This is a genomic window from Pseudomonas sp. AD21 (assembly GCF_002878485.1).
Taxonomy (GTDB): domain Bacteria; phylum Pseudomonadota; class Gammaproteobacteria; order Pseudomonadales; family Pseudomonadaceae; genus Aquipseudomonas.
Genome location: NZ_NQYG01000047.1, coordinates 1 through 43,901, shown reverse-complemented (window position 1 = coordinate 43,901; position 43,901 = coordinate 1). Strand labels below are relative to the sequence as shown.

Sequence of the window (43,901 nt, the reverse complement as noted above, 5' to 3'; positions counted from 1 at the left end):
GTTCACGACCGGACTGATAGACGTGGCTGGTCAGCCGTGCACCGTTGAGGTCGATGGCCGTCAGCGCGCCACCCTTGGCGTAGTGGTGGTCGAGTTTGCTGTTGTCCGGCAGGCGCTGGTGTTTGAGCTGCCCGCAGGCGTCATACGCATAACGCAAGGTGCCCCAGCCCTGATGCTCGGTGATCAGCCGGTCCTGGCGGTCGTATTCAAAGGCCAGTGGGTGTTGCTGGCCGTCATCGACCCCGGTTAACCGGCCCAGGCGGTCGTAGGTGTAAGCCACCTGAACCCCGTCCGGCAGGGTCTTGAGCAGCAGACGCCCGGCCGTATCGCGCGCGTAAGCGGTGACCAGCGTCGAGCCGTCATCACCGAATTCGGTCTTTTCCAGCAGATGCCCGTTGCGGTCATAGGCATACGCGGTGCGCCGCCCGTCGAAGCCGGTTTCCTGTCGGATCAGTCCGGTCGGTGTGTAGTCCAGTCGGTACTTTTCGCCGGATTCGTTCTCGATTTCCGTCAGCAGCAGTTGCGCATGGTCGTAGCGGTACTGCACCCGCGTGCCGTCGGGGTTGATTCGGCGCGAGACCAGATGCAGGTCGTCGTCATATTCGTAGCGGGTGATGCGCCCGAGTTCGTCGCGTTCGGCAGTGACCTGGCCGTAAGCACCGTAGCTGTAGGCGCGGGTGGCGCCGGTAGGCACCGTGGTCTGCACCCGTCGGCCCACCGCGTCCCACTGCTGGCGCGTAATCGCGCCGTGTTCGTCGCAAGACGTCGTCCGCCGCCCCAGCGCATCGTAGGAAAAACGCCGCACGCCGCCGTCGGGCAGGGTTTCCTCGATCAGTTGGCCGAGGTCATTCCACGCCAACTGATGCCGACTGCTGTCCGGGTAACGGATCGACAGCAACTGCCCGCGCGTGTCGTAGTAGTAATAGGTGACCAGGCCGTCGGGATCGACCGCTTCGGTGACATCCCCTTCAGCGTTGCGCCGCCAGGTCCACACTGCCTCGCCGCGGGAACGGCGGTGCAGGAAACCGTTGCGGTACTCGTAGGACGTCGGCTCGTCTTGCGGCGGAAGCAGCGCCACCAAGCGTCCGACTTCGTCGTAGCGGTACTCGGTGACCGCGCCCAGCGGATCCTGCTCGGCGATCAAGCGACCCGCCGCGTCATAGACCTTGAGGTGCTCACCACCATCGGCCTCGACCTTGCGCACCAGCCGTGCACGGTCGTCGTGGACGTAGGTCTCTTCGCTGCCATCGACGTAATGCACGGCGACGCTGCCGTCATCCGCCCAGACGTAACGCGTGTCCATCTGCGAAAACGACGCCCAGTGCCGCACACAGCGCGCGGCTTTGCCAGAGCGCTCCCACTCCCAGAAGAAACTCGCGCCGCCGGTCAGTTGCCGCTGCAGGATGACGTGGGCGTCGTCGTAGTCGTAACGCTCGCTGTCACCGACAGCGTTGGTCGCCTCCAGCAGGCGCTGACGGGCGTCGTAGCGGTAGCTGGCGAGGGGCTGTTCGGTGTGCCAGCCAGTCCCGTCAGAAGCGAAGGACTGATAGTCGACGGCAATCAGATGCGCCCGCTCATAACGCAACAGCAGCGACCGCCCCGCGCCATTGTCGAGGCGAACCACCCGCTCCTGATGATCACGAGAAACCCGCAGGCGATTGCCATACGCATCACTGATCGCCGTCAGCCGCCCGGCGCGAAAGTGATAAAACCGCGCCACGTCCCCGGCCAGCGCAACAATCAGTTCCTCCGGCTCATCCCCCAGAAAAATCGCCGCCCGCGACAGGCTGTTGTGAATCGCCGGCCGCTCGACACTGGGCAACGGAAATCGCGTGCGACGGTTTTCGTGATCGACCCAGACCACCGCATCGCCATCGAACGCCAACCGATGCGCCAACGAGTGGCTCCAGCCAAAGCCCAGCCCGACATCAATCTCGACGGCACTGGTGCGATACAACCGGGTGAACTCGAATGGCAACACCCCATCGAGCGAACCATCGCTCAGGGTCAACAGTTCTTCGCCGGTGACCATCGACACCGGGCAGCCGTTGGTGCAGGTAAACGGCACACAATCGGCGCTGTCGCCGTTGGGGTTTTTCGCTTGATTCGAAGCGTCGTCGCGAGGCTCGTGCCGCTCCATCCGGGTTGTGTTTCGCGACTTGTCCCGCGCCATGGGCGCGGGGTTCGACACGGTCAACACCACCGAGTCAGCCTGACGAATGTTCAGCGGGATCGCCGGCGTCGGCTTGATCGGCACGTCGCGCGCATTGATCATCAACGGCTTCAACGTGGCCGCGTGTTGGTTCAGATCGGCAGTGGAGGGCAGTTCGGCCAGGCGCAGCGCCGACGCTGCCAGCCATTGCCGCGCCCGTGGCGATTTGATCTTGCTCAGCACTTTGCTGCTCAATTTCAGCGGTACGCCAACGCCGCCAGAGATCCGCATCAACAGAAAGCTGATCAACAACTCGACCCGGACTTCGGCCACCACTTGCGCCAGATACTGCGGCGGCAGCATCTTCAGCCAACTGGTAAACGCTGCCAGATGGATAAACAGCAACGGCTCGTCACTGAGGATCAGCAGGCCACTGGCGATGGCTTCACTGGAGGCATTGAGCAGCGCCTCCAGTTCGACCTCGGTCAGGTACTGCAGCAGTTTTTCACTGTTGGCCTGCAGGTCGGCGAGCAGGGCGAACAGCTGTTTAACGTCGTCCCAGATGTCGTGCAGGGCTTTCTCGAACCCGCGCCAGTCAGCCTGTTGCAACTGGCGGTAACGATCGCCGAAACCGGCGCCGGAAAACTCCGTCCACAGCGGCTGAAAACCGGCCCACTCGTCGCGAAGCCAACCCTCCAGCCCATCCAGAATCCCTTCGTAAGAGGCGTACAGCGCTTGGATTTGGTCGGTGGAAACATCAGGAAAGAAGGTGATGCGATAACGCTGGCCCCGGTCGCAGTCGCTGACTTCCAGAATGCCGCTCGGGCCGATGGTATGGCGCAGCGGGGCACCGAAGCTCAAGACCCCGTCGATGTCGCTGATCACCGGTTCGAGCATCACCGGGGTATTGCCGATCGGTACGAAGCGCGCCGCCTCGAACAGATGCACCAAGGTCAACGGGCCGCTCGCCGGGCACATGACCACCGACGTCTGGATGGGCTGGCGGGATTTGACGGAGGCGCTGAGGTGCAGGTCGTTGCCGACCTTGAACACCTGCTCGACATCCAGCGCCGTCCCCGTCCAGAACTGCTCGGCCCAGGCCTCGTAGTGGTTCAGGCTCAGGCGGAACTCGCGGATCAGCGTTTCGAAGTCCGGGTGTTCCGGGTGCAGGGCGGCAACCACCAGCAGGCCGATGCTGTTGTTCAGGGCCAGAAGCCGATCGGTTTGGAGCATTCGCAGGCACTCGCGCACGTGAAGAAAGAGGTGCGCGGACTTTGCGGAGGATCAAACAGGAAAGAAGTCGGGCAAGTAGGTATTGGCTGTAGGACATTTCGCTAAATATCAGCGAGTCATTCAACGGCCCGCCAACATTGCCCGTTGCTGAATGTCCGCTGGCCTCGCTATGCTGCTGAACCCATTAATCAGATCCGAGCAGCGGCGCCGACTGTGCCGCCTGGGATGTTTTTGATAACGGATCCGATGATGAATGCACCGATGAAGGCGTTTGGCCCGATCAAGGCCGTGATTTTCGACATGGACGGTTTGTTGCTGGACACCGAAGGCATTTACACCGAGGTCACGTCGCTCATTGCCGAGCGTTACGGGCGGACCTTTGATTGGAGCGTTAAACAGAACATCATCGGTCGTGGCGCCAATGACCTGGCGAACTATGTGGTGCAGGCGCTGGATCTGCCGATCAGCGCCGAAGAGTTCCTGGTGATCCGTGAGCCGCTGATGCGTGAGCGCTTCCCCAAGGCGCAGGCGATGCCGGGCGCGGAGGAGCTGATTCGCCACCTCAAGGCGCACAACATTCCGATCGCCGTGGGCACCAGTTCATCGCGGCAGTCGTTCGGCCAGAAAACCACGTTGCACCGCGACTGGTTTGCCCTGTTCGATTTCATCGTCACGGCGGACGATCCGGAAGTCGGCGCAGCCAAACCGGCGCCGGACATCTTCCTCACCGCCGCCCGGCGTCTGGGCGTCGCGCCTGAAGATTGTCTGGTGTTCGAGGATTCGCCATTTGGCGTCACCGCAGCGAAAGCGGCGGGGGTGACCGCCATCGCGATTCCCGACGCGGCTATGGCCGATGAAAAATACGCTCACGCCGACGGGATTCTGCGCACGCTCAAAGCGTTCACCCCGAGTGCCTGCGGTTTGCCGGCGCTGGACTGGGCTTGACTGCACAATAAGCCCCCCAAAAAAACGCCGTCCTCTGAATAGAGGCGCGGCGTTTCTTTGTACCCGGGATTCAGCGCAATCAGGCGCCAAAACCACCGTCGATGGTCAGGCTGGCACCGGTGATGTAACCGGCCTCAGGGCCTACCAGATAGGCGACGAAACTGGCGATTTCATCGGCAGTGCCGTAACGACCGACGGCCATCATCGGGATCAGGCTTTCGGCAAAATCACCATGGGCCGGGTTCATGTCGGTGTCGACCGGGCCGGGCTGCACGTTGTTGATGGTGATGCCGCGCGGGCCGAGATCGCGGGCCAGGCCTTTGGTCAGGCCGACCAGCGCCGATTTGCTCATCGCATACACGCCGCCACCGCCGAAGGGCATGCGATCGGCATTGGTGCTGCCGATGTTGACGATGCGCGAGCCTTCGCCCATGTGCTTGGCGGCTTCCTGAGAAGCAATGAACACGCTGCGCACGTTGATCGCCAGGGTCTGGTCGAAGTCTTCCAGTTTGAAATCTTCCAGTGGCGCGATGGCCAGTACGCCGGCGTTGTTTACCAGGATATCCAGGCGTCCAAAGGCTTCGACGGTGGCGCTGACCGCGTTGCGGATGGCCGTGGCATCGGCGCTGTCAGCCTTGATCGCAAGGGCTTTGCCACCCTTGGCGGTGATGCTGTTCTGCAGTTCTTCGGCCTTGGCGGTGGAGCTGACGTAGGTGAACGCGACAGCGGCGCCTTCGGCTGCCAGACGTTTGACGATGGCGGCGCCGATGCCGCGGGAACCGCCTTGAATCAGAGCAACTTTACCGCTGAGGTGTTGAGTGGTCATGTTCGATCTCCAGAGAATTCAAGGCGGGGTGCCTTGTTGTTGGAGCCGAGTATCGGCCTCGCATCGACAACCGTGTAGACCATGATTGCTATAGTCTGTATAAACCAGAAGTTTATAGTGGCGATCATGGAAACCTTCAGTAGCATCGAATGCTTTGTGCGCAGCGCCGAAGTCGGCAGTTTCGCCGAGGCCGCCCGGCGCTTGAGCCTGACTCCGGCAGCTGTCGGCAAGAGTGTGGCGAAGCTCGAGGTGCGCCTCGGTGTAAGGCTGTTCCAGCGTAGTACACGCAGTCTGACCCTGACCGAGGCCGGTCAGTTGTTCTTGAGTCAGGTCAGCGCCAGCCTGACGACTATCCAGAATGCCGTGGCCAATCTGGCCAGTGTCGAAGGGCTTCCGGCGGGATCGCTGAAAGTCAGCATGGGCACGGCTTTTGGCTGCCTGCATATCGTGCCGATGCTCGGCGAGTTTCTACGGCGATATCCCGCAATCAGCCCGGATTGGCACTTCGATAACCGCCAGGTCGATCTGATCGGGCAGGGGTTCGACGCGGCCATCGGCGGCGGTTTCGAGTTACCCCAAGGTGTCGTCGCACGCAGGCTGAGTCCGGCGCATCGGGTGTTGGTGGCGTCCACGGATTATCTGCAGGCCAATCCGGCCATTACTGAACCGGACGAACTCAAGTATTACGACGGTATTCTGATCCGCTCGCCGCAAACCGGGCGCGTGCGTTCCTGGCAGTTGACCGGCCGTGATCCACAGATCTGTCGCCCATTGACGCTCAAGGCGCGCATGACCATGAGCGACTCCGAAGCCGCTTGTATCGCGGCGTGCCAAGGCCTGGGCATTGCCCTGGTGAGCATGCCGTTTGCCTCAGGGTATCTGGAGTCGGGTCGGCTGCAGCGGGTGCTCCCGGACTGGTACATCGACGACGGCTACACCTCGATCTACTACGCCGAGCACAAGTTGCTGCCGGGCAAGACCCGGGCGTTTGTCGATTTTGTGATTGAGCAGTTTGCCGAGCGCGGGTTGGCGCAGCGGTTCAGTGCTGTCTGAGTTCGGCTTTTAACCGAGTTGCGGCCATCGCGAGCAGGCTCACTCCTACAGGGGAACGCATTCCAAATTGTAGGTGTGAGCCTGCTCGCGATGGCCGATAACGCGGTCTACCGGGCAAACCGCTGCGCCCAGCCAATGATCTGTTTCGGTCGTGGCGTCGCATAAGTCCGCACCTTGGACGTCGACAACCGCAATCGCACCAGCGATTCGGCGATGGTCACCGCCGCCGTCACGCCATCCACCACCGGTACCCCGGTGCGGCGACGAATCTGCTCATCCAGCCCGGCCATGCCGCCGCAACCGAGACAAATCACTTCGGCCTTGTCCTGGGTCACCGCCAGTTCCGCCTGCTGCACGATGGCTTCCAGCGCCCGTTGCGGCTCGTGTTCCAGCTCTAGCACCGCCAGACCGCTGGCCCGCACCGAGGCGCAGCGATCCCACAGACCCGAGAGTTTCAAGCGGTCCTCGATCAGCGGCACGGTGCGGTCCAGCGTGGTCACCACCGAATAGGCGTGGCCGAGAAACATCGCGGTGCTGGCGGCGGCGTCGGTGATGTCCACCACCGGCACGTTGAGCAGCTCCTGCAAGCCTTCGCGGCCGTGCTCGCCGTAGCCGGCCTGAATCACCGCGTCGAACGGTTGATCGTAAGACATCACCCGGTCCATCACGGCGATGGCCGCCAGGTAACTTTCGAAATTGCCTTCTACCGAGTCGGCGCCGAAGAACGGCGTCAGGCCGACGATTTCCGTACCGGGGGCTGCGACCGCCTGCGCCGAACGGGCGATGGCCTGGGTGATGGATTCGGTGGTGTTGACGTTGACCACGAGAATTCGCATGAGAAGTCCTTATTGCGGGCAGTTCAGCGACCCGAAGCCCGGGCCGCGAGGAAGTTAATGGCTGACGTTGTCGACGGCGATGGATTCGCCACTGACGTCGGCGTAGTGCGGCTGACGCTTGGCGATGATCAGGTAGAGCAGCGCGGCAATGCCGGCGCCCACCAGCCAGGAGAACGGCGAGATGCTGTGGAAGCCCGGCACCAACGCCAGGACGATGGCGATCAAAGCAGCAGGAATAAACGCTGCCACGGCGCGGAAATTCACCCCACGGCTGTAGTAATAAGCGCCGTTGGGATCTTCGCTGTAGAGCTGCGGGACGTGGATCCGGCCTTTGCGGATCAGCCAGTAGTCGACCATGATCACCCCGTACAACGGGCCGAGCAGGGCGCCCAGGCCAGACAGGAAGTACACGATCACCAGCGGGCTGTTGTAGAGGTTCCACGGCAGGATCAGTACGGCGATGGTCGCGCTGATCAGCCCGGCGCGACGGAAGGTCAGGTACTTCGGCGCCAGGTTGCTGAGCACGAACGCCGGGGCGACGAAGTTGGCCATGATGTTCACCGCCACGGTGACGATCAGGAACGCCAGGCAACCGAGCACCAGGAAGAAGGTGTTGGGGATCGAGGCGATGATTTCGGTCGGGCTTTCGATGATCCGCCCGTTGATCTGAAATTGCGCGCCGCAGAGCAGGACGGTGATGGTAGCGAACACCAGAATGTTCACCGGCAAGCCCCAGAAATTACCGATCTTGATGGTCTTGCGGCATGGCGAAGAGCGGGCGAAGTCGCAGAAATTCAGAATCAACGTGCCGTAGATCGCCAGCCACAGAGCGCCGCCGGCAAAGATATTGCGCCACATTTCGCCACCGGTCAGCGGTTCGCGGATCGACCAGGCGATGGTCGCATTGGCCTGGGTGTACATCCACGCGGCGAGGGCGGCGACGGTCAGCAGAATCACTGGCCCGGCAAAGGCTTCGTAACGGCGGACCGTCTCCATGCCGTAGGCGAGAATCGCCAGTTGCACGAACCAGATCGCCACGAAACACACCCAGCCCAGCGTTGACAGGCCGAGGATCGAATTGTGGTCGTACTCGGCGAAGCCGGGGTGAATCGCCGTCAACAGCACGCGAAACACCACTGACGCCAGGTACGTCTGAATCCCGAACCAGGCGATGGCGATCACCGCGCGGATCAATGCCGGAATCTGCGCGCCGTGAATGCCGAAACTGATCCGGCTGATGACCGGGAACGGCACCCCGGTTTTCTGTCCCATGTAGCCGGACAGGTTCATGAAGAAGTACACCAGCGCCGCGCCGATCCCCAGCGACAGCAGAATCTGCCAGCCCCCCAGGCCCAACGCATACAGACCGATGGCGAACGAGTAGTTGGCGATGTTGTGCACATCATTGGTCCACAGGGCAAAAATACTGTATTTGCCCCAGCGCCGACCTTCGGCGCGGGTCGGTGCCAGATCGCTGTTGTGCAGGCGGGGACTGAGTTGTAGCGGTTCGGCCAGGCCATCGTCGGGCAATGGCTGGTCGAGGGCAGAGGCGGGCAGATTCAGCGCGATGGTGTTGGAGAGACTTGTACGCATTCCGGCAGGCTCCTGATGTGCGGGGCCGCGATGACTGTGCATGAGCCCAGGGCTCGACAAATCTTCGTCGCGGCCAGCAAACATCACTGGTTACGGGGCATCTGCAGCCTGTACGGGATAGGGCGCTTCAGGCTTGCGGATCGAAAGTGTGGGTTTATGTTTTGTAGTTTTGTATACAAAACATGTATGCACTAAAGCCAGATCTGTGCCAGTTGAATATCCATGCGCAGTCGCCCTCATTTCGAAAAGTTATCGATGGGCGCTAAGTGCTTGAAAGTAAGTGGCTATAAATTGACCGATTGAACAGGTATTTATTTTTTGCGGCGGATTTTGGGGAGTGGTGAAACGGAGGGGCGTTCAGAAGGGATGTAACTTTTCAGGGCGCGAAAACAAAAAAGTGCACACATAAATGGCACCGATGGTGACATTCGTGTGTACACATTTTTTCATGGCACCACAAAGCAAATGTGGGAGTGGGCTTGCTCGCGAATGCGGTCTGTCAGTCACTGGATTTGTTGACTGAAACGACGCTTTCGCGAGCAAGCCCGCTCCCACAGGGGGACATCATTGGGGCGGAGATTTACGCCTTGCTGATGATATTCCCCGCATGCAGTCCGCACTCTTTCTGCGTCGCTTCTTCCCACCACCAGCGGCCTTCGCGCTCGTGCTGGTTCGGCAGGACCGGACGGGTGCAGGGTTCGCAGCCGATGCTGATGAAGCCGCGTTCATGCAGGCTGTTGTACGGCAGTTCGAGCATGCGGATGTAGCCCCAGATCTCTTCGCTGGTCATCTGCGCCAGCGGGTTGAACTTGTACAGGGTGCGTTCCGGGGTGGAGAACGCGGTGTCGATTTCCATCACCGCCACGGCGCTGCGGGTGCCCGGGCTCTGGTCGCGGCGCTGGCCGGTGGCCCAGGCTTTGACGCCGGACAGTTTGCGGCGCAGCGGCTCGATCTTGCGGATGCCGCAGCATTCGCCATGGCCGTCCTTGTAGAAGCTGAACAGGCCTTTTTCCTTCACGAACGGTTCCAGCTTCGTGTAGTCCGGCGACACCAGTTCGATATCGATCTTGTAGTGCTCGCGCACCTGATCGATGAAACGATAGGTCTCCGGGTGCAGCCGGCCGGTGTCGAGGCTGAACACCTTGACGTTCTTGTTCAGCTTCCAGGCCATGTCCACCAGTACCACATCCTCGGCGCCACTGAAAGATATCCACAGCTCATCACCGAACTCGGCAAACGCGAGTTTCAGGATGTCCTGGGCGGATTTGTTGGCATAGGTCGTGGCGAGTTCCACGACATCGAACGTTGGGCTCATCAGGGCGGCTTCCTACAGGTCGGTGGCGCTGGGCGCTCTATATGGCGGCGATGTTAACAAAAAGCGGCGGGTTACGGGGTGCCCGCTGCATTGCGCAGTGGCGGGTGAGTCGCTAGAGTTCGGGCTGGCTGGACCCAATAATCAATACCAATGGAGTGTCTTGTGGAAATTGCTTGCCTGGATCTTGAAGGGGTACTGGTACCGGAAATCTGGATCGCCTTTGCCGAAAAAACCGGAATCGAATCCCTCAAGGCCACCACCCGGGACATTCCCGATTACGACGTGCTGATGAAGCAGCGCCTGCGCATCCTCGACGAGCACGGGCTGAAGCTCTCGGATATTCAGGAAGTGATTGCCACCCTAAAGCCGCTGGACGGTGCAGTGGAGTTCGTCGACTGGCTGCGTGAGCGCTTCCAGGTGGTGATTCTCTCGGACACTTTCTACGAGTTCTCTCAGCCGCTGATGCGGCAACTGGGCTTCCCGACTTTGCTTTGCCATCGTCTGATCACTGACGACAGTGGCCGGGTGACCAGCTATCAATTGCGCCAGAAAGATCCCAAGCGTCAGTCGGTGCTGTCGTTCAAGAGCCTGTACTACCGGGTGATTGCGGCGGGGGATTCGTATAACGACACGAGCATGCTGGGCGAGGCGGATGCAGGGATTCTGTTCCATGCGCCGGACAATGTGATTCGCGAGTTCCCGCAGTTCCCGGCGGTGCATACGTTTGCCGAGTTGAAGCAGGAATTTCTCAAGGCCTCGAACCGGGATTTGAGTCTTTAGTCGTCTGGTCTGACGCCTTCGCGAGCAAGCCCGCTCCCATCCTGGAATGCATTCCAAATGTGGGAGCGGGCTTGCTCCGGGCGGCGTTCCGACGAAGCTTTTAAAGGTTTTGCAGGGTGTCGAGTAGAACCTTCACTTTAGTAATCGACTCCTGATACTCCGCCTGCCAGTCCGAATCAGCCACGATCCCGCCACCGCCCCAGCAACACACCTGCCCGTCCTTGACCAGCAGACTGCGAATGGCGATGGAGCTGTCCATCTCGCCGCGCACGTCCAGGTACAGCAACGAGCCGCAATACAAACCGCGTCGCGTTGGCTCCAGTTCGTCGATGATCTGCATCGCACGAATCTTCGGTGCGCCGGTGATCGAGCCGCCAGGGAAGCTGCCGGCGATCAGGTCGAGGGCATCGCGGTCATCCGCCAGTTCACCGGTCACGCTGCTGACCAGGTGATGCACGTTGGGATAAGTTTCCAGACTGAACAACTCCGGCACCCGCACCGAGCCGATGCGGCAGGTGCGGCCGAGGTCGTTGCGCAGCAGATCGACGATCATCAGGTTTTCTGCGCGATCCTTGGGGCTGGCCAGCAGTTCGACGGCGTTGGCGGCGTCTTCGGCGGGCGTCAGGCCGCGGGGGCGGGTGCCCTTGATCGGGCGGGTTTCCACCTGGCGCTGGCTGACTTTGACGAAACGCTCCGGTGACAGACTCAACACCGCGCCACCGTCGGGCAGGCTCTGGAAGCCGGAAAACGGTGTCGGGCAGGCCTCGCGCAACGCGCAATAAGCCAGCCACGGATCGCCCTGACACGGTGCGCGGAAACGCTGGGCGAAGTTGACCTGATAGCAGTCGCCGGCCTGGATGTATTGATGAATGCGTTCCAGCGCCTGGCGATAGTCATCGGCTGAAAGGTCGGCGGTCATCGGCGTGTTCAGCTTGAACGGCGTCAGCGTTGCTGAGGTCGGTTGGCTGAACAGCGCGATCAGCCGTTGTCGCTCGCTGTCGGCCAGCGACGGGTGAAACACCAATTGGCTGGTGGCGGTCTGATGATCGCTGATCAGCGCCCAGTCGTAGAGGCCGAACCGTGCGTCGGGCAGTTGCAGATCATCCCGGGCCTGGCTCGGCAGGTTTTCCAGATGTCGGCCAAAGTCGTAGCTCAGATAGCCGATCAGACCGCCGGCGAAGGGCAGGTCATATGCTGCAGGCAACTGCGCTTCGCCCAGACGGGTCAGGTTATTGCGCAGGCGTTGCAGGAAAACGCTGCCGCTTTCCTCAGGCAACACCGCCAGCTGTTCCAGTGGCCAGGCACTGAGCAGGTCGTAACGGCCACGGTCGGCACTCGGCCGGCCGCTGTCGAGCAGCACGGCGCCGGGCGCATGGCGGATGGCCGCGAAGTAGTCGGCGGGGTTGGCGTGGTAGGGCAGCGGGTGTACGGAACAGGTCAACATGGGCGGGGCAGATCGGCCATTGAGGCGGGGTGGGGATTGTAGTCCTCTGCGGGAATTGCTCCTAGAGGGGATGTCGGCGATTGGCAGGTTAGGGGCAGGGTTGAGTCTTGTGGTGGCGGGAAGTCGGTTATCGCGAGCAGGCTCACTCCTACGGGGGAACGCATTCCACATTGTAGGAGTGAGCCTGCTCGCGAAGGGCGCGACGCGGTTCCGGATCAGCCCTCGACGGCAGGAATATGCCCAAACATTTCCTGGGTAAACGCCACCCGTTCCTCAACCGACTCCGTCACCCCACGCGCCTTCAGCTCCTCCAGATGCGCTTCGACCGCGTGCGTACGCTGGGTCAGCCCGCAATCGTTGGCAATCTGGATATTCAGCCCCGGCCGCGCATTCAGCTCGAGAATCAGCGGGCCTTTCTCCTGGTCCAGCACCATGTCCACACCGATGTAACCCAGCCCGCACAGCTCATAGCAGCCGGCGGCGAGTTTCATGAAACCGTCCCAGTAGGGCAGTTGCACGCCATCCACCGCGTTGGTGGTGTCGGGGTGTTTGTTGATGATGTTGTTCAGCCAGGTGCCGCGCAGGGTCAGGCCGGTGGCCAGGTCGACACCGACGCCGATGGCGCCCTGGTGCAGGTTGGCCTTGCCGCCGGACTGGCGGGTCGGCAGGCGCAGCATGGCCATCACCGGGTAACCCATCAGCACGATGATGCGGATGTCCGGCACGCCTTCGTAGCTGATGCTCTTGAAGATCTGGTCCGGAGTCACCCGGTATTCGATCAGTGCGCGGTCGCGGTGACCGCCCAGCGAATACAGACCGGTGAGGATACTGGAGATGTGGTGCTCCAGCTCCTCGTGGGCGAGGATCTTGCCCGACACCGTGCGATAGCGGCCCTCGAAGCGGTCGGCGATGACGATGATGCCGTCACCGCCGGCGCCCTGGGCCGGTTTGATCACGAAGTCGTTGCGCCCGCCGATGATTTCGTCGAGCTTGTCGATTTCCTTCTCGGTGGAAATCACGCCATACAGCTCCGGCACGTGAATGCCGGCCTCGATGGCGCGTTCCTTGGTGATGATCTTGTCATCGACGATCGGGTACAGGCTGCGCTTGTTGTACTTGAGCACGTAGTCGGCGTTACGCCGATTGATGCCCATGATGCCCTGCGCCTCCAGGGCCTTCCAGGTCTTCCAGAAACCGAACATCAGGCGTCAGCCTTCTTCAGGAAAGCCTTGAAACGCACCAGTTCGGTCAGGCGGTAGCCGCGATAACGCCCCATCGCCAGCATGAAACCCACCAGAATCAGCAGGATCGCCGGGAAGGTGAACACGAAGTAAACCAACTCCGGCACGGTCATGATCAGGTGCGCCAGGGAAGCGGCGAATAGCGTGCCGATCGCCACTTTCAGCGCATGGCTGGCACCGCGTTCTTCCCAGGTGATCGACAGGCGTTCGATGGTCATGGTCAGAATCACCATCGGGAACAGCGCCACCGACAAGCCGCGCTCCAGGCCGAGCTTGTGACTGAACAGGCTGATGGCCGCAATCAGCACCACCACGAAGGTCAGCACCACCGACAGGCGCGGCAGCATCTGCAGTTTCAGGTGTTCCAGATACGAGCGTAATGAAAGGCCCAGCGCGGTGATCACGGTAAACAGCAGGATGCCGAAGCCCAGCTGCGTTTCGCGGAAGGCCAGGGCGATCAGTACCGGGGTGAACGTGCCGAGGGTCTGCAGGCCGATCAGGTTGCGCAGGATCAGGATCACCAGCACGCCGATCGGGATCATCACCATGATCATGAACGTCTGTTGGGTCTGCAGTGGCAGGCCGTACAGCGAGTATTCGAGGAAGTTGGCGTCGGTGTTTTCGTCGGTCAGCTTGGCCAGACGAATCGCGTTCATCTCGCTGTTGTTCAGGCTGAAGGTCACGTTGGCTTTCTTCGCGCCGTCGACGGTGATCAGGTTTTCATCACCGGTCCACCACAGCAGGCGGTCGGTCGGCAGGCCTTGTTCGCCGGTTTCCGGGTTGAAGTACAGCCAGTCGTTGCCATTGAAGCTGCGCAGCCACAGTTCCGGGGTTTGCGGCTGATCGGCGACGAGGCGGATGGTGTGAACCTTTTCCACCGGTACGTGGGCGATCGACAGCAGCAGTTCGACGATCTTCGCCTTGTGCGGCGTCGACGGGTCGCCGGCCAGCAGCAGTTTGACGTTGTCATCGTTGGCGTTGTTGACGCGTTTGATCGCTTCGCCGATGAAAGTCTCGACGTCGGCCGAGTGCTGACGGATCGGTGCGAGCAGGGCTTCGGCGGCGATTTTTTCCGGGCCTTCGATGGCGATGCTGTCGCGGAAAGTCGGGCCTTTGATCTTGGTTTTTTCCGCGGTGTAACGCTTGGTCAGCACCAGGCGGTAATAAAGGGTCTGGTTGCCCTTGGCCCGGCGTGCCGACCAGGTGACCTTGCGGTTGCCGTCGACACGGTTGACCGCCACCCCGTAGTTATTGGAGATGAAGCTCTCATTGAGGCTGACGTAATCGCGGCTCAGGGGCGGCACGAACATCTGGATCTTCACCGGATCCTTGGTGCTGGCGACGAACTCGACCTTGGCGTCGATATTCCACAGGTCGTCGGTGGCGTCTTCGGTCACCGGGATGCCGAGCACGAAAATCTGATAGGCCGTAACCGAAACGCCCAGGAGCACCAGAATGGTGATCAGGATTTTCAGGTGGAGGGTTAGAGAACGCATGGAAATTACTCGGCGGTATGAGCGGCGATGGTGCAGGCGGGTTTGCCAGCAGCGTATTTAAGACTGGGGTCGACCAGCGCGTCGAAGCGTTTCAAGGCTTCGGAGCCGATCAAAAGCGGATATTGGAACGCACTTCGGTCGGTCAGGTTCACTTCGATGCTGCGCAGCGCCGAACCCATGCAGATGTCCAGCTCGATCACCGGACGCGCGGTGTACTTCTTGCCTTCTTCCGGGTCGTAGTCACCGGCGCGGCGCTTGATCTTGCTGACCCGTGCCAGCGGCCGTTCGATCGGGTGCGAGTGCGCGGCGTCGATTGCCAGATAGAAGCGCACCCACGATTCGCCGTTACGTTTGAAGCGTTTGATGTCACGGGCGCTCAGCGAAGCGGTTTTGGCGCCGGTGTCGAGTTTGGCCGCGACTTGCAGATTGATGCCATCAAGCGATGCATATTCGTTGAGGCCATACACGGTTTTTTCCCCCGCGGCAGCCAGGCCGGGCAGGCAAAACAGAGCAAAAAATGTGGGGAAGGGCTTGAGTCTCATAAATCCTGGTGCGCAGCGTTCCGTTCTCGGTTCAGGTTCCTGGCAAAACTTGCGCAAGCGCCTTCGTGTGCCTATCAGCTTTTTATGACAAGCCGTGCAAATGGCCAGCAAATGCGGCCGGCATTCTAGCACGGTGGTTTTATGGCGCCAGCGCCCGCGCCGGTCTATAACCCTTGGGGATTCCTGTGGGAGCGAGCCTGCTCCCACAGGGATTAGATCAATTGGAAGATTGACTGTGGTTATTAGACGATTGTCGACAATGTGTATTTATCCTTTGACTGGTGCGGGCTAATTAGCTAGTTTTTGCCGCATTGGATTTAAAGGTGTCGACAATATGCTGGGTCAACTCGATCCCCCGGTCATCAACGGCGACGATTCCGAGACACTCTCGGAAAACGTCTTCCGGCGCATTCAGGCGGCTATCGTCAAGGGCGAGATCGCCCCGGGCAGCAAGATCTCCGAGCCTGAACTGGCGCGCACCTACGGCATCAGTCGCGGGCCGCTGCGCGAGGCCATTCATCGGCTCGAGGGCCAGCGCCTGCTGGTACGCGTACCGCATGTCGGTGCGCGGGTGGTGTCGCTTAGCCACGCCGAATTGCTCGAACTCTACGAAATCCGCGAATCCCTTGAAGGCATGGCCTGCCGTCTGGCGGCCGAACGCATGAGCGTCGAAGAAATCGACGAACTGCGCCGGGTGCTGGAGACCCACGAGCGCGATGCCGCGTTTCAGGCCGGCGTCGGCTATTACCAGCAGGAAGGCGATTTCGACTTTCATTACCGGATCATCCAGGGCAGCGGCAACCGCACGCTGACACAGATGCTCTGCGGCGAGCTGTACCAACTGGTGCGCATGTACCGCATCCAGTTTTCCACCACGCCCAACCGGCCGCGCCAGGCCTTCGCCGAACACCACCGGATTCTCGATGCCATCGCCGACCGTGACGGTGAACTCGCGGAATTGTTGATGCGCCGCCACATCGGCGCCTCGAAACGCAACATCGCCCGTCATTACCAGGACGGCGCCGACAATAAGACAGCCACTGAACGAGGTGAGTCATGAGTTCCAAGCAGAACACTCCAGGCCAGCGTTTCCGCGATGCGGTCGCCAGCGAGCATCCCTTGCAGGTGGTCGGTGCGATCAACGCCAACCACGCGCTGCTGGCCAAGCGCGCCGGTTTCAAGGCGATCTACCTGTCCGGTGGCGGGGTGGCCGCAGGCTCCCTCGGCGTGCCGGACCTGGGCATCACCGGCCTGGATGACGTGCTGACCGACGTGCGCCGCATCACCGACGTCTGCGACCTGCCGCTGCTGGTGGACGTCGACACCGGTTTCGGTTCGTCGGCGTTCAACGTCGCGCGCACCGTGAAGTCGATGATCAAGTTCGGTGCGGCGGCGATTCACATCGAAGACCAGGTTGGCGCCAAGCGCTGCGGTCACCGTCCGAACAAAGAGATCGTCAGCCAGCAGGAAATGGTCGACCGCATCAAGGCCGCCGTTGATGCGCGTACCGATGACAGCTTCGTGATCATGGCGCGCACCGACGCGCTGGCCGTTGAAGGCCTGGAGTCGGCCCTGGATCGCGCCGCTGCGTGCATCGAGGCCGGCGCCGACATGATCTTCCCGGAAGCCATCACCGAGCTTGAGATGTACAAGCTGTTCGCCAACCGCGTGAAGGCGCCGATCCTCGCCAACATCACCGAGTTCGGCTCGACGCCGCTGTACACCACCGAGCAGTTGGCCGGCGCCGACGTGTCGCTGGTGCTCTACCCGCTGTCGGCGTTCCGCGCGATGAACAAGGCGGCGGAAAACGTCTACACCGCGATCCGCCGCGACGGCACCCAGCAGAATGTCATCGACACCATGCAGACTCGCATGGAGCTTTACGATCGCATCGACTACCACACCTTCGAGCAGAAGCTCGATGCGTTGTTTGCACAAAAGAAAGGCTGAATAAAACCCCTGTGGGAGCGAGCCTGCTCGCGAAAGCGGCGGCTCAGGCAATATCAATGTGACTGACACGACGCATTCGCGAGCAGGCTCGCTCCCACACGTTTCCCCATACAAATTCAAAAAGATTGGAGAACACAATGGCCGAAGCAAAAGTACTCAGTGGCGCCGGGCTCCGTGGCCAGGTTGCCGGGCAAACCGCACTGTCCACCGTGGGCCAGGCCGGTGCCGGGCTGACCTATCGCGGCTACGACGTGCGTGAACTGGCGGCCGACGCGCAGTTCGAAGAAGTCGCGTACCTGCTGCTCTACGGCGAGCTGCCGACCCAGGCGCAACTCGACGCCTACCAGCAAAAACTGGGCAAGCTGCGCGACTTGCCGCAAGCGCTGAAAGAAGTGCTCGAACGCATCCCCGCCGACGCGCACCCGATGGACGTGATGCGCACCGGTTGCTCGTTCCTCGGCAACCTCGAGCCGGAGAAAGACTTCTCCGAACAGCGCGACAAGACTGACCGTCTGCTCGCCGCATTCCCGGCGATCATGTGCTACTGGTATCGCTTCAGCCATGACGGCAAGCGCATCAACTGCGTCAGCGACGAGCCAACCATCGGTGGTCACTTCCTGCACTTGCTGCACGACAAGAAGCCGAGCGAGCTGCACGTCAAAGTGATGAACGTGTCGCTGATCCTCTACGCCGAACACGAATTCAACGCTTCGACCTTCACCGCTCGCGTCTGCGCCTCGACCCTGTCCGACCTGTATTCCTGCGTCACCGCGGCCATCGGTTCGCTGCGCGGCCCGTTGCACGGCGGCGCCAACGAAGCGGCGATGGAAATGATCGAGCGCTTCTCATCGCCCGAAGAGGCGATCAAAGGCACCCTTGGCATGCTCGAACGCAAGGACAAGATCATGGGCTTCGGCCACGCGATCTATAAGGACAGCGATCCGCGCAACGAGGTGATCAAGGGCTGGTCGAAACAACTCGCCGACGAAGTGGGCGACAAGGTGTTGTTCGCGGTCTCGGAAGCCATCGACAAGACCATGTGGGAGCAGAAGAAACTGTTCCCCAACGCCGACTTCTACCATGCCTCGGCGTACCACTTCATGGGCATTCCGACCAAGCTGTTCACGCCGATCTTCGTCTGCTCGCGCCTGACCGGCTGGGCCGCGCACGTGTTCGAACAGCGTGCCAACAACCGCATTATCCGTCCGAGCGCCGAGTACATCGGCGTTGAACAGCGCAAGTTCGTGCCAATCGAACGTCGCTGAAATGGTGGGCTGACCCGAAGCGCAAGATCACCGCTAAACCCTGTAGGAGTGAGCCTGCTCGCGATGACGGACTGACATTCACCATCGATGTCGACTGATCTACCGCTATCGCGAGCAGGCTCACTCCTACAAGGGACGGTGTGAATCTTGAGTCTGGCGTCAGCCAACCCTTTGAAACTACCGTGACCCGAGTCCTGACCCGATGAACACAGAATTCCGCAAAAACCTGCCCGGCAGTTCCCTGGATTACTTCGACGTCCGCGCGGCGGTCGAGGCGATTCAGTCCGGCAGTTACGACACCCTGCCGTACACCTCCCGCGTGCTGGCGGAAAACCTCGTGCGTCGCTGCGACCCGGCCACGCTCACCGATTCGCTGAAACAACTGATCGAGCGCAAACGCGACCTCGACTTCCCGTGGTTCCCGGCGCGGGTGGTGTGCCACGACATTCTCGGCCAGACCGCACTGGTCGACCTCGCTGGCCTGCGTGACGCGATTGCCCTGCAGGGCGGCGACCCGGCGCAGGTCAACCCGGTGGTGCCGACGCAACTGATCGTCGACCACTCGCTGGCGGTGGAGGCGGGCGGTTTCGACAAGCGGGCGTTCGAGAAGAACCGCGCCATCGAAGACCGACGCAACGAAGACCGTTTCCACTTCATCAACTGGACCAAAAAGGCTTTCAAGAACGTTGATGTGATCCCGCCAGGCAACGGCATCATGCACCAGATCAACCTGGAGAAAATGTCCCCGGTGATCCAGGTGCGCGACGGCGTGGCGTTCCCTGACACCTGCGTCGGCACCGACAGCCACACCCCGCACGTCGATGCGCTGGGTGTGATCGCCATCGGCGTTGGTGGCCTCGAAGCCGAGAGCGTGATGCTCGGTCGCGCCTCGTGGATGCGTCTGCCGGAAAGCGTCGGCGTCGAACTGACCGGCAAGCTGCAACCGGGCATCACCGCCACCGACATGGTGCTGGCGCTGACCGAATACCTGCGCAAACAGAAAGTCGTCGGCGCGTGGCTGGAGTTCTTCGGCGAAGGCGCGGCTGCGCTGACCCTCGGCGACCGCGCGACCATCTCCAACATGGCCCCGGAATACGGCGCCACGGCGGCGATGTTCTACATCGATCAGCAAACCATCGACTACCTGAAACTCACCGGTCGCGAAGACCAGCAAGTGCAGCTTGTCGAGCAGTACGCCAAGTTGAACGGCCTGTGGGCCGACAGCCTGAAGGGCGCGCAATACGAGCGTGGCCTGAGCTTCGACCTGTCGTCGGTGGTGCGCAACATGGCCGGCCCGAGCAACCCGCACGCTCGCGTGGCGGTGGCGGATCTGGCGGCCAAAGGCATCTCCGGGCAGTGGGATGATGTGCCGGGGCAAATGCCTGACGGCGCAGTGATCATCGCTGCCATCACCAGTTGCACCAACACCAGCAACCCGCGCAACGTGATCGCCGCCGGCCTTTTGGCGCGCAACGCCAACAAACTTGGGCTGACGCGCAAGCCGTGGGTCAAATCCTCACTGGCGCCGGGTTCGAAAACCGTCGCGCTGTACCTTGATGAAGCGGGGCTGACGACGGAGCTGGAGCAACTCGGTTTCGGCGTCGTCGCGTTCGCCTGCACCACCTGCAACGGCATGTCCGGCGCACTCGATCCGGTGATCCAGCAAGAGATAATCGACCGCGACTTGTACGCGACCGCCGTGCTCTCGGGCAACCGCAACTTCGACGGCCGCATCCACCCGTACGCCAAGCAGGCGTTCCTCGCGTCGCCACCGCTGGTGGTCGCGTACGCCATCGCCGGCACCATTCGTTTCGACATCGAGAAAGATGTGCTGGGCGTGGTCGATGGCAAACAAATCCGCTTGAAGGACATCTGGCCGAGCGATGAAGAAATCGACGCGGTGGTGAAGTCGTCGGTCAAGCCGGAGCAGTTCCGTCAGGTCTACATTCCGATGTTCGCGATCCACGAAGACACCGGCCCGAAAGTCACGCCGCTGTACGACTGGCGCGAGATGAGCACCTACATCCGCCGTCCGCCGTACTGGGAAGGCGCGCTGGCCGGCGCCCGTCCGCTGAAGGGCATGCGCCCGCTGGCGGTGTTGCCGGACAACATCACCACCGATCACCTGTCACCCTCGAACGCGATCATGCTCGACAGCGCCGCCGGCGAATACCTGGCGAAAATGGGCCTGCCGGAAGAGGACTTCAACTCCTACGCCACGCACCGTGGTGACCATCTGACTGCACAGCGCGCGACCTTCGCCAACCCGAAACTTTTCAACGAAATGGTCGTGGAAAACGGCAAGGTCAAACAGGGTTCGCTGGCGCGTGTCGAGCCGGAAGGCAAAGTCATGCGCATGTGGGAAGCCATCGAAACCTACATGGAACGCAAGCAGCCGCTGATCATCATTGCTGGCGCCGATTATGGTCAGGGTTCGTCCCGTGACTGGGCGGCCAAGGGCGTGCGTCTGGCCGGTGTCGAGGCGATTGCCGCCGAAGGTTTCGAGCGCATTCACCGTACCAACCTGGTGGGCATGGGCGTGTTGCCGCTGGAGTTCAAACCTGGCACCGACCGCAAGACACTGGGCATCGACGGCAGTGAAACCTACGACGTGATCGGCGCCCGCACGCCGCGCGCCGACCTGACGCTGGTGATCCATCGCAAGAACGGCGAGCGCGTCGACGTGCCGGTGACCTGCCGCCTCGATACCGCTGAAGAAGTGTCGATCTACGAGGCCGGCGGCGTGTTGCAGCGCTTCGCCCAGGACTTCCTCGAAGAGTCGGCGGTTGCCGTTTAAATCAACTGATACAGGCGTGAGATCCACATCTCACGCCTGTGGTTAAGGAGCACCATGGCTCACGCACCGCAAATAAAGATTCCCGCCACCTACATGCGCGGTGGCACCAGCAAAGGCGTGTTTTTCAGCCTGCAGGATTTGCCCGAAGTCGCCCAGGTTCCAGGACCGGCCCGCGATGCCTTGCTGCTGCGAGTGATCGGCAGCCCCGACCCGTACGACAAGCAGATCGATGGCATGGGCGGCGCTACTTCAAGTACCAGCAAAACCGTGATTCTGTCGAAAAGCATCAAGGCTGATCACGATGTCGATTACCTGTTCGGTCAGGTGTCGATCGACAAGCCGTTCGTGGACTGGAGCGGCAACTGCGGCAACCTCTCGGCAGCGGTCGGTTCGTTTGCCATCAGCAACGGTCTGGTTGATGCCAGCCGCATTCCGCACAACGGCGTGGCGGTGGTGCGTGTGTGGCAGGCCAACATTGGCAAGACCATCATCGCTCACGTACCGATCACCAACGGCGAAGTGCAGGAAACCGGTGATTTCGAACTCGACGGCGTGACCTTTCCGGCGGCCGAAGTGCAGGTCGAATTCATGGACCCGGCGGCGGAAGAAGAGGGCGGCGGTGGCTCGATGTTCCCCACCGGCAACCTGATCGATCAGCTGGAAGTACCGGGCGTCGGCACGTTCCAGGCGACCATGATCAACGCCGGGATCCCGACGATTTTCGTCAACGCCGAAGACATCGGCTACACCGGCACCGAGCTGCAAAGCGCGATCAACAGCGATCCGAAAGCGCTGCAGATGTTCGAAACCATCCGCGCTTACGGTGCGTTGCGCATGGGCCTGATCGCGAATCTGGACGAAGCGGCCAAGCGTCAGCACACGCCAAAAGTCGCGTTCGTCGCCAAGCCTGCGGATTACGTCGCGTCCAGCGGCAAGGCGATTGCCGCCGGTGACGTCGACCTGCTGGTGCGTGCACTGTCGATGGGCAAATTGCACCACGCGATGATGGGCACGGCGGCGGTGGCGATTGGCACGGCGGCGGCGATTTCCGGGACTCTAGTGAATCTCGCAGCGGGTGGCGTTGAACGCGATGCCGTGCGCTTCGGGCATCCGTCCGGGACGTTGCGCGTAGGCGCCGAGGCCAGTCTGGAGAGCGGCGAATGGGTGGTAAAAAAAGCCATCATGAGCCGCAGTGCGCGCGTCCTCATGGAAGGCTACGTTCGCGTGCCTGGCGACGCTTTCTGACCCGACACCGAATAAACCTGTAGGAGTGAGCCTGCTCGCGATAGCGGACTGACATTCAACATCGACGTTGCCTGACACACCGCTTTCGCGAGCAGGCTCACTCCTACACTGGATTGCATTTCAAGGCAGGGCGATTTAGTGCTGGACCGTAACGTTCGCGTGCCCGGCGACGCTTTCTGATGCTACACCGAGCAAAAACTGTGGGAGCGGGCTTGCTCGCGAAGGCGTAGTGTCAGTCGACATTTTCGCTGGCTGACACACCACCATCGCGAGCACGCTCGCTCCCACAGTGGATTGCATTTCAACCATAAGAAAAAATCAGCCCTGAACCGAGGTCCCATCAACGAACCACTGCAAGAGTGAATCGAACATGAGCGCCAACGTCGACCTGAACAACCGCCCCGACTACGACCGTGTCCTGCAGGACATCGCCGATTATGTCCTTACTTACAAAATCGAATCTGCCGAAGCCCTCGACACCGCCCGCAACTGCCTGATGGACACGTTGGGCTGTGGCCTGCTGGCACTGCGTTTCCCCGAATGCACCAAGCACCTTGGCCCGATCGTCGAAGGCACCGTCGTGCCGTTCGGGGCGCGGGTGCCCGGCACGTCGTATCGCCTGGACCCGGTAAAAGCCGCGTGGGACATCGGCTGCATCGTGCGCTGGCTCGATTACAACGACACCTGGCTGGCCGCCGAATGGGGGCATCCGTCGGACAACCTCGGCGCGATTCTCGCGGTGGCCGATCACCTGTCGCAGAAGCGCATCGCCAACGCAGAAACGCCGCTGACGGTGCGCGATGTGCTGGAGGCGATGATCATGGCCCACGAGATTCAAGGCGTGATCGCCCTGGAAAACTCCTTCAATCGCGTCGGGCTCGATCACGTGATGCTGGTGAAAGTCGCCTCGACCGCCGTCACCGCGAAGCTGATGGGCGCCAATCGCGAGCAACTGTTGTCGGCGTTGTCCCATGCCTTCGCCGACGGTCAGGCGCTGCGCACCTATCGGCATGCGCCGAATGCCGGGTCACGCAAATCCTGGGCGGCGGGGGATGCGACCAGTCGTGGCGTGCGTCTGGCCGATATCGCCTTGCGCGGCGAGATGGGCATTCCCGGGGTGCTGACTGCCAGGCAGTGGGGCTTCTACGACGTCTCGTTCAGCCACACCAACAACGATCTGGCGCTCAAGCCCGAGGGTAAACGTGCCTTCAGCTTCTCGCGGCCCTACGGCAGTTACGTGATGGAAAACGTGCTGTTCAAGATCAGTTTTCCCGCCGAGTTTCACGCACAAACCGCCTGCGAAGCAGCCGTCACTCTGCACCCGCTGGTGCGCAATCGGCTGCATGAAATCGACCGCATCGTCATCACCACCCATGAGTCGGCGATTCGCATCATTTCCAAGGTCGGGCCGCTGGCCAATGCCGCCGACCGCGACCACTGCATCCAGTACATGACGGCGGTGCCGCTGGCGTTCGGCAATCTGGTGGCCGAGCAGTACGAAGACGATTTCCACGCCGCACACCCGATCATCGATGTGCTGCGTGAAAAAATGGTCATCGTCGAGGAGCCGCGTTTCACTCGCGAATACCTTGAGGCCGACAAACGTTCGATTGCCAACGCGGTGCAGGTGTTTTTCAAGGATGGCAGCAGCACCGAGAACGTGGTGGTGGAATACCCGATCGGCCACCGTCGCCGTCGCGCCGAGGGCATTGCGTTGCTCGAAGACAAGTTCAAAGCCAACCTGGCGACGCGTTTCACCGGCCAGCGCAGCCACCAGATTTTCACCCTGTGCAAGGATCAGGCGCAGCTTGAGGCAACCCCGGTTCAGCGCTTTGTCGATCTGTTGGTGATTTAGACCGGTCACTCAGGCCTGTTCAAAACGCAGGATCACGCGGCGGTTGGTCCTGCTCTTTTTCTCGATTTTTTCGCAGTACACCCGACCGATTTCCCGGGTGTTATGCACATGGGTGCCGCCACAGGGCTGGATGTCGACACCGCTGATTTCCACGACCCGCAGCTCGTCCTGGAATACAGGTGGCCGGGCGGTTTTTTTCGGCAGGTCGGAATACTCCGAGGCCTGCATGGTCATCACGTTGATCGGGCAGGCGCGTTCGATCAGCGTATTGAGATCGCGGGTGATGCTGTCTTTGTCGAGGGTCATTTCCGGCAGATCGAAATCCAGTCGGCCCTTGTCGACGCTGATACTGCAACCGGTCACCGGTGCGTCGATGAGCGCACCCAGCAGATGCAGGCAGGTGTGCATCTTCATGTGCTGGTAACGCCGTTGCCAGTCGAGGCTGGCGTTGAGCAGTGCGCCGGTACACAGCTGTGGCGGGCACTCCTGCACCTGATGCCAGATGATCGACGGCAACAGAGGATCGCGCACGGTGCCGGTCACCGCGATCCGGGTGCCATCGACCAGGCTGAAATACCCCGTGTCGCCCGGCTGCCCGCCGCCGGTGGGATAGAACAGGGTGTGTTCGAGCACGACGGCCTGATCGACCACGGCGATTACCCGGGCCCCAAAGTCCCGCCGGTAGGGTTCACTGTTAAACAGGCTGAGGGTTTCCATGGTGTGTACCGACATTTGAACCTCCGATGTTCAAAGTTGAGTGGTATGTGTGAGCCCTTGTGCTCACGCCGGTCAGCGTTTGAGCGGCAGTTTGGTGATCGCGAAACCGGCGAGCAGGATCGCCGAATACAGCATCAGGTCCCGGGAGATCGGCGTGCCTTCGTACCAGGCCCCGATGAGCAGGGCGAACACCGGGAAGATGATGAACACAAACGACAGCAGCACCGGGCTCAGGCGTTTGAGCAGAATGAAATACACGATAAAACCGCCCACCGATGCCACCAGTCCGAGGTAGAGCAGGGCGCCCCAGGAACGTGCGGTGACGTCCTTGAACACCGGTGTTTCCAGGTTCAATCCGACAATAAATAACAGCAGTCCGGCGATGCCGATCGGCAGGGTGTTGTAAGTGATCACGCTGATCGCGCTGCCGTGTTTCTTGGTCACCACGTAGCACAGCGCATGCAGGATCGCCGCACACAGAATCGCCAGTACACCGAGCCATTCGGCCTGGTCCAGATGCAGGCCCTGGCTGCGAATGATCATGAACAGGCTGGCAAAACCGATGGCGATGCCGAGCATCTGCGTCGCAAGGATTTTCTCGCGCAGAAACAGCGCGGAGAACATCAGGATGAACACCGGCATACAGCTGAACAACAGCGCGGTCAGCCCCGACGAAACATGCAGTTCACCGTAGTTGAGCAAGTAGTACGGCAGGCTGAAATACGACAGGGTGACGAACACGAAAAACCAGCGGCTCTGCCGTGGGAACAGCAGCGGCTCCTTGCGCAGCACGGCAAAACTCAGAAACAGCGGAAAGGCAATCAGAAAACGCAGCCCCGCAGCCGTCAGCGGCGGCACGCTTTCCACCGCAATCTTGATCCCAAGCCAAGTGGTGCCCCAGCTCAGGCAGACGATCAGAAACAGCGTGCAGGTGAGCAAACCGGCGAGCCAGGGCTTGCTCGCGTTCAACGGTGTGCTGATGGCTATCGACATGTGTGTACTCCGCAGCGGAGAAATTGACCTCGTTGGTGAAAAGGGTTATCCCTGATTGCACCTGTTTTCAGCACGCTATTCGGGGCGACAATGACTGTCAAAGTAAGTATTGCCATGGTGTCAATCCTGCGCGATGGCCTGGCCAATGGTGTCGGCGTGAAATACAAGCGCTTGGCGGATGCGGTGGAACAAGCGATTGCCGAGGGTGCGATCGCTGCCGGCGCGAAGCTGCCGCCGCACCGGTTGTTGGCCGACAGCCTGGGTGTGACCATCGGCACCATCAGTCGCGCCTATGGCGAGTTGGAGCGGGTCGGTTTGGTCGTCGCGCGTGTAGGAGACGGTACTTTCGTGCGTCAGCGCGGGATGGAGCGAACGCGGGACAAGGGGTTTCGCAACGTCAGCGAAGAGCCGCGTGCTTGCTTCGACATGAGTCGGAATCAGCCGATTCCCGGGCAGGAAAGCGCTTTCATGAGTCTGACGCTGCAGGCGTTGGCCAACGATTCTCACAGCCTGCAGCAGTTGACCGGCTACACCGCCGAAAGCGGCTTGCCCCGGCATCGGCAGGCGGGTGCTTACTGGCTGAGCCATGGGGCATTTCAGGTGGATGCCGATCAGGTGTTGTGCGTCAACGGCGGTCAGCACGGGCTGCTGTGCGCATTGATGGGCTTGCTCAAGGCCGGTGATACCGTGGTCACCGAGCATCTTTCCTACCCGGGTTTGATCAGCGTCGCGCGCCAGCTCGGGATCAAACTGATTGGTGTCGCAATGGACGCTGAAGGCTTGTTGCCGTCGGCGCTGGAGGACGTCTGCCGACAGCATCGGGTGTCAGCGTTGTACTGCACGCCAACCCTCCAGAATCCTACCGCGGCGGTGATGTCGGTCCCACGCCGCGAAGCCATTGCCGAACTCTGCCGGCAACACAATCTGCTGATTTTCGAGGACGAGGCGCATGCGCTGCTGGATCGCCAGCGACCGCTGCCCCTGAGTGCGTTTGCGGCGGAGCGCTCGGTGCTGATCGGGAGTTTGAGCAAAGCGGTGTCAGCCGGGCTGCGTGTCGGTTACCTGCACGCGCCGCACGCGTTGCTCGGGCGTTTGAGTGCAGCCATTCGCGGGACGTGCTGGATGGCCAATCCGTTGGCAATGGAGGTGGCGTGCCGCTGGATCGAAAGCGGCATTGCCACACAGCTGCTCAACGAGCAAATCAGTGAAATTGGCCGGCGCAAGGCGTTGGTCAGCGCGGCGCTGAAAGACCTGGCGTACAGGACGCACGTCCACAGTCCGCACTTCTGGATCGAGGTGCCCGAGCTGTGGCGCGCGTCGCAGATTGCTGCAGAACTGAAGGAGAACAACTACTTGGTGGCCACCGCCGAGGCCTTTGCGGTCGGGCATGGCGCGGTGCCACAGTTCATCCGGGCGAGTGTGTGTAATTCGGTGGGGGATGACCGGTTGTTGCTCGCAGGCTTCGAAGCGTTGGCGCGAGCACTCACCGAGACCGTGTAATCGTTCTTCGCGAGCAGGCTCACTCCCACATTCGACCGCATTCCAACTGGAGGAACACGATCAAACTGTGGGAGCGAGCCTGCTCGCGAAAGCGTCAGATCAGACACCAAAAATCTATTTGAAACGCCGCTCCACGCCTTTCTCCACCAGAATCTTCGCCGAAATCTCTTCCACCGAAAAATGCGTGGAGTTGATGTGCGGGATGTTTTCGCGGCGGAACAGGTTTTCCACTTCGCGCACTTCGAATTCGCACTGGGCGTAGCTCGAATAGCGGCTGTTGGGCTTGCGCTCGTTGCGGATCGCGGTGAGGCGATCCGGGTCGATGGTCAGGCCGAACAGCTTGTGCTGATGGGCGCGCAGGGCGGTCGGCAGGGTCAGGCGCTCCATGTCGTCTTCGGTCAGCGGGTAGTTGGCCGCGCGGATGCCGAATTGCATCGCCATGTACAGACACGTCGGCGTCTTACCACATCGCGACACGCCCACTAGTATCAGGTCGGCCTTGTCGTAATAGTGGGTGCGTGCGCCGTCGTCGTTGTCGAGGGCGAAGTTCACCGCCTCGATGCGCTCCATGTAATTGGAGTTGTGCCCGATCGAGTGCGACTTGCCGACGGTGTAGGAAGAATGCTCGGTCAGTTCCTGTTCGAGCGGGGCCAGGAACGTCGAGAAAATGTCGATCATGAAACCATTGGAGGTTGCGAGAATCTCACGAATGTCCTGATTGACGATGGTGTCGAAGATAATCGGACGCAAGCCGTCGGTTTCAGCGGCTTTGTTGATTTGTTGTACCATGGCCCGCGCTTTGTCCGCGTTGTCGATATACGGCCGCGTGAGCTTGGTGAAGGTAATGTTTTCGAACTGCGCCAGAAGGCTTTGACCCAGGGTTTCGGCGGTAATGCCGGTGCCATCGGAGATAAAGAAAGCAGATCGTTTCATTTGCACCTTGGGCCTTAAGCTAATGAGCATTCTTGGATATGATAGGCGCGATTTGCCGGCCGCCATTGGCCCGCATTCTCACTTATTTTCCAGGTCCAGGCCATACAGCCGGCCAACGCTCCCCCGAGCTGCCGGTTTCTGAGCTTTTCCAACACAGTTAGTGGAGAGATCACCTTGGTAGAGTACGTAGTTTCCCTCGATAAGCTCGGCAAACACGATGTTGAGCATGTGGGGGGCAAGAACGCATCCCTGGGCGAGATGATCAGCAACCTGGCGGGTGCCGGTGTGTCGGTCCCCGGCGGTTTCGCCACCACCGCGCAGGCCTATCGCGACTTTCTCGAACTGAGCGGCCTCAACGAGCAGATCCACAAGGCTCTCGACGCCCTGGACGTCGATGACGTCAACGCGCTGGCCAAGACCGGCGCGCAGATCCGCCAATGGATCATGGAAGCCCAATTCCCTGAAAAACTGAATGCCGAGATCCGCACCGCGTTCGCCGCGCTGTCGGCCGGTAACCCTGACGTGGCCGTGGCCGTGCGCTCCTCGGCGACTGCCGAAGACTTGCCGGACGCATCGTTTGCCGGCCAGCAGGAAACCTTCCTGAACATCCGTGGTGTGGAAAACGTTATCCGCGCCGCCAAAGAGGTGTTCGCCTCGCTGTTCAACGATCGTGCGATTTCCTACCGCGTGCACCAGGGCTTCGATCACAAACTGGTCGCCCTGTCGGCTGGCGTGCAGCGCATGGTGCGTTCGGAAACCGGCACTGCCGGTGTGATGTTCACCCTCGATACCGAATCCGGTTTCCGTGACGTGGTGTTCATCACCGGCGCCTACGGTCTGGGCGAAACCGTTGTACAAGGCGCGGTCAACCCGGACGAATTCTACGTGCACAAGGGCACCCTGGAAGCCGGTCGTCCGGCGATCCTGCGACGCAACCTGGGCAGCAAAGCGATCAAGATGATCTACGGCGACGAGGCCAAGGCCGGTCGTTCGGTCAAGACCGTTGATGTCGACAAGGCCGAGCGCGCGCGTTTCTGCCTGACCGATGCAGAAGTCAGCGAGCTGGCCAAGCAGGCGATGATCATCGAGAAGCACTACGGCTGCCCGATGGACATCGAGTGGGCCAAGGACGGTGACGACGGCAAGCTGTACATCGTGCAGGCCCGTCCGGAAACCGTGAAGAGCCGCACCCAGGCCAACGTCATGGAGCGTTACCTGCTGAAAGAAACCGGCACCGTGCTGGTGGAAGGTCGTGCGATTGGCCAGCGCATCGGCGCCGGTAAAGTGCGCATCATCAAAGACGTGTCCGAGATGGACAAAGTCCAGCCGGGCGACGTATTGGTGTCCGACATGACCGACCCGGACTGGGAGCCGGTGATGAAACGCGCCAGCGCCATCGTCACCAACCGTGGCGGGCGTACCTGCCACGCGGCGATCATCGCCCGTGAACTGGGCATTCCAGCGGTTGTGGGTTGCGGCAACGCCACCCAACTGCTGAAGGATGGCCAGGGTGTGACCGTGTCTTGCGCCGAAGGCGACACCGGTTACATCTTCGAAGGCGAGCTGGGCTTCGACGTCAAGAAGAACTCCGTGGACGCAATGCCGGAATTGCCGTTCAAGATCATGATGAACGTCGGCAACCCGGACCGCGCCTTCGACTTCGCACAGCTGCCGAACGCCGGTGTGGGCCTGGCCCGTCTGGAGTTCATCATCAATCGCATGATCGGCGTGCACCCCAAGGCACTGCTGAACTACGACGGCCTGCCGCAGGAAATCAAGGACAGCGTCGACAAGCGCATCGCCGGTTACAGCGACCCGGTCGACTTCTACGTCGACAAACTGGTGGAAGGCATCAGCACTCTGGCTGCGGCGTTCACGCCGAAAAAAGTCATCGTGCGCCTGTCGGACTTCAAGTCCAACGAATACGCCAACCTGATCGGCGGCAAGCTCTACGAGCCGGAAGAAGAAAACCCGATGCTGGGCTTCCGTGGCGCTTCGCGTTACATCAGCGAATCGTTCCGTGACTGCTTCGAACTCGAGTGCCGCGCGCTGAAGCGTGTGCGCAACGAGATGGGCCTGACCAACGTCGAAATCATGGTGCCGTTCGTGCGTACCTTGGGCGAGGCCAGCCAGGTAATCGATCTGCTCGCCGAAAACGGTCTGGCTCGCGGCGAAAACGGTCTGCGCATCATCATGATGTGCGAACTGCCATCCAACGCGATTCTCGCTGAAGAATTCCTCGAATTCTTCGACGGTTTCTCGATCGGTTCCAACGACCTGACCCAACTGACATTGGGTCTGGACCGTGACTCCGGGATCATCGCGCACCTGTTCGATGAGCGTAATCCGGCGGTCAAGAAGCTGTTGGCCAACGCGATTGCCGCATGCAACAAGGCCGGCAAGTACATCGGCATCTGCGGTCAGGGCCCTTCGGACCATCCGGACCTGGCCAAGTGGCTGATGGAACAGGGCATCGAAAGCGTGTCGCTGAACCCGGATTCCGTACTGGAAACCTGGTTCTTCCTGGCGGAAGGCCAAGCGCAGGCCTGATAAGTATGTGAACGGCCCGTTCCCTCTGTGGGAGCGAGCCTGCTCGCGAAGACGGAGAAACATTCAACAGTGATGTTGGCTGACACTCCGCCTTCGCGAGCAGGCTCGCTCCCACAGGAGGCGGGTTTTGAGATCTGAGTAGGGCGGGCTCCTGTAGATGCCGCCCTTTTTTGTGCAAGAGCATTATGCAAAGCAGCAGCAACCTGTTTCCTGTCGCCCTGATCAGCGCCGAACGACGCGGTGATCTGAGCGAAGACGTCTATCGATTGAAACCCGGCAACAGTCCCGATTGGTCCGTGGAGATCGCCGTGACCCGTCTGGGCATGGCTGATGAGCCTGCGACCCGTGGCGTGCCGGTGATTTTGCTGCACGGCAGTTTTTCCAACCGACGCTTCTGGTTTTCCCCCAAAGGTTTGGGGCTGGGCGCGTACCTGGCGCGTCTGGGCTTCGATGTGTGGATCCCGGAGATGCGCGGCCATGGCCTGTCGCAGCGCAACGAGGACTACCGCCGCAATCGCGTGGCCGACTACGCCCGTTACGATCTGCCGGCGATTGCCGCGTTCGTGCGCGAGCAGAGCGGTCAGGTGCCGCACTGGATCGGCCATTCGCTGGGCGGCATCACCCTGGCGGCGGCGCTGGGTGGCGAGTACCTCGGCGAGCCGGCGATGGCTTCAGCGGCGTTTTTCGGCACCCAGGTCAGCCGCACATACTGGCCACTGAAGATTCCACCGGTGGAATGGAGCGGGCGCTTCATTCTCAAGCGTTTCGCACAATTGTCCGGCTCACGCCTCAAGCGCGGTCCGGAGGACGAACCGATCGGGCTGGCGCTGGAAAGCATGCGCTGGTACGGCCTGTTCGGCCGCTTTGGCGACAAGGACAAGGATTGGTGGGCTGGTCTTGCCGAGGTTCAGGTGCCGGTGTTGGCGGTGACGGCGGCGGGGGATCATCAGGATCCGGCGTGGGCCTGTCGCAAACTGTTCGAGCAGATCGGTTCCGAGCACAAGCAGTTCGTCAATCTGGGGCGTGAACAAGGCTTCAGCGACAATTTCGGGCATGTCGATATGCTGGTGAGCAAGGCGGCGCAGGCCGAGGTCTGGCCGCTGGTGGCGCGCTGGCTGCAGGATCAGCACACACCGCTGTTGGGTGAGAAGCCGGACCTGGCAGCGGCGGTTTGAGCGAAGGCTCTGAAAAGGGCATTTCGTTCGGATCGGCTTGCGGCTAAGATATGACGCATTGTGCAATTCTGGTCATATTTGGTGGCTGTTTAGCTATTACGTTTCAGCGTTTGTTCAGGTTCGTTCAGCGACCATTGCATGAACTAAGGTAAACAGCGACCGCCGGGACTCGTTTCAACAGAGTGCGACATCCTTGATCGTCTTCCTTGTTACAGGAGTTTTTCGATGAACCATTACCTCACGCCTGACCTGTGCGACGCCTATCCGGAGCTGGTGCAGGTGCTGGAACCGATGTTCAGCAATTTCGGCGGCCGTGATTCCTTCGGCGGCGAAATCGTGACCATCAAATGCTTCGAAGATAACTCGCTGGTCAAAGAGCAAGCCGAACTCAAGGGCAACGGCAAGGTGCTGGTGGTCGATGGTGGTGGTTCGCTGCGTCGTGCGCTGTTGGGCGACATGATCGCCGAGAAAGCCGCGAAAAACGGCTGGGAAGGGCTGGTCATCTACGGTTGTATCCGTGACGTTGACGTTATCGCCCAGACCGATCTCGGCGTGCAGGCCCTGGCCAGCCATCCGATGAAGACCGAAAAACGCGGTATTGGCGACCTCAACGTGCCGGTGACCTTTGCCGGTGTGACGTTCCACCCGGGCCAATACATTTATGCGGACAACAACGGCGTGATCGTTTCGCCGAGCCCGCTGCAGATGCCTGAATAAAGTTTTCGACAAAGGGATGCGGATGTTCGAGGAAGAAAACGCGCAGTGGGGGCTGGTGCATGCCCTGGTACTGGACGGTAAAGGCGGTGCGCGTTCGATTGCCCGGACTGAGCTCGATGATCTGCAGTTGCAGGCCCATGAGAGCCTGTGGCTGCACTGGGATCGCAGTCATCCGCAAACCCAGACCTGGCTGCGCAAGTCCAGCGGCCTGAATGAGTTCAGCTGCGACCTGTTGCTGGAAGAAAACACCCGCCCGCGCCTGTTGCCGTTGCCGGATGCCGAGCTGTTGCTGTTTCTGCGCGGGGTCAATCTCAACCCCGGTGCCGAGCCGGAAGACATGGTCTCGGTGCGGATTTTCGCCTCCGCCCAGCGCGTTATCTCGTTACGTCTGCGCCCGCTGCGCGCCACCGATGAACTGTTGGCGCTGTTGAGCGAGGGCAAGGGTCCGAAAACTTCCTCCGAACTGATCCTTTATCTGGCGCAATTCCTCACCAACAAGGTGCAGGATCTGGTCACGTGCCTGTCGGAACTGGTCGATGAAGAGGAAGAAAAACTGGATGCCGACGAACGGTATACCCCCGAGCATGGCTCGATTTTGCACATCCGTCGCCGGGCTGCCGGACTGAAGCGTTTTCTGGCGCCGCAGCGGGATATTTTCGGACAGCTGACGCGGATAAAACTGCCGTGGTTCGTCGACGATGACGCCGACTACTGGAACGAATTGAACAACAGCCTGACCCGCTATCTCGAAGAGCTGGAATTGACCCGAGAGCGCATGGGGCTTGTGCTGGAGGCCGAAGACCGGCGTTTGAACGTGCGCATGAATCGCACGATGTACCGCTTCGGCATCATCACCTGCATCTTCCTGCCGATGAGTTTTCTCACCGGTCTGTTAGGCATCAACGTGGGCGGCATTCCGTTCTCGAGCAGCCCTTATGGGTTCCTCATCGCCTGTCTGACGGTGCTGGCGATGGCGTTTGGTCAATGGTGGTTATTCCGCCGTTTGCGCTGGGTATGAAAATGCAACATGTGACCCGACCAAATTTGCCCGCGTCTTTCACAGACATCACGAGAGGTGCGTATGCACGATCCGTTTGAACAGTCTTTGCGCGACATGCTCAACGCCTCGCCGTCCAGCCGCGACGACGATGCCTGCCTGGGTCGCGTACTCAAAACCGCCAACCGCCAGGTCGGCGCCGGTGATCTGTTCAGCCTGCTGGGCCGCTGGCTGCCCGCGCTGATGATTGCCCTGAATAACGGCTCGGCCCACGTCTCGCCGGTTTCCCGTCTTCGTAAAACCACCGCTCGCACTGCTGATAAGGCTGATTGAATATGGAACTTGATCTCTGGACTCAGAGCCTCGTCACTGCAATGACTGCGTTGTGGACCAAAGTCGCTAATTTCATCCCGAACCTGTTCGGCGCACTGGTGGTGCTGCTGTTGGGTTTCGTGGTGGCTAAACTGCTCGATACCTTGCTGTCCAAATTGCTCGCCAAGCTGGGCCTCGATCGCCTGATGGGCGGCACCGGGCTGACCAAATTGATGTCGCGTGCCGGGCTGCAAGTGCCGATCTCGACCCTGATCGGTAAAATCGTTTACTGGTTCGTTCTACTGATTTTCCTGGTTTCAGCAGCAGAGTCCCTTGGACTTGAGCGAGTTTCAGCTACGCTGGACATGCTGGCGTTGTATTTGCCGAAAGTTTTCGGCGCCGCGCTGGTGTTGCTGGTGGGTGTTTTGCTCGCACAACTGGCCAACGGGCTGGTGCGCGGTGCGGCAGAAGGCGTAGGGCTGGACTACGCTTCAGGTTTGGGTCGAATTGCTCAGGGGCTGGTGATCATCATCAGCATCTCGGTTGCGATCAGTCAGCTTGAGGTCAAAACCGACCTGCTGAACCATGTGATCGTCATCGTATTGATTACCGTTGGTCTGGCGGTTGCGCTGGCAATGGGGTTGGGAAGCCGGGAAATTGCCGGTCAGATTCTTGCGGGAATCTATGTGCGTGAGTTGTATCAGGTTGGGCAACAAGTGCGTGTTGGTGAGGTCGAAGGCCAGATCGAAGAGATCGGCACGGTTAAAACCACATTGCTGACCGATGAGGGTGAGCTAGTCTCACTTTCCAATCGGATCCTGCTGGAACAGCATGTGAGTAGCCGCTAACCCGGCAAACCCTGCTAATGTATGCCGCCGCAAAATGCCCTGAGAGGGTAGCGGCGGACATTGACCTGACTGTCGGCACGACTTGTTTTGAATAAAGCCCAAACGCTATCCACGCGCTATGACCCCCGTGAGCTCTCTGATGAGGAGTTGGTCGCGCGCGCGCATACCGAGCTGTTTCACGTGACGCGCGCCTATGAAGAGCTGATGCGGCGTTACCAGCGAACATTATTTAACGTTTGTGCGAGATATCTTGGGAACGATCGCGACGCAGACGATGTCTGTCAGGAAGTGATGCTGAAGGTGCTGTACGGCCTGAAGAACTTCGAGGGGAAATCGAAGTTCAAAACGTGGCTGTACAGCATCACTTACAACGAATGCATCACGCAGTATCGGAAGGAACGGCGAAAGCGTCGCTTGATGGACGCCTTGAGTCTGGACCCCCTGGAAGAAGCGTCGGAAGAAAAGGCGCCGAAACCCGAGGAGAAGGGCGGACTCGATCGCTGGCTGGTGTATGTGAACCCGATTGACCGTGAAATTCTGGTGCTACGATTTGTCGCAGAGCTGGAGTTTCAGGAGATCGCAGACATCATGCACATGGGTTTGAGTGCGACAAAAATGCGGTACAAACGTGCTCTAGACAAATTGCGTGAGAAATTTGCAGGCATTGCTGAAACTTAGTTCAGCGCAAATATCTCTTACGTGTAGGCAAGTTCTGATAGACTTGCCGCCGAGTTGTCCCCCGGTTTGCGGGACTGCTTCACAATCACCAGATGGGGATTTAACGGATGAAACTGAAAAACACCTTGGGCTTGGCCATTGGTTCTCTTATTGCCGCTACTTCGTTCGGCGCACTGGCACAAGGCCAAGGCGCAGTTGAAGGCGAGATCAACTACAAGAAGCAGTACAACGACAGCATTGATCATGTCGAAGACGGCTTCAACCCAGGCGCCAAAATCGGTTACTTCCTGACCGATGACGTCTCGATCAACTTCGGCTGGGATCGTAACAACCACACCCGTTCGAACGATGGCACTGGCAGCCAGAAACTGCGCGGTGACAACTTCGGTCTGACCGCTCAATACCACTTCAACAACGCTGGCGACGCTCTGCGTCCATACGTTGAAGGTGGCGTTAAGCACGGCAACCTGACCAACGTAGCTGCTGACGGCCACACCGGTCGCGACCAGTCGACTTTCCTGACTGCTGGCGCTGGCGTTAAGTACTACTTCGCCGAAAACTTCTTCGCCCGTGCTGGCGTAGAAGCTGACTACAAACTGGACAACGGCCGTTGGGACTACGCTCCATCGGTTGGTCTGGGTGTGAACTTCGGTGGCGGCGGCAAGCCAGCTGCTGCTCCAGTTCCAGCTCCGGCTGAAGTCTGCTCCGACAGCGACAACGATGGCGTTTGCGACAACGTTGACAAGTGCCCGGACACCCCAGCCAACGTAACTGTTGACGCTGATGGCTGCCCAGCAGTTGCAGAAGTTGTTCGTGTTGAGCTGGACGTTAAGTTCGACTTCGACAAGTCGGTCGTCAAGCCAAACAGCTACGCTGACATCAAGAACCTGGCTGACTTCATGAAGCAGTACCCAGCCACTCACACCACTGTTGAAGGTCACACTGACTCCGTCGGTCCTGACGCTTACAACCAGAAACTGTCTGAGCGTCGTGCAAACGCCGTTAAGCAAGTTCTGACCAACCAGTACGGTGTTGAATCGTCCCGCGTTCAGTCGATCGGCTACGGCGAATCCCGCCCAGTTGCTGACAACAAAACTGAAGCTGGTCGCGCTGTTAACCGTCGCGTAGAAGCGCAGGTTGAAGCTCAAGCTAAGTAATTAGCTCGCCGCTTTGAGAAAAGCCCGGCTCAGGCCGGGCTTTTCTTTGCCTGCGATTTGGCTTTGAAGCTTAAAAGATCGCAGCCTGCGGCAGCTCCTACATGACGTGTGCAGACCCCATGCAGGAGCTGCCGCAGGCTGCAATCTTTTGTTCTTCAACAACAGCAGCTACTGCGCCGATCACGAGAATGGCCGGGCTCTTGAGCTCGAACCTGCGGGCATCGTCACTCATCGCCGTCAGCTCGCTGCGGCACTCGCGCTGCGCTGGCAACGACGCGTTCTCGATCATCGCCACTGGCGTTTCCGCCGCCATCCCGCCCGCCAACAACTGATCGCGAATCTCGCCAAGCTTGGCCACTCCCATGTAAATCACCAGTGTCGTCCCGCCCTGCGCCAACGCCTGCCAATTCAACTGGCTGTCGTCCTGGGTGTGCGCCGTCACCAGCGTCACGCCGCGCGCCACACCACGCAACGTCAGTGGAATATCGCACTGTGTCGCGCCGGCGAGTCCAGCGGTAATGCCATTGACCAGCTCCACCTCAACCCCACGCTCGCGCAACCACTGCGCCTCTTCACCGCCACGGCCGAAAATGCACGGGTCGCCGCCCTTGAGCCGCACCACGCATTTACCCTGACGCGCATAGCGCAACATCAAGCGGTGGATAAACGCCTGCGGTGTCGAGCGGCAGCCGCCGCGCTTACCCACCGCGATGATACGGGCGCCAGGGCAGTGCTCCAGCACCGCGTCGTTGACCAGATCATCGATCAGCACCACATCGGCCTCACGCAATGCGCGCACCGCTTTGAGGGTCAACAGTTCCGGGTCGCCGGGGCCTGCGCCAACCAGCCAGACTTTTGCATTCATGCGGTTTTCCTCATCAGATGACGGCGGCTGCTTGCACGTCGGCAGCCAGCAGGCGTTTTATTTCCGGGACGCAGGAGCCGCATTGCGTGCCGCAGCCCAGCGTGTCTTTCAAACCCTGCAAGTCCAGGCCCTGGCGAATGCCGGTGCAGACGGCGTTGAGGCTGACGTTTTTGCAGTTGCACAACGTTTTATCCACAACGATCTGCGCACCGGCGCTACCCGGTGGTGCGCTCATCGGCGCCAGTAGCCAGCGCCGCAGTTGCTGGTCTGCTCGGCCTTCCAGCCAAAGCCCTTGCAGCCAATGCTGTGCGAGGGTTTCGCCGGCCAGTCGAATTGCGGTGATCCGGCCGTTTTCAATGCGTACACGCTTGCCGATGGCCCGACGCGGGTCGTCATAGGCCAACACCGGGCCGTCGATCAGCGACAGACAACGGTCGATGTCACCCAGCAACTGCGGATCCGGCGCCTCGCTGCTGGCAGCGCGTATCAGCAACGCCGATCGTTCACGTCCGACAAGGCTGAGACTTACGTAGGAAAATGTCTCACAGAGCGGTCGTAGGCTCTCAAAATGCCGTTGAACATCGCCCTCGATGAGTGCGAACAAGTGCCATGGCAAACTCACCGGTTCCAGACGTACGCCGCTGTGTTTGAGTTCGGGCTGTTTCGACAAAGGATCGAAGGCCGGCAAGGTCAGGCTGTTTACCCCGCCCTTGAGAAACCGGTCGCCCCAGTGCATCGGTAGAAAGGCCTGACCCGGGCGCACGCTGTCGTCGTTGTCGACTGCCACGATGAGCGCACCGCGCCGACTCTTCAGATTGACCAGATCGCCCGGCTGCAAGCGATGCCGACGCAGTTCGTCCGGGTGCAGGCTCAACACTGCCTCACTGACATGGCCGAACAGTTGCGCGGAGGTGCCGGTGCGGCTCATACCGTGCCATTGATCGCGCAGGCGTCCGGTGATCAGGGTCAGCGGAAACCGCGCATCCCGTTGTTCTTTGGCGGCGCGATAGGGCTCAGCGATGAATTGCGCGCGGCCATTGATTGTAGGAAAAATACCGTCCTCATACAGGCGGGATGTGCCTTTGCGGGCGCCGGTGGGGAAGGGCCATTGCTGCGGCCCGATCTCGTCGATCAAGGCGCGGCTGATCCCGGACAAATCCAGATCACGTCCGCGTGTCAGCCCTTTGAATTCATCGAACAGCTGCGAAGGCTGTTCGAAGGCAAATAGAGCGGGTTGCTGCGGGCGCAGACGTTTCTCCAGTCGCTGTGCGAAATCCACCGTGATCGCCCAGTCCGGCCGTGCTTCTCCGGGTGGGAGAATGGCTTTGCGAACGTGGGAAATACGCCGCTCGGAATTGGTCACCGAACCTTCCTTTTCACCCCAACTGGCGGCGGGCAACAGCAGGTCGGCGAACGCCGCGGTTTCAGTGGTGCGAAAGGCTTCCTGCAGCACCACGAACGGGCAGGCCTGCAGCGCTTCGCGAACGGCGTGTTGATCAGGCATCGACTGAGCAGGGTTGGTGCAGGCAATCCACAGCGCCTTGATCTGGCCGCTGCGAACCTGCTCGAACAGCTCAATGGCGCTGAGCCCGGTATTTTCCGGCAACCGATCAACGCCCCAATACGCCGCCACTTCGGCGCGGTGTTCAGGATTGGCTGCGTCACGGTGGCCGGGCAGCAAATTCGACAGGCTGCCGGTTTCGCGCCCGCCCATGGCATTCGGCTGACCGGTCAATGAGAAAGGTCCTGCCCCCGGGCGACCGATTTGCCCGGTGGCCAGGTGCAGATTGATCAGCGCGCTGTTTTTTGCGCTGCCGGCGGTGGACTGATTCAGGCCCATGCACCACAAAGACAGGAAGCTCGGTGAGGTCCCCACCCATTCAGCGCATTCTTGCAATTGCTCGAGGCTGATCCCGCACAACTGCGAAACCAGCTGCGGGGTGTAATCACGCACCAGGTCCTTCAGCTCAGGCAAGCCCTCGGTGTGCGCCTGGATGAAGTCACGGTCGATCCAGTCTTCCCACAACAACAGGTGCAAAATCCCATGGAACAGAGCGACATCGGTGCCGGGTAGAATCGCCAGATGCAGGTCCGCGAGGTCACAGGTGTCGGTGCGCCGGGGGTCGATGACGATGACTTTCATCTGGGGACGGCGGGATTTTGCTTCTTCCAGCCGACGAAAAAGCACCGGGTGGGCGTAGGCCATGTTACTGCCGACGATCATCACGCAATCACTGAGCTCCAGGTCTTCGTAGCTGCACGGCGGTGCGTCGGCGCCCAGGCTGCGTTTGTAGCCAACCACCGCCGACGACATGCACAGCCGTGAATTGCTGTCGATGTTGTTGGTGCCGACCAGCGCCCTCGCCAGTTTGTTGAAGGCGTAGTAATCCTCGGTCAGCAGTTGCCCGGAGATGTAGAACGCCACGCTGTCCGGGCCGTGCTCGGCGATGGTCTCGGCGAACACGTTGGCGGCGTGTTCCAGTGCGGTGTGCCAATCGGTGCGGCTGCGCGCCAGCCCTTTGCCCAGGCGCAGTTGCGGGTATAGCGCACGGGCCGCAAGGTCGCCGGTCAGGTGCAAGGTCGAGCCTTTGCTGCACAGCTTGCCGAAGTTGGCCGGATGCGCCGGATCGCCGCTGACGCCAAGGATGCGCTCGCCGTCATGCTCGATCAGCACGCCGCAGCCGACGCCGCAGTAGCAGCAGGTCGAGGCGGTTGTCTGGCGGCTCATCAGACGGCATCCCGTAGCGCCAGTTGCACCCGGCCATTCTCGACCCGCGCCGGATGATGATGCGCGCAGCCGATGTCCGGCGTCTGGGCTTCGCCGGTCTGCAGATCGATCTGCCAGTTGTGCAGGGGGCAGGCCACGCGTTTGCCGTAGATCAACCCCTGGGACAATGGCCCGCCCTTGTGCGGGCAGCGGTCGTCGAGGGCGAAAACTTCGTTGTCGCTTGTACGAAAAATCGCGATGTCGCCTTTGGGCCCGGCAATGATCCGCGAACCGAGGGCGTTGATCTCTTCCAGGGCACAGATATCGAGCCAGTTCATGCCGACACCTCCAGGTTTTTCACGGGGATCACGTCGAACTCTTTCTTCAGTTGCGGCTGCGCCAGGCGTTCTTTCCACGGGTCCTGTTCGAACGACAGGGAGAATTGCAGGCGTTCGTTCAGGGCTTTGCGACGCTCCGGATCTTCGAGCACGGCTTTTTTGATGTGCTCCATGCCGACCCGTTGCAGGTAATGCACCGTGCGTTCGAGGTAGAAGGCTTCTTCGCGATACAGCTGCAGGAACGCGCCGTTGTATTCGCGGACTTCCTCGGCAGTTTTCAGCTTGACGAAGAATTCGGCGACCTCGGTTTTGATCCCGCCGTTGCCGCCGATATACATCTCCCAGCCGGAATCGACGCCGATAATGCCTACGTCCTTGATCCCCGCTTCCGAGCAGTTGCGTGGGCATCCGGAGACAGCGAGTTTCACTTTGTGTGGCGACCACATGTTGAACAGGTCGTGTTCCAGCTCAATGCCCAACTGCGTCGAATTCTGCGTGCCGAAGCGGCAGAACTCGCTGCCGACGCAGGTTTTCACGGTGCGGATGGATTTGCCGTAGGCGTGGCCGGAGGGCATGTCGAGGTCTTTCCAGACGCCGGGCAGGTCCTGCTTCTTGATCCCCAGCAGGTCGATGCGCTGACCGCCGGTGACCTTGACCATGGGCACTTTGTACTTGTCGGCTACGTCGGCAATCCGCCGCAGTTCCGAAGGATTGGTCACGCCGCCCCACATCCGCGGCACCACCGAGTAGGTGCCATCCTTCTGGATGTTGGCGTGGGCGCGTTCGTTGATCAGGCGCGATTGCGGATCGTCCTTGGCTTCGCCGGGCCAGGTCGAAATCAGGTAGTAGTTCAGCGCTGGCCGGCAGGTAGCACAGCCGTTGGGGGTGCGCCAGTTGAGGTAGCTCATGGTCCCGGCGATGGTCAGCAGGTGCTGTTCGCGAATGGCTTGGCGAATCTGCCCGTGGTTGAGGTCGCTGCAACCGCAGATGGCTTTTTCGCTTTTCGGTTTGACGTCGGCCGCGCCGCCGACGGTGTTGATCAGGATCTGCTCGACCAGCCCGGCGCAGGAGCCGCAGGAGCTGGCAGCCTTGGTGTGCTTTTTCACCTCATCGACGCTGAACAGGCCATGTTCCTGAATCGCCTTGACGATGGTGCCTTTGCACACGCCGTTGCAGCCGCAGACTTCGGCGGTGTCGGCCATGCTCATGGCTTTGTCCTGGCCCTGATGTCCTACGTCGCCGATAGAATTTTCACCAAACATCAAATGATCGCGGATCTCGCCGATGGCGTGATTCTCACGAATCTGTCGGAAATACCAACCGCCATCTGCCGTATCGCCGTACAGACAGGCGCCGACCAGCACGTCATCCTTGATCACCAGTTTTTTGTACACGCCGCCGATCGGGTCGGAGAGGGTGATGGTTTCGGTGCCTTCGCCGCCCATGAAGTCGCCGGCGGAAAACAGGTCGATGCCGGTGACTTTGAGTTTGGTCGAGGTCACCGAGCCCTGATAACGGGCGAAACCCAGTTGCGCGAGGTGGTTGGCGCAGACCTTGGCCTGTTCGAACAACGGCGCCACCAGGCCGTAGGCAATTCCGCGATGGCTGGCGCACTCGCCGATGGCATAAATACGCGGATCGTAGGTCTGCAGGGTGTCGTTGACCAGAATCCCGCGGTTGCACGGGATGCCGGCGCGTTCCGCCAGTTCGGTGTTGGGGCGAATGCCGGCGGCCATCACCACCAGATCGGCAGGGATGATCTCGCCGTTGTTGAATTGCACCGAGCCGACTCGGCCATTGCCCGCATCGTGCAGGGCCTGGGTCTGTTCGCACAGGCGAAAGTGCAGGCCACGGGATTCGAGGGCGCTTTGCAGCAGTTGCCCACTGGTCTTGTCCAGTTGCCGCTCCAGCAGCCATTCGCCGATGTGCACCACGGTGACGTGCATGCCGCGCAGCATCAGGCCGTTGGCGGCTTCGAGGCCCAGCAGGCCGCCACCGATGACCACCGCGTGCTTGTGGGTTTTCGCGGTGTCGATCATCGCCTGGGTGTCGGCGATGTCGCGGTAGCCGATCACGCCCTGCAACGTGTTGCCAGGGATTGGCAGGATGAATGGGGTCGAGCCGGTGGCGATCAGCAGGCGATCGTACTCGGCCTCGGTGCCGTCTTCGGCGATTACCCGGCGTTTGACCCGGTCGATCTGCACCACCTTGCGGTTGAGCAGCAACTTGATGTTGTTTTCGAGGTACCAGTCGAGGTCATTGAGCACGATCTCTTCGAAGGTCTGCTCGCCGGCCAGCACCGGTGACAGCAGGATGCGGTTGTAGTTGGTGTGCGGTTCGGCGCCGAAGACCGTGATGTCGTACAGCTCGTTGCTCAACTTGAGCAGTTCTTCCAGGGTGCGAACCCCGGCCATGCCATTGCCGATCATCACCAGTTTGAGTTTTTTCATCAGGTTCTCCGGAGGAGCTGCGGCTGGCCTCTTGTGGGCAGTCAGGCCTGGCTCGAGAATTTTTTCGCAAACAAAAAAAGGCGTCCCGCTAGTTGCCTAGCGAGGACGCCTTTGTCCTGGTCCCGTTCTCTCGGGAAGCCCGACCTTCGTCGTTGAAGGGTGGGCTTTATGTATGGTGAAAAGGGTAATGCAGTGGTTGTGCCAAGTGGGGAGGTGGCGGGTTTATTGGGGCGAGGCGGTTATTGATGGTGGTTTTTTGCACTGTATCGAAGCGGATTGCTCGTTCGTGGGGCATTCAGGCAGATGGGTTTGTGGTGAGTGGGCTGGCGTCATCGCGAGCAGGCTCACTTGTATGGTAGGACTTGAAGGGAGGAGGAGGGACAAGGCTCGATTCTG

At 60.6% G+C, this 43,901-nt stretch carries 34 protein-coding genes; 18 read left to right on the top strand and 16 right to left on the bottom strand.

Features of this window, described 5'->3' with window-relative positions; all coding sequences use genetic code 11:
- A partial coding sequence (locus tag PseAD21_RS22235; protein WP_102357852.1) for a DUF6531 domain-containing protein occupies window positions 1-3,385 on the bottom strand: 3,385 nt, incomplete at its 3' end.
- A 249-nt stretch (window positions 3,386-3,634) separates the two neighbouring features.
- On the opposite strand from PseAD21_RS22235, the gene PseAD21_RS22230 reads away from it, so the two are divergent.
- On the top strand, window positions 3,635-4,330 hold the full coding sequence (locus tag PseAD21_RS22230; protein WP_102357850.1) for an HAD-IA family hydrolase: 696 nt from the start codon (window positions 3,635-3,637) through the stop codon (window positions 4,328-4,330).
- A 79-nt stretch (window positions 4,331-4,409) separates the two neighbouring features.
- On the opposite strand, the gene PseAD21_RS22225 is transcribed toward PseAD21_RS22230, so the two are convergent.
- Window positions 4,410-5,156 (bottom strand): 3-oxoacyl-ACP reductase family protein, encoded by a 747-nt coding sequence (locus tag PseAD21_RS22225; RefSeq protein WP_102357849.1) that lies wholly within the window; start codon window positions 5,154-5,156, stop codon window positions 4,410-4,412.
- 126 nt (window positions 5,157-5,282) lie between these two features.
- Here PseAD21_RS22225 and PseAD21_RS22220 point away from each other — a divergent pair, with 126 nt between their 5' ends.
- Entirely contained in the window at window positions 5,283-6,209 is a 927-nt protein-coding gene (locus PseAD21_RS22220; RefSeq protein WP_102357847.1) for a LysR family transcriptional regulator, read from the top strand.
- 107 nt (window positions 6,210-6,316) lie between these two features.
- Here the strand turns inward: PseAD21_RS22220 and PseAD21_RS22215 are convergent, their stop codons facing one another.
- The 3 genes from PseAD21_RS22215 to PseAD21_RS22200 form a co-directional block, all read right to left on the bottom strand.
- Complete coding sequence (locus PseAD21_RS22215) at window positions 6,317-7,045, bottom strand: aspartate/glutamate racemase family protein (protein ID WP_102357846.1); 729 nt, start codon at window positions 7,043-7,045, stop codon at window positions 6,317-6,319.
- Window positions 7,046-7,099: 54 nt separating this feature from the next.
- Complete coding sequence (locus tag PseAD21_RS22210; protein ID WP_102357844.1) at window positions 7,100-8,638, bottom strand: NCS1 family nucleobase:cation symporter-1; 1,539 nt, start codon at window positions 8,636-8,638, stop codon at window positions 7,100-7,102.
- A 580-nt stretch (window positions 8,639-9,218) separates the two neighbouring features.
- Entirely contained in the window at window positions 9,219-9,953 is a 735-nt protein-coding gene (locus tag PseAD21_RS22200) for a phosphoadenylyl-sulfate reductase (protein WP_075949106.1), read from the bottom strand.
- Window positions 9,954-10,115: 162 nt separating this feature from the next.
- On the opposite strand from PseAD21_RS22200, the gene thrH reads away from it, so the two are divergent.
- Window positions 10,116-10,733 carry a bifunctional phosphoserine phosphatase/homoserine phosphotransferase ThrH gene (gene thrH, locus PseAD21_RS22195; protein ID WP_102357843.1) on the top strand — a complete coding sequence of 206 codons (618 nt, stop codon included), beginning with the start codon at window positions 10,116-10,118 and terminating at the stop codon, window positions 10,731-10,733.
- A gap of 100 nt (window positions 10,734-10,833) precedes the next feature.
- Here the strand turns inward: thrH and pabB are convergent, their stop codons facing one another.
- The 4 genes from pabB to PseAD21_RS22175 all read right to left on the bottom strand — a co-directional run bounded on the left by pabB (window position 10,834) and on the right by PseAD21_RS22175 (window position 15,456).
- Window positions 10,834-12,177 carry an aminodeoxychorismate synthase component I gene (pabB, locus tag PseAD21_RS22190; RefSeq protein WP_102357841.1) on the bottom strand — a complete coding sequence of 448 codons (1,344 nt, stop codon included), beginning with the start codon at window positions 12,175-12,177 and terminating at the stop codon, window positions 10,834-10,836.
- Between the two features lie 215 nt (window positions 12,178-12,392).
- A complete protein-coding gene (locus PseAD21_RS22185; protein ID WP_102357840.1) occupies window positions 12,393-13,379 on the bottom strand; it encodes an alpha-L-glutamate ligase-like protein in 987 nt (328 codons plus the stop codon).
- Window positions 13,379-14,914: an inactive transglutaminase family protein gene (locus PseAD21_RS22180; RefSeq protein WP_102357838.1), complete on the bottom strand. Its 1,536-nt coding sequence runs from the start codon at window positions 14,912-14,914 to the stop codon at window positions 13,379-13,381. The genes PseAD21_RS22185 and PseAD21_RS22180 overlap by 1 nt, the downstream gene beginning before the upstream one ends.
- Window positions 14,915-14,919: 5 nt before the next feature.
- Window positions 14,920-15,456, bottom strand: a complete 537-nt coding sequence (locus tag PseAD21_RS22175) for an ATP-dependent zinc protease (RefSeq protein WP_102357837.1) — start codon at window positions 15,454-15,456, stop codon at window positions 14,920-14,922.
- 337 nt (window positions 15,457-15,793) lie between these two features.
- Between PseAD21_RS22175 and PseAD21_RS22170 the strand changes: the two genes are divergently transcribed.
- The 6 genes from PseAD21_RS22170 to prpD all read left to right on the top strand — a co-directional run bounded on the left by PseAD21_RS22170 (window position 15,794) and on the right by prpD (window position 24,568).
- Window positions 15,794-16,516 carry a GntR family transcriptional regulator gene (locus tag PseAD21_RS22170; protein ID WP_178082152.1) on the top strand — a complete coding sequence of 241 codons (723 nt, stop codon included), beginning with the start codon at window positions 15,794-15,796 and terminating at the stop codon, window positions 16,514-16,516.
- Complete coding sequence (gene prpB / locus PseAD21_RS22165) at window positions 16,513-17,406, top strand: methylisocitrate lyase (protein ID WP_007960897.1); 894 nt, start codon at window positions 16,513-16,515, stop codon at window positions 17,404-17,406. The genes PseAD21_RS22170 and prpB overlap by 4 nt, the downstream gene beginning before the upstream one ends.
- Window positions 17,407-17,543: 137 nt before the next feature.
- The gene (gene prpC, locus PseAD21_RS22160) at window positions 17,544-18,671 is read left to right on the top strand and encodes a 2-methylcitrate synthase (protein ID WP_102357834.1); all 1,128 of its coding nucleotides are present in this window, start codon (window positions 17,544-17,546) and stop codon (window positions 18,669-18,671) included.
- 202 nt (window positions 18,672-18,873) lie between these two features.
- On the top strand, window positions 18,874-21,468 hold the full coding sequence (gene acnD / locus PseAD21_RS22155) for a Fe/S-dependent 2-methylisocitrate dehydratase AcnD (protein ID WP_102357832.1): 2,595 nt from the start codon (window positions 18,874-18,876) through the stop codon (window positions 21,466-21,468).
- Window positions 21,469-21,522: 54 nt separating this feature from the next.
- Window positions 21,523-22,713 carry a 2-methylaconitate cis-trans isomerase PrpF gene (gene prpF, locus PseAD21_RS22150; protein WP_102357831.1) on the top strand — a complete coding sequence of 397 codons (1,191 nt, stop codon included), beginning with the start codon at window positions 21,523-21,525 and terminating at the stop codon, window positions 22,711-22,713.
- A gap of 370 nt (window positions 22,714-23,083) precedes the next feature.
- Complete coding sequence (prpD, locus tag PseAD21_RS22145) at window positions 23,084-24,568, top strand: 2-methylcitrate dehydratase (RefSeq protein WP_102357829.1); 1,485 nt, start codon at window positions 23,084-23,086, stop codon at window positions 24,566-24,568.
- 9 nt (window positions 24,569-24,577) lie between these two features.
- On the opposite strand, the gene PseAD21_RS22140 is transcribed toward prpD, so the two are convergent.
- Both PseAD21_RS22140 and PseAD21_RS22135 read right to left on the bottom strand, forming a co-directional pair.
- On the bottom strand, window positions 24,578-25,300 hold the full coding sequence (locus PseAD21_RS22140) for an alanyl-tRNA editing protein (RefSeq protein WP_102357828.1): 723 nt from the start codon (window positions 25,298-25,300) through the stop codon (window positions 24,578-24,580).
- 57 nt (window positions 25,301-25,357) lie between these two features.
- Window positions 25,358-26,278, bottom strand: coding sequence for a DMT family transporter (locus tag PseAD21_RS22135; protein WP_102357826.1), 921 nt, complete (start codon window positions 26,276-26,278; stop codon window positions 25,358-25,360).
- Between the two features lie 90 nt (window positions 26,279-26,368).
- Between PseAD21_RS22135 and PseAD21_RS22130 the strand changes: the two genes are divergently transcribed.
- Window positions 26,369-27,778, top strand: coding sequence for a PLP-dependent aminotransferase family protein (locus tag PseAD21_RS22130; RefSeq protein ID WP_102357825.1), 1,410 nt, complete (start codon window positions 26,369-26,371; stop codon window positions 27,776-27,778).
- Window positions 27,779-27,892: 114 nt separating this feature from the next.
- Here PseAD21_RS22130 and PseAD21_RS22125 read toward each other — a convergent pair whose 3' ends face one another.
- Window positions 27,893-28,711 carry a pyruvate, water dikinase regulatory protein gene (locus tag PseAD21_RS22125; RefSeq protein ID WP_025110328.1) on the bottom strand — a complete coding sequence of 273 codons (819 nt, stop codon included), beginning with the start codon at window positions 28,709-28,711 and terminating at the stop codon, window positions 27,893-27,895.
- 174 nt (window positions 28,712-28,885) lie between these two features.
- Here PseAD21_RS22125 and ppsA point away from each other — a divergent pair, with 174 nt between their 5' ends.
- From ppsA to PseAD21_RS22085, 8 genes are all read left to right on the top strand, one after another.
- Window positions 28,886-31,261 (top strand): phosphoenolpyruvate synthase, encoded by a 2,376-nt coding sequence (ppsA, locus tag PseAD21_RS22120; RefSeq protein WP_102357823.1) that lies wholly within the window; start codon window positions 28,886-28,888, stop codon window positions 31,259-31,261.
- Between the two features lie 185 nt (window positions 31,262-31,446).
- Window positions 31,447-32,436, top strand: a complete 990-nt coding sequence (locus tag PseAD21_RS22115; protein WP_102357822.1) for an alpha/beta fold hydrolase — start codon at window positions 31,447-31,449, stop codon at window positions 32,434-32,436.
- Between the two features lie 225 nt (window positions 32,437-32,661).
- The gene (gene rraA, locus PseAD21_RS22110) at window positions 32,662-33,153 is read left to right on the top strand and encodes a ribonuclease E activity regulator RraA (protein WP_077571828.1); all 492 of its coding nucleotides are present in this window, start codon (window positions 32,662-32,664) and stop codon (window positions 33,151-33,153) included.
- 22 nt (window positions 33,154-33,175) lie between these two features.
- Entirely contained in the window at window positions 33,176-34,171 is a 996-nt protein-coding gene (locus PseAD21_RS22105; RefSeq protein WP_025110332.1) for a zinc transporter ZntB, read from the top strand.
- Between the two features lie 63 nt (window positions 34,172-34,234).
- Window positions 34,235-34,483: a hypothetical protein gene (locus tag PseAD21_RS22100; protein WP_003223293.1), complete on the top strand. Its 249-nt coding sequence runs from the start codon at window positions 34,235-34,237 to the stop codon at window positions 34,481-34,483.
- A 2-nt stretch (window positions 34,484-34,485) separates the two neighbouring features.
- Window positions 34,486-35,310: a mechanosensitive ion channel domain-containing protein gene (locus tag PseAD21_RS22095; RefSeq protein ID WP_007916401.1), complete on the top strand. Its 825-nt coding sequence runs from the start codon at window positions 34,486-34,488 to the stop codon at window positions 35,308-35,310.
- An 87-nt stretch (window positions 35,311-35,397) separates the two neighbouring features.
- Window positions 35,398-35,988 carry an RNA polymerase sigma factor SigX gene (gene sigX / locus PseAD21_RS22090; RefSeq protein WP_064116922.1) on the top strand — a complete coding sequence of 197 codons (591 nt, stop codon included), beginning with the start codon at window positions 35,398-35,400 and terminating at the stop codon, window positions 35,986-35,988.
- A gap of 107 nt (window positions 35,989-36,095) precedes the next feature.
- Entirely contained in the window at window positions 36,096-37,145 is a 1,050-nt protein-coding gene (locus tag PseAD21_RS22085; RefSeq protein ID WP_102357820.1) for an OmpA family protein, read from the top strand.
- Window positions 37,146-37,242: 97 nt separating this feature from the next.
- Here the strand turns inward: PseAD21_RS22085 and cobA are convergent, their stop codons facing one another.
- From cobA to nirB, 4 genes are read right to left on the bottom strand one after another with little or no spacing between them, the layout of a single operon-like run.
- Window positions 37,243-38,010, bottom strand: a complete 768-nt coding sequence (gene cobA / locus PseAD21_RS22080; RefSeq protein WP_102357819.1) for a uroporphyrinogen-III C-methyltransferase — start codon at window positions 38,008-38,010, stop codon at window positions 37,243-37,245.
- A 13-nt stretch (window positions 38,011-38,023) separates the two neighbouring features.
- A complete protein-coding gene (locus PseAD21_RS22075; protein WP_102357817.1) occupies window positions 38,024-40,738 on the bottom strand; it encodes a nitrate reductase in 2,715 nt (904 codons plus the stop codon).
- Window positions 40,738-41,055, bottom strand: a complete 318-nt coding sequence (nirD, locus tag PseAD21_RS22070; RefSeq protein ID WP_102357816.1) for a nitrite reductase small subunit NirD — start codon at window positions 41,053-41,055, stop codon at window positions 40,738-40,740. The genes PseAD21_RS22075 and nirD overlap by 1 nt, the downstream gene beginning before the upstream one ends.
- Window positions 41,052-43,505 (bottom strand): nitrite reductase large subunit NirB, encoded by a 2,454-nt coding sequence (gene nirB / locus PseAD21_RS22065; protein ID WP_102357814.1) that lies wholly within the window; start codon window positions 43,503-43,505, stop codon window positions 41,052-41,054. Before nirB ends, nirD begins: the two co-directional genes overlap by 4 nt.
- Window positions 43,506-43,901 lie beyond the last annotated feature (396 nt).

Coding starts and splice junctions, on each gene's coding strand:
- PseAD21_RS22230 (WP_102357850.1), top strand. CDS start 3,635: ATGAATGCACCGATGAAGGCGTTTGGCCCGATCAAGGCCGTGATTTTC.
- PseAD21_RS22225 (WP_102357849.1), bottom strand. CDS start 5,156: ATGACCACTCAACACCTCAGCGGTAAAGTTGCTCTGATTCAAGGCGGT.
- PseAD21_RS22220 (WP_102357847.1), top strand. CDS start 5,283: ATGGAAACCTTCAGTAGCATCGAATGCTTTGTGCGCAGCGCCGAAGTC.
- PseAD21_RS22215 (WP_102357846.1), bottom strand. CDS start 7,045: ATGCGAATTCTCGTGGTCAACGTCAACACCACCGAATCCATCACCCAG.
- PseAD21_RS22210 (WP_102357844.1), bottom strand. CDS start 8,638: ATGCGTACAAGTCTCTCCAACACCATCGCGCTGAATCTGCCCGCCTCT.
- PseAD21_RS22200 (WP_075949106.1), bottom strand. CDS start 9,953: ATGAGCCCAACGTTCGATGTCGTGGAACTCGCCACGACCTATGCCAAC.
- pabB (WP_102357841.1), bottom strand. CDS start 12,177: ATGTTGACCTGTTCCGTACACCCGCTGCCCTACCACGCCAACCCCGCC.
- PseAD21_RS22185 (WP_102357840.1), bottom strand. CDS start 13,379: ATGTTCGGTTTCTGGAAGACCTGGAAGGCCCTGGAGGCGCAGGGCATC.
- PseAD21_RS22180 (WP_102357838.1), bottom strand. CDS start 14,914: ATGCGTTCTCTAACCCTCCACCTGAAAATCCTGATCACCATTCTGGTG.
- PseAD21_RS22175 (WP_102357837.1), bottom strand. CDS start 15,456: ATGAGACTCAAGCCCTTCCCCACATTTTTTGCTCTGTTTTGCCTGCCC.
- prpB (WP_007960897.1), top strand. CDS start 16,513: ATGAGTTCCAAGCAGAACACTCCAGGCCAGCGTTTCCGCGATGCGGTC.
- prpC (WP_102357834.1), top strand. CDS start 17,544: ATGGCCGAAGCAAAAGTACTCAGTGGCGCCGGGCTCCGTGGCCAGGTT.
- acnD (WP_102357832.1), top strand. CDS start 18,874: ATGAACACAGAATTCCGCAAAAACCTGCCCGGCAGTTCCCTGGATTAC.
- prpF (WP_102357831.1), top strand. CDS start 21,523: ATGGCTCACGCACCGCAAATAAAGATTCCCGCCACCTACATGCGCGGT.
- prpD (WP_102357829.1), top strand. CDS start 23,084: ATGAGCGCCAACGTCGACCTGAACAACCGCCCCGACTACGACCGTGTC.
- PseAD21_RS22140 (WP_102357828.1), bottom strand. CDS start 25,300: ATGTCGGTACACACCATGGAAACCCTCAGCCTGTTTAACAGTGAACCC.
- PseAD21_RS22135 (WP_102357826.1), bottom strand. CDS start 26,278: ATGTCGATAGCCATCAGCACACCGTTGAACGCGAGCAAGCCCTGGCTC.
- PseAD21_RS22130 (WP_102357825.1), top strand. CDS start 26,369: ATGACTGTCAAAGTAAGTATTGCCATGGTGTCAATCCTGCGCGATGGC.
- PseAD21_RS22125 (WP_025110328.1), bottom strand. CDS start 28,711: ATGAAACGATCTGCTTTCTTTATCTCCGATGGCACCGGCATTACCGCC.
- PseAD21_RS22115 (WP_102357822.1), top strand. CDS start 31,447: ATGCAAAGCAGCAGCAACCTGTTTCCTGTCGCCCTGATCAGCGCCGAA.
- rraA (WP_077571828.1), top strand. CDS start 32,662: ATGAACCATTACCTCACGCCTGACCTGTGCGACGCCTATCCGGAGCTG.
- PseAD21_RS22105 (WP_025110332.1), top strand. CDS start 33,176: ATGTTCGAGGAAGAAAACGCGCAGTGGGGGCTGGTGCATGCCCTGGTA.
- PseAD21_RS22100 (WP_003223293.1), top strand. CDS start 34,235: ATGCACGATCCGTTTGAACAGTCTTTGCGCGACATGCTCAACGCCTCG.
- PseAD21_RS22095 (WP_007916401.1), top strand. CDS start 34,486: ATGGAACTTGATCTCTGGACTCAGAGCCTCGTCACTGCAATGACTGCG.
- PseAD21_RS22085 (WP_102357820.1), top strand. CDS start 36,096: ATGAAACTGAAAAACACCTTGGGCTTGGCCATTGGTTCTCTTATTGCC.
- cobA (WP_102357819.1), bottom strand. CDS start 38,010: ATGAATGCAAAAGTCTGGCTGGTTGGCGCAGGCCCCGGCGACCCGGAA.
- PseAD21_RS22075 (WP_102357817.1), bottom strand. CDS start 40,738: ATGAGCCGCCAGACAACCGCCTCGACCTGCTGCTACTGCGGCGTCGGC.
- nirD (WP_102357816.1), bottom strand. CDS start 41,055: ATGAACTGGCTCGATATCTGTGCCCTGGAAGAGATCAACGCCCTCGGT.
- nirB (WP_102357814.1), bottom strand. CDS start 43,505: ATGAAAAAACTCAAACTGGTGATGATCGGCAATGGCATGGCCGGGGTT.